At 52.5% G+C, this 57,671-nt stretch carries 46 protein-coding genes and 1 riboswitch; of the genes, 39 read left to right on the top strand and 7 right to left on the bottom strand.

Going from position 1 to position 57,671, the window contains the following annotated elements:
* Positions 1 to 337 precede the first annotated feature (337 nt).
* Positions 338 to 470: riboswitch (cobalamin riboswitch) on the top strand.
* A 107-nt stretch (positions 471 to 577) separates the two neighbouring features.
* Genes OEL90_RS06225 through OEL90_RS06215 form a run of 3 tightly spaced genes read left to right on the top strand, consistent with a single transcriptional unit; the run spans position 578 to position 3,417 of the window.
* The gene (locus OEL90_RS06225; RefSeq protein ID WP_300687567.1) at positions 578 to 1,537 is read left to right on the top strand and encodes an ABC transporter substrate-binding protein; all 960 of its coding nucleotides are present in this window, start codon (positions 578 to 580) and stop codon (positions 1,535 to 1,537) included.
* 45 nt (positions 1,538 to 1,582) lie between these two features.
* Positions 1,583 to 2,635: a FecCD family ABC transporter permease gene (locus OEL90_RS06220; RefSeq protein WP_300687566.1), complete on the top strand. Its 1,053-nt coding sequence runs from the start codon at positions 1,583 to 1,585 to the stop codon at positions 2,633 to 2,635.
* Between the two features lie 5 nt (positions 2,636 to 2,640).
* Positions 2,641 to 3,417: an ABC transporter ATP-binding protein gene (locus OEL90_RS06215; RefSeq protein WP_300687565.1), complete on the top strand. Its 777-nt coding sequence runs from the start codon at positions 2,641 to 2,643 to the stop codon at positions 3,415 to 3,417.
* Between the two features lie 112 nt (positions 3,418 to 3,529).
* Here OEL90_RS06215 and OEL90_RS06210 read toward each other — a convergent pair whose 3' ends face one another.
* The 4 genes from OEL90_RS06210 to OEL90_RS06195 form a co-directional block, all read right to left on the bottom strand.
* Positions 3,530 to 4,861 carry a YjiH family protein gene (locus OEL90_RS06210; RefSeq protein ID WP_300687564.1) on the bottom strand — a complete coding sequence of 444 codons (1,332 nt, stop codon included), beginning with the start codon at positions 4,859 to 4,861 and terminating at the stop codon, positions 3,530 to 3,532.
* Between the two features lie 384 nt (positions 4,862 to 5,245).
* Positions 5,246 to 7,030, bottom strand: coding sequence for a M3 family oligoendopeptidase (locus OEL90_RS06205; protein ID WP_300687562.1), 1,785 nt, complete (start codon positions 7,028 to 7,030; stop codon positions 5,246 to 5,248).
* Positions 7,031 to 7,272: 242 nt separating this feature from the next.
* Positions 7,273 to 8,910: an extracellular solute-binding protein gene (locus OEL90_RS06200; RefSeq protein ID WP_300687561.1), complete on the bottom strand. Its 1,638-nt coding sequence runs from the start codon at positions 8,908 to 8,910 to the stop codon at positions 7,273 to 7,275.
* Positions 8,897 to 11,269, bottom strand: a complete 2,373-nt coding sequence (locus tag OEL90_RS06195) for a helix-turn-helix domain-containing protein (protein ID WP_291400810.1) — start codon at positions 11,267 to 11,269, stop codon at positions 8,897 to 8,899. Before OEL90_RS06195 ends, OEL90_RS06200 begins: the two co-directional genes overlap by 14 nt.
* A 322-nt stretch (positions 11,270 to 11,591) precedes the next feature.
* Between OEL90_RS06195 and OEL90_RS06190 the strand changes: the two genes are divergently transcribed.
* The 16 genes from OEL90_RS06190 (at position 11,592) to OEL90_RS06115 (ending at position 27,758) form a co-directional block, all read left to right on the top strand.
* Positions 11,592 to 11,795 carry a Sec-independent protein translocase subunit TatA/TatB gene (locus tag OEL90_RS06190; protein ID WP_291400809.1) on the top strand — a complete coding sequence of 68 codons (204 nt, stop codon included), beginning with the start codon at positions 11,592 to 11,594 and terminating at the stop codon, positions 11,793 to 11,795.
* Positions 11,796 to 11,861: 66 nt separating this feature from the next.
* Positions 11,862 to 12,035, top strand: coding sequence for a Sec-independent protein translocase subunit TatA/TatB (locus OEL90_RS06185; RefSeq protein WP_291400807.1), 174 nt, complete (start codon positions 11,862 to 11,864; stop codon positions 12,033 to 12,035).
* Positions 12,036 to 12,043: 8 nt separating this feature from the next.
* Positions 12,044 to 12,790 (top strand): twin-arginine translocase subunit TatC, encoded by a 747-nt coding sequence (gene tatC, locus OEL90_RS06180; RefSeq protein WP_300687559.1) that lies wholly within the window; start codon positions 12,044 to 12,046, stop codon positions 12,788 to 12,790.
* 158 nt (positions 12,791 to 12,948) lie between these two features.
* Positions 12,949 to 15,198, top strand: coding sequence for a chitobiase/beta-hexosaminidase C-terminal domain-containing protein (locus OEL90_RS06175; RefSeq protein ID WP_300687557.1), 2,250 nt, complete (start codon positions 12,949 to 12,951; stop codon positions 15,196 to 15,198).
* Between the two features lie 302 nt (positions 15,199 to 15,500).
* Entirely contained in the window at positions 15,501 to 15,944 is a 444-nt protein-coding gene (locus OEL90_RS06170) for an NfeD family protein (RefSeq protein WP_300687555.1), read from the top strand.
* 65 nt (positions 15,945 to 16,009) lie between these two features.
* Positions 16,010 to 16,939 carry an SPFH domain-containing protein gene (locus tag OEL90_RS06165; protein WP_291400800.1) on the top strand — a complete coding sequence of 310 codons (930 nt, stop codon included), beginning with the start codon at positions 16,010 to 16,012 and terminating at the stop codon, positions 16,937 to 16,939.
* 567 nt (positions 16,940 to 17,506) lie between these two features.
* Positions 17,507 to 17,827 (top strand): PadR family transcriptional regulator, encoded by a 321-nt coding sequence (locus tag OEL90_RS06160; protein WP_291400798.1) that lies wholly within the window; start codon positions 17,507 to 17,509, stop codon positions 17,825 to 17,827.
* Complete coding sequence (locus OEL90_RS06155) at positions 17,824 to 18,426, top strand: HAAS signaling domain-containing protein (RefSeq protein WP_300687552.1); 603 nt, start codon at positions 17,824 to 17,826, stop codon at positions 18,424 to 18,426. The genes OEL90_RS06160 and OEL90_RS06155 overlap by 4 nt, the downstream gene beginning before the upstream one ends.
* 72 nt (positions 18,427 to 18,498) lie before the next feature.
* Positions 18,499 to 19,395 (top strand): DUF4097 family beta strand repeat-containing protein, encoded by an 897-nt coding sequence (locus tag OEL90_RS06150; RefSeq protein ID WP_291400793.1) that lies wholly within the window; start codon positions 18,499 to 18,501, stop codon positions 19,393 to 19,395.
* A gap of 312 nt (positions 19,396 to 19,707) precedes the next feature.
* The gene (locus OEL90_RS06145; RefSeq protein ID WP_300687550.1) at positions 19,708 to 21,522 is read left to right on the top strand and encodes a DegV family protein; all 1,815 of its coding nucleotides are present in this window, start codon (positions 19,708 to 19,710) and stop codon (positions 21,520 to 21,522) included.
* 1 nt (position 21,523) lies between these two features.
* Positions 21,524 to 22,297 carry a DUF1295 domain-containing protein gene (locus OEL90_RS06140; RefSeq protein ID WP_291400789.1) on the top strand — a complete coding sequence of 258 codons (774 nt, stop codon included), beginning with the start codon at positions 21,524 to 21,526 and terminating at the stop codon, positions 22,295 to 22,297.
* A gap of 297 nt (positions 22,298 to 22,594) precedes the next feature.
* Positions 22,595 to 23,557, top strand: a complete 963-nt coding sequence (locus OEL90_RS06135) for a TIM barrel protein (RefSeq protein ID WP_300687547.1) — start codon at positions 22,595 to 22,597, stop codon at positions 23,555 to 23,557.
* Complete coding sequence (locus tag OEL90_RS06130) at positions 23,554 to 24,324, top strand: YkgJ family cysteine cluster protein (RefSeq protein WP_300687546.1); 771 nt, start codon at positions 23,554 to 23,556, stop codon at positions 24,322 to 24,324. The genes OEL90_RS06135 and OEL90_RS06130 overlap by 4 nt, the downstream gene beginning before the upstream one ends.
* 357 nt (positions 24,325 to 24,681) lie before the next feature.
* Positions 24,682 to 24,939: a Veg family protein gene (locus tag OEL90_RS06125; RefSeq protein ID WP_291400783.1), complete on the top strand. Its 258-nt coding sequence runs from the start codon at positions 24,682 to 24,684 to the stop codon at positions 24,937 to 24,939.
* Positions 24,940 to 25,444: 505 nt separating this feature from the next.
* The gene (locus tag OEL90_RS06120) at positions 25,445 to 26,134 is read left to right on the top strand and encodes a response regulator transcription factor (RefSeq protein ID WP_300687545.1); all 690 of its coding nucleotides are present in this window, start codon (positions 25,445 to 25,447) and stop codon (positions 26,132 to 26,134) included.
* Positions 26,106 to 27,758, top strand: a complete 1,653-nt coding sequence (locus tag OEL90_RS06115; RefSeq protein WP_300687543.1) for a sensor histidine kinase — start codon at positions 26,106 to 26,108, stop codon at positions 27,756 to 27,758. The genes OEL90_RS06120 and OEL90_RS06115 overlap by 29 nt, the downstream gene beginning before the upstream one ends.
* 301 nt (positions 27,759 to 28,059) lie before the next feature.
* On the opposite strand, the gene rocF is transcribed toward OEL90_RS06115, so the two are convergent.
* Positions 28,060 to 28,971, bottom strand: a complete 912-nt coding sequence (gene rocF / locus OEL90_RS06110; RefSeq protein ID WP_291400778.1) for an arginase — start codon at positions 28,969 to 28,971, stop codon at positions 28,060 to 28,062.
* 689 nt (positions 28,972 to 29,660) lie between these two features.
* On the opposite strand from rocF, the gene arcA reads away from it, so the two are divergent.
* The 7 genes from arcA (at position 29,661) to OEL90_RS06075 (ending at position 37,428) form a co-directional block, all read left to right on the top strand.
* Complete coding sequence (arcA, locus tag OEL90_RS06105; protein WP_291400776.1) at positions 29,661 to 30,899, top strand: arginine deiminase; 1,239 nt, start codon at positions 29,661 to 29,663, stop codon at positions 30,897 to 30,899.
* 295 nt (positions 30,900 to 31,194) lie between these two features.
* A complete protein-coding gene (gene argF, locus OEL90_RS06100) occupies positions 31,195 to 32,187 on the top strand; it encodes an ornithine carbamoyltransferase (protein WP_291400774.1) in 993 nt (330 codons plus the stop codon).
* A 336-nt stretch (positions 32,188 to 32,523) separates the two neighbouring features.
* Positions 32,524 to 33,879, top strand: a complete 1,356-nt coding sequence (locus OEL90_RS06095) for an FAD-dependent oxidoreductase (protein WP_300687539.1) — start codon at positions 32,524 to 32,526, stop codon at positions 33,877 to 33,879.
* A complete protein-coding gene (locus OEL90_RS06090; RefSeq protein ID WP_291400770.1) occupies positions 33,879 to 35,000 on the top strand; it encodes an acyltransferase in 1,122 nt (373 codons plus the stop codon). Before OEL90_RS06095 ends, OEL90_RS06090 begins: the two co-directional genes overlap by 1 nt.
* A 342-nt stretch (positions 35,001 to 35,342) precedes the next feature.
* Positions 35,343 to 36,212, top strand: coding sequence for a 4-(cytidine 5'-diphospho)-2-C-methyl-D-erythritol kinase (gene ispE / locus OEL90_RS06085; RefSeq protein ID WP_300687537.1), 870 nt, complete (start codon positions 35,343 to 35,345; stop codon positions 36,210 to 36,212).
* Positions 36,213 to 36,277: 65 nt separating this feature from the next.
* On the top strand, positions 36,278 to 36,961 hold the full coding sequence (locus OEL90_RS06080; RefSeq protein WP_300687535.1) for a GntR family transcriptional regulator: 684 nt from the start codon (positions 36,278 to 36,280) through the stop codon (positions 36,959 to 36,961).
* A gap of 32 nt (positions 36,962 to 36,993) precedes the next feature.
* On the top strand, positions 36,994 to 37,428 hold the full coding sequence (locus tag OEL90_RS06075; RefSeq protein ID WP_291400764.1) for a DUF1934 domain-containing protein: 435 nt from the start codon (positions 36,994 to 36,996) through the stop codon (positions 37,426 to 37,428).
* Positions 37,429 to 37,712: 284 nt separating this feature from the next.
* Here the strand turns inward: OEL90_RS06075 and OEL90_RS06070 are convergent, their stop codons facing one another.
* Both OEL90_RS06070 and OEL90_RS06065 read right to left on the bottom strand, forming a co-directional pair.
* Positions 37,713 to 38,864 (bottom strand): alpha/beta fold hydrolase, encoded by a 1,152-nt coding sequence (locus OEL90_RS06070; RefSeq protein ID WP_291400762.1) that lies wholly within the window; start codon positions 38,862 to 38,864, stop codon positions 37,713 to 37,715.
* Positions 38,865 to 39,017: 153 nt separating this feature from the next.
* Positions 39,018 to 39,395 carry a DUF7670 domain-containing protein gene (locus OEL90_RS06065; protein WP_300687532.1) on the bottom strand — a complete coding sequence of 126 codons (378 nt, stop codon included), beginning with the start codon at positions 39,393 to 39,395 and terminating at the stop codon, positions 39,018 to 39,020.
* Positions 39,396 to 39,892: 497 nt separating this feature from the next.
* Between OEL90_RS06065 and OEL90_RS06060 the strand changes: the two genes are divergently transcribed.
* From OEL90_RS06060 to OEL90_RS06000, 13 genes are all read left to right on the top strand, one after another.
* Complete coding sequence (locus OEL90_RS06060) at positions 39,893 to 41,326, top strand: sigma-54 interaction domain-containing protein (RefSeq protein WP_300687530.1); 1,434 nt, start codon at positions 39,893 to 39,895, stop codon at positions 41,324 to 41,326.
* Between the two features lie 227 nt (positions 41,327 to 41,553).
* Complete coding sequence (locus OEL90_RS06055; RefSeq protein WP_300687528.1) at positions 41,554 to 42,591, top strand: L-erythro-3,5-diaminohexanoate dehydrogenase; 1,038 nt, start codon at positions 41,554 to 41,556, stop codon at positions 42,589 to 42,591.
* Positions 42,592 to 43,800: 1,209 nt separating this feature from the next.
* A complete protein-coding gene (gene ablA, locus OEL90_RS06050; protein ID WP_291400756.1) occupies positions 43,801 to 45,054 on the top strand; it encodes a lysine 2,3-aminomutase in 1,254 nt (417 codons plus the stop codon).
* Positions 45,055 to 45,213: 159 nt separating this feature from the next.
* A complete protein-coding gene (locus tag OEL90_RS06045) occupies positions 45,214 to 46,254 on the top strand; it encodes a hypothetical protein (protein WP_291400754.1) in 1,041 nt (346 codons plus the stop codon).
* Positions 46,251 to 47,939: a MutS-related protein gene (locus OEL90_RS06040; RefSeq protein ID WP_300687527.1), complete on the top strand. Its 1,689-nt coding sequence runs from the start codon at positions 46,251 to 46,253 to the stop codon at positions 47,937 to 47,939. The genes OEL90_RS06045 and OEL90_RS06040 overlap by 4 nt, the downstream gene beginning before the upstream one ends.
* A gap of 391 nt (positions 47,940 to 48,330) precedes the next feature.
* Positions 48,331 to 49,893, top strand: coding sequence for a lysine 5,6-aminomutase subunit alpha (locus tag OEL90_RS06035; protein ID WP_300687525.1), 1,563 nt, complete (start codon positions 48,331 to 48,333; stop codon positions 49,891 to 49,893).
* 2 nt (positions 49,894 to 49,895) lie between these two features.
* Entirely contained in the window at positions 49,896 to 50,684 is a 789-nt protein-coding gene (locus tag OEL90_RS06030; RefSeq protein WP_291400749.1) for an OAM dimerization domain-containing protein, read from the top strand.
* A gap of 430 nt (positions 50,685 to 51,114) precedes the next feature.
* A complete protein-coding gene (locus OEL90_RS06025) occupies positions 51,115 to 51,561 on the top strand; it encodes a hypothetical protein (RefSeq protein WP_291400747.1) in 447 nt (148 codons plus the stop codon).
* A 191-nt stretch (positions 51,562 to 51,752) separates the two neighbouring features.
* Entirely contained in the window at positions 51,753 to 54,392 is a 2,640-nt protein-coding gene (locus OEL90_RS06020) for an ABC transporter substrate-binding protein (RefSeq protein WP_300687523.1), read from the top strand.
* Complete coding sequence (locus OEL90_RS06015) at positions 54,389 to 55,162, top strand: Na-translocating system protein MpsC family protein (RefSeq protein WP_300687521.1); 774 nt, start codon at positions 54,389 to 54,391, stop codon at positions 55,160 to 55,162. The genes OEL90_RS06020 and OEL90_RS06015 overlap by 4 nt, the downstream gene beginning before the upstream one ends.
* A 113-nt stretch (positions 55,163 to 55,275) precedes the next feature.
* A complete protein-coding gene (locus OEL90_RS06010) occupies positions 55,276 to 55,692 on the top strand; it encodes a nucleotidyltransferase substrate binding protein (protein ID WP_291400741.1) in 417 nt (138 codons plus the stop codon).
* Positions 55,679 to 56,053, top strand: a complete 375-nt coding sequence (locus OEL90_RS06005; protein ID WP_291400739.1) for a nucleotidyltransferase domain-containing protein — start codon at positions 55,679 to 55,681, stop codon at positions 56,051 to 56,053. The genes OEL90_RS06010 and OEL90_RS06005 overlap by 14 nt, the downstream gene beginning before the upstream one ends.
* Positions 56,054 to 56,711: 658 nt before the next feature.
* Positions 56,712 to 57,509: an FAD binding domain-containing protein gene (locus tag OEL90_RS06000; RefSeq protein ID WP_291400737.1), complete on the top strand. Its 798-nt coding sequence runs from the start codon at positions 56,712 to 56,714 to the stop codon at positions 57,507 to 57,509.
* The last annotated feature ends 162 nt before the right edge of the window (positions 57,510 to 57,671 follow it).

Genomic DNA, 57,671 nt, shown 5'->3' with positions numbered 1-57,671 from the left:
TGTGAATCCCTTGTGTAAAATCTGTGTAAAACGGTGGATAACCTGTGGACTATGTGTATAACCGAATCTGTGTTCGCATCGAAATTTGTCGAATAAATACCCTCAACACGACTTATCCACAGAAACTGTGGATGAACTGTGTAAAAGTTCGTTTTTCTTGGGGATGGGGTGTGTAAAAGCCTGCTGAAGGTGGGGAAAACAAAAACCACTCATCCAGAGGGTAAACTGTGGATTTGTTGGTCATTTTTAAAGTGATTCATTTAAGCCGATAGTCATTAAAACGGAACTTATGCAAGCAGGGTTGCATTTTTTCCTGTGATCGGGTATGATAGGTCTGAAATTAACATAAATCCTTGGTGTCTACGGACTTAATTGGGAAGCCGGTTTGAAGCCGGCACAGTCCCGCTACTGTGAGCGCGAGCTATTGAAAACGCGCGAGTCAGGAACCAGCCGAAGGATTTCTGGTACATCAACTCACGAGGATGAGGTTGACCGGCTACATAGGCGAACTCTATATATTAGAGAGTTTCCAGCTTATCCGTAACGGTCCTCACCTAAAAAAGGGAGGATTTTTTTAATGTTCAAAAAGAAGTTTTGGTCACTGCTCTTAATGCTCACGTTGGTTTTAACACTGGCGGCATGCCAGTCCCCTGCCCCGGAGGCGCCTGCAGAAATCCCTGCTGGAACGCCTGCAGAGGCACCTGCAGAAGCAGCTGCAACCGCGTATCCGCTCACGGTGACAGATGCCTCAGGCAAAACTGTTGTCATTGAACAGGAACCTATGAAGGTCGTTTCATTGTCGCCGGCTGCAACCGAAATTGTCTATGCCGTTGGTGCGGGTGAAAAATTGGCCGGCCGTACCGATTACTGCAAATTTCCTGCTGAGGCAGCGGATGTCCTCTCAGTAGGGACGATCACTGAACCCAACATTGAAACCATAGCCTCTGTCGAGCCGGACTTGATTCTCGTTTCCAACATGTTTAACGATGATGTCCGCACCAAGCTTGAATCGCTGGGCTATAAGGTTCTTGACCTGTCTTCCCATGATACTTTTGAAGGCGTTTACAACGCCATTTCACAGACCGGCAGTGTCCTCAACAAACAGGACCAGGCCAATATCATTGTCGAAGACATGAAGGCAACCATTGCTCAGGTCGAAGAAAAAGTAGCCGGTGTCGAACCGAAGACCGTTTACTATGTTGTAGGCTATGGCGAGAGCGGCGATTACACTGCCGGCGCAGGCACGTTTATTGACCAGATGCTGACCATGGCAGGTGGCGCTAATGTCGCCAATGACACGGAAGGCTGGAAATACAGTATTGAGAAGCTCGTAGAGAAAGATCCGGAGTTTGTGATCTGCTCGCTGTACAACGGCGACAAAGCAGGGATTGAAGCTACAAATGGCTACAAAGAGCTGACGGCGGTCAAAGAAGGCCGTCTTGTAGAAGTTGACAATAATCTCATCGATCTTCAAGGGCCAAGACTCGCCCAGGGACTGCTTGAACTCGCGAAAATAATGCATCCGGAGTTGTTCTGATTCTAAACGGATGTTTCCCGTTACAGAAAAGGATGTGTGGCACGCATGAAAAAGCGAAATAAAAAGCTGATTCAAGGCCTTGTGGCGCTTGCTGCAGGACTCGTGCTCGCCGTTGTCGCCGCAAGCGCAATTGGCTCTGCAGACATTTCATTCGTGGACAGCGCCAGGATTCTGTTATCCAGAATTCCGCTGCTGGACACTATGATTCAAATGGATGAAATAAAACCCACACACGAGGCGATTCTATTGAAGATCCGCCTGCCACGCATCTTTCTTGCCGCTTTGGTTGGCAGCGCCTTATCTGTATCCGGGGTAGCCTATCAGGGCATTTTCAAAAATCCAATGGCAGATCCCTTCGTCCTTGGGATTTCCTCCGGCGCGGCTTTAGGCGCCACCTTAGTCATTGTGACAGGCTTCAATGCAGGCGTCGCAGGACTCAGCTCCGTTTCGGTGGGTGCATTCACCGGCGCAATTCTGGCAGCTTACATAGTCTACAATGTCGGCAGAGTTGGAAACAGGACGCCGGTGGTGACGCTGCTCCTTGCGGGGATCGCGGTCAACTATCTGCTTTCCTCAATGATTTCCTTGATTATGTCGCTCAATCGCGACGAAATGGAGCACATTATTTTCTGGACTATGGGAAGCTTCGCGACGGCAAACTGGATGCAGATCCTAGTGGCTGCGGTGCCAATCACCATCGGCACAGGGTACTTGCTGATGTATTCCAGGGATCTCAATGCCCTTGCTATTGGTGAGGAGAGCGCAAAGGGTGTCGGTGTGGACACTGAAAAGGTGAAGAAGAGTATTTTGGTGGTGGCCTCCATCGTCACAGCGGCGGCGGTTTCGGTCAGCGGGATCATAGGTTTTGTGGGGCTCGTCATACCCCATGTGGTTAGGATTATTTCGGGTCCGGATCACAGGACCCTTCTGCCGTTTTCGATCCTCGGGGGAGCAATGTTTCTGGTAATCTCGGACACGCTGGCCAGAACCCTGATCATGCCCGGAGAGCTGCCTATTGGCATCATAACGTCGGTCTTTGGCGCGCCGTATTTCCTGTATCTGTTGTACCGCAATAAAACGCGGTCGAGTGTGAGGTGAGTGTAATGGAATTTCCAATTCTAGTAGAAGGTCTTCACTTCGCGTATTCCAAAACGCCGGTGCTGAATGGCGTGGATATGCGCATCCGTAAAGGCTCGTTTACGACCATAGTCGGACCAAACGGTTCCGGGAAGTCCACGTTCGTCAAGAACCTGACCAGAATGGTGCATTCGGGCAAAGGGGTCGTAACGGTGAACGGCCGGGACTTGGCCTCTTACTCCCACAAGGAGCTCAGCAAGGTCATAGCTTCGGTGCCCCAGGTTACCGCAACTGAGTTTGACTTTTCCTCTCACGAGATGGTCATGATGGGACGTTATCCGCATCTGAGACGCTTTCAGCCGGAGTCGGACCTGGACCACAAAATTGTCGAGGACGCCATGAGGGCAACAGGTGTCTGGGAAATGCGGGATTTTCCCATCAACAGCCTCAGCGGCGGCGAACAGCAGCGTGTGATCATTGCCCGGGCCATTGCTCAGGAGCCGGAGATTCTGGTGCTGGACGAGCCTATTGCCCATCTTGATCTGCATCATCAGATCGAGCTGATGCGGCTTACACGCAAGTTGACGAAGGAGCGCGGCATCACGGTGGTGGCCATTCTCCACGACCTCAACTTTGCCATTGAGTTCAGCGACTACGTCTTCATGATGAAGGATGGCCGCGTTTACAAAGAGGGACCGCCCTCCAATGTCATCAAAGAGGAATACATCAAGGATGTGTACGCTGTAGATGTGACGCTGATTGTCAATCCGGTGACGGGAAATCCTCATGTGATTCCGAGATGAAGAGAAAAAAATAGTAACGCCTGCCGATGGTTTTTGATCCAAAACCATCGGCAGGCGTTCTTTTTTTGGGTGTCTGCGATGGAAGGGTCAGACACCTTCCTCCGCCAGTCGATCAGAACAACAGATACGCCACTGGCGTTATCAGAATCAACCCAATGATGGTTCTTTCGAGCGCAATGATCATAATCTCTTTGAAGGAAAGCGGGATGTCCGTGGAAAGCACGCATGGAATTGAAGCGGACAGGAAGAGTACGGTCGAGATGCTGATATTGGCAATGATAAACTTCGGTATCAGCGCCGATTCCTGCATGATGAGAAGCGGTAGTGACATGTCAGCAATATTGAGCACTAGTGATTTTGCAATCAAGGATGCATCCGGAAGGCCGAGAAGGCGGATCAGAGGGATAAAGGGCATGCCGAGCCAGTCGAAGATCGCGGTGTATTTGGCTAAATATGAGCCCAGTATGCCAATAGCCAGAACCGTTGGCAGAACGCCCATAGCCATGACAAATCCATTTTTAAGGTTTTCCTTGACACTGCTCAGAAGACCGGGTGCCACAGCGGCCGCGTCCATGCCTTCATAGAGGGCGCGGCGTATGAGATTGCCCTTTTCGGCGGACTCCGGAGAACCCTCCATGCCATTGTGATAAGTTAAAGGCTTTTTGCTCAGCGGCCAGATGCGGGCAGTGACAGCAGTTACTGCGAAAGTCAGGATCAGTGAAACCCAAAAGAACGTCAGCCAGTGTTCCATGAGGTCTAAGGTTTTGGCGACAATGACCATGAACGTCGCGGAGACGGTCGAAAAGCCTGTGGCGATGATGGCGGCTTCCCTGGTGTTGTATTTCCCTTCCCTGTATACACCGTTAGTGATCAGCAGTGCTATGGAATAGCTGCCCACGAAGGATCCAACCGCGTCAATGGCTGAGCGGCCCGGCGTCCTGAAAATGGGTTTCATGACTGGCCGCATGATGACGCCGACGAGCTCCAGCAAGCCATAGTTGATCAGAAAAGCCAAGAACACTGAGCCAATAGGGATAATCAACCCAATTGGCATCACGATGCGGTTGAAGAAAAATGGCAGCATATCCGGTTCGAAGAGCCAGCTTGGGCCGGCCTTGAAAAAAGCCATCAAACCCAGCACCATACCGACAAGCTTCAGGACTGTAAAAGCAAGATCCGTAAGTGAACTTCGCCATTTGCCGGACTTAAGACCATAAGCCCCGCCCGGCAGGATGACCAGCAGCGTATAAATGGCGCTGGCTCCTGGGAAAGACTCTCTGAGCCCTGTGACAATGTGATCAATTGGAATTGTTGTTTTCACACCAATGGTCACTGGCAGAAAAAACATGACAATGCCAATAGCGCTGTAACCCACAAGCTTTGTCACCAGCTTCGGTATAGTTGAAGGATCGCGGGTTTGGATAACTTGTTCTTGGACGGACATAAGATCACCTCTTTTAGAATTTGCTTATTGTTATCGCAAAAGCTGTGCCAGATGTGAGGTGAGATAGAAATGGAGGGATGGAATTTTGGAAGCCTTGCAATAGCTGTGTTCTGTGGTTGTCAATGAGGGAGGTGCAACCAAAGGGTGTAATAGTTGATACTTAGTGGCTGCTTAGACTGACTAAAATTTATACAAAAAATAGAGTTTGGTGGCATTTATTTGACAAAAATACTTACAGAGGTGTAGAAAATTATACATTGGAAAAGACAGGGTGGAAGAGGGATTCAGACACCTTCTTCCACATAAAAAAAAAGAACGTTTGCCGATGGTTTCGAAACTTCGACCATCGGCAGACGTCCTTTTTGCTTGTTAATCTTATTATTTTTATTTTTGCTTCGCCAAAGTCTTGAATCTCTGGATGTCGCCCAAAATAACCTCCAGGGACTTCAGCCAGAATTCTTTTGTGGTGACGTCAATGCCCACAGAGGCACAGACCGACTCCACAGAAGCCTTGCCGGATTCGGACAGGAGCTGGTCGTACCGAGGCAGGAAGGACGTCCCTTCTTCTCTGTAGAGTTGATACAGGCCCTTGGCGAACAACAGCCCAAAGGCATAAGGGAAGTTGTAGAAATTGACCGAAGCGCTGTAGTAGTGGCCTTTCACCAGCCACATGTAAGGGTGACGGACTTCCGGATCCAGAGCATCCCCATAGGCAGCTTCCTGGGCCCTCAGCATTTCTTCCTTCAGCTCATTCACCGACAGGGCGTGGTCCGTTCTGAGCTCGAAGAGGCGGGATTCAAAGAGATAACGGGAATAGATGTCGACAATGGCCTGCCCTGCATCCTGAAGGCTGCTTTCCAGAACCGTCATGGCCTCGGCGTCGGACAGCGTCGCCAGCGCCGCGTCGGCTATGACTGTCTCACAGAAGGTCGACGCGGTTTCAGCGAGGGTCATAGGCACTTCAATATTGAAGAGCTTTTGGGATTCAAGCCTGTAATCGTGGTAACCGTGACCGAGCTCGTGGGCGAGGGTCAGGACATCGCCCAGACTGCCCTGGAAATTTGTCAGGATGCGGCACTGGCGCACCGGATAAAGGCTTGAACAAAACGCGCCGCCGACTTTGCCTGCTCTCGGCTCAACGTCGATCCACTGTTCGTCTCTGGCATGGGCTGCAAAGGCCCCCAGCTCCGGATTATACGTGCTGAAATGACGGATGACAAAGTCCATTGCGGTCTCATAGGTATAAGCCTCAGACAGAGTCCCGACAGGCGCGAAGAGGTTGTGGAATTTAAGGCCGTTTTGATCCCCTAGCAGGACTGCTTTTGCCTTATAGTAGTCTCTGAGCTCCGGCAGTTTTTCTTCAATGGCACTGATCAGCGCATCCAGTGTTTTTCTGGACATTCTGGCTTCTTTAAGTGTCGCTTCAAGTGGAGAGCCGTACCGGCGCTGCTCTGTCAGTGTCAGCACCTCACCTTTGATTGCGTTCAGCGAGGCTGCAATGCTGTCATCAATTTTGGGCAGCGCTGCGAGCTCTGCCAGATAGGCCTGGCGCCGGACCTCGGGATCCGGGTCGTAGGCCAGGGCCCTGACCGCAGACAGCGGCATCTCGGTCATTTGGCCTTGAGCGTCAGAAACTGTGGCCATCAGCGTTGAAGTCAGTTTTGCATGCAGGGTCTCCCAGGCATCCGATCCTGTTATGCGGAGCTTGGCGATCAGGATTTCTTCCTCGTCGCCAAGAAGGTGGTGGGCCGCTTCAGCCCGCTCCTCCAGGGCGAATTCAAGATCTTTGAGATAGTCGGAACCAGAGTCCTGCAGCCATTGATCCAGGTCCTCTATGCGGCCTGCGGCACGCTTGAGTCTGACATCGAACACGGTAAGCTCTGCCTGCAGCTTGCGGAGCTTTTCCTCCAGCGCCAGCGCAGGTTCGCAGGACGTATCCGCGGACAGAGTGAGTGAGGCAAAGGCGGAAAGCTTCCAGAGCTTTAAATAGAGCGCTTCTGAAGCCCTCAGCAGTGTTTCGAGGTTCTTAGGCTCGAGTAGGCCGTCTATGAGGGTCTGGCTTTCCTGGATGAGCGTTTGGGCCTCTGTCAGGCATGCCTGATAGTCCGTTTGTAGATTTGGGTCGTCAAAGCTGAGATAAAGCGCGTCGAGACTCCAGTTATGGGACATTTTAATAACCTCCGTTCGGCTGTTTTAAGCGGTGTTATAAATCATACGAAAAAATTTATATGGTCTTTTTTACAGCGTACCACAACCGGAGGAAAAATTAAATGGGGAAGATGGCGGGTTTGGGGGAGAGAGGGAAGGCGGGGTCGATAGGCTTAAGGCGCCAGGGCCCTTTAGCCTATCGATCCCGCCTTTCTCACCTGAAAAAAGGGGATGTCGCGCTGACATCCCCTTTCCTTACGCCTTCATCTTTCTTGATTCAAAATTGCCTCAAGTTCCCCGGCTCCAGCCTCCTGAAGCTGACGCATCAAATTCGATTCGAATTGATCCGTGGAGATTTCACCAATGATATAGGCGTCTATGGTTTCAAACAAAATTGCATCTAAACGCTTAATGAGTTCGCTGACCCGGATCGTTTCTTTCATGGTCAGAGGCGGCGGTAAGGGCGATGGCTGCCCCATGCCGCTCTGAACGATTTGATCCATGACGTCCTCCAGCTGAGGCTGAATCTGGAACTGGAAGGTTTGATCCAAATAGGGCGTGAAAAAGCCTTGACCGGTGCCGCGTTCATACTGCATCAGCCTGAAGCTGAAGGGCTCCTCTTTATAGCGCATGAAATGCTCCGGCTGAATAATCGCGCGGCCATCCTTCAAGGTGTAGTCCGTTCCAAGGGTTCCATAATTGGCGACAGAGGCGCCCTCCTCGGAATACAGCCAGTCGAGGAGCCGTATGGCAGCTTCAATGTTTTTGGATTTGGAGGAGATCGCGTAATAGGTGTGCAGCCAGTGAGTGTCGTATTGCAGACTGATTCGGGCTTCTCCCGCGGTATTTTTGATGTTTAGAAGCGGTGCGAAGGCATAGGCGGCGTTCAGCTTTCTCAAAGGCACATTGAAGTTTTCGAGATTAATGGGCAGGTCAAAGAAGAACAACGCTTGGCCTGTACTGAGCTTTTGCTGCCATTCATCCACGGTGGTCAGGGCGTAGTAGGGATCTAAAACCCCGCTTTCATAAGCCTTGTTTAAGAAGACCAGCACCTCTTTGAAGCTGCTGTGGGCAGGGCCGTACAAGAATTCGCCATTCCCGGAGCGCGGCTCAAAGTAAAAGGAGGTGGACTGACTGAACCCTGAGCCCAGCGGATAGGAAATGTTAGATATTAAATTTCGCGTCCCGCTGCGATTGATCCACAGATCTTGGTTTGGATGCGCCGCTTTAATCTGAATAAGAAGCTCAAGGAGCTCGTCGTAGGTCTTTGGTCTTGATAAGTCCTGACGATCCCCAAGATCCAAGGCGGCAAGTATATCTGCACGAAGAATAGGCACAGCGGCGGTCGGGAGAGACTTCCAAACGATCATTGGAAAAGCATAGTAGTCGTCCTGAACCATTAAAGACTTAAGTTCAGGGCGATCCTCCAAAAGCTGACTAAAGTGGGGCGCATGTTCAGCGATCAAGTCGTTCAGGGGCGCGAGTCGGCCTGTGGAAACGGACTGAAGCATTTCAGGGTATGACATCTCAATTATATCCGGCAAATTTTCCGAGGCCAGTGACAGTTTGAGCTTACTTGGATAATTGCTGCTCGGTACAGCTTCAATTTGAAGATCTATGCCCGTGGCTGCCTGAACGCGGGTGCGGGTTTCCGGATTAATATTGATAGGCTGGAAGACAGACTCGCGGCGCATGATCCTCACTTTGAGAGGCGCTTCATCAGACGCCTGGGTTGTGGGCTCAAGCTTCTCTGTCTGTTGGCAAGCCGTCAGAGATAACACGGCAACCAATATTAGGCTCAGCATGATCAACAACAGGCCATGATGCCTTCTGTCCGCCGGGAAGAACAGCGCTGCCTGGACTTCGCTGCCTGGACGCTTAGCTGCTTTATTCATTTTCATCTGCATCCGCCTCCTGTCCCTGATCCAAGTCCTGGTCGGTACCTTTTCTATAGCTCCCCGGATTGGTGCCGACGTGTTTCTTAAAAAGTCGGTAAAACGTCACCCGGCTTTGCAGCCCCACCATGGGATAGATATCATCTATGGAGAGCGTGGTGGTGTTTAGCAGCGCCTTTGCCTTGAATATGCGCTTTTGACTGATGTAATCCGTCAGATTCTGGTTCGTTTGGGACTTGAAAAGCTTGGAGAGGTATTTGACAGAGATGCCTGCCTGACTGGCGATCAGCTCGGGGTGGATATCTTCGTGGAAGTGATCGTCAATGAAGGTGACGACGTTTTGAATCATTTGTGCCGATCGGTCTGAAGGCGGCTCAGCCAGAGCCATGAGAGATTTAAACATCTGAAGCAGCACAGCCTTATCCGGGTTAATCCCTGGCTCGACTTCCGCTCCGTGGGTCTGCGTGGTCCAGGACCAGACCTGCTGATCCAGGGCAGTGTAAAAATCCAGTCCGTGGGCGGCGGCGTAGCGTGCAGCGGTTCGGTGCAGATCGTGGAACAGCGCCTGCCGGCTAAAGCCTGTGCTGCCGATGGTCTCAGTCTGTCTCACCAGCCCATCGAGAATACTTTCTAGTCCGGCTTCATCCCGGGCTTGGAGGCAATTCATGATCTTTTCCTCATCTTTGAAGGTGTAGATATGATGGGGCTTGATTTCAAGGGTTGAGGCGTCCGCCACCTGATTCTGCGCTGACCCGGTTGCGGCTTCCAGGGCGTACTGGGCTTCGGAATAGGAGAGCCACAGCTTGTTCAGACCACCGTGGATTCTGCCAACACCGATGTAAATTCTGTAATGCTTCAATTCATAAGAAAAAGATAAGAGCAGTTGTTCGAGGGATTTCATCAGCGTCACCTGATCCTGATGGGTGTCCAGATTGGCTATACCCACAAAATGTCCCGGTTCGAGCTCAAGCAGATAAACTCTGTTTTGGGCTGCCAAGGCATCCAGAATAATGATTTTTATGCTTTCCAGGACATGGTGCCGCTCCTGGCTCTCAATCTTTGTAAAGAAGCGCTCGTTAAAGTCAAAGACTACGGAGAAACAGAGAAACGTCTCAGTTGTGAACCGGAGGTCGTCCCGAATCAATGTCCTGAATTTTTTGATGGGATCCAGGGAATGGCCGCGAAGCAGCTGGATAAACGCGTTGTCCAAATACTCGGAGGACAGCTCGTGGACTTTGTCAGAGTAGGCGGTTTTTTCGCTGAGCAGCTCATGGAGGGCTGACTGTATGAGTTCAAACTCATTCTGATGCTTTGGTGCAGGCCCGCCGGTGCCTTCACTGCCGCCGTTTTGCATAAGGATTTCCCGTATATTGTTGATGGGGCTGTAGAGTCTGACGCTGAATATCAAAGCTAGGCCTATGCCGAGCAAAATGATGGCAATGCTCGTCCAAAAGGTGACGGAAAGGACATTGTTGGCTTCTGCCCTGAAATAGTAGCTTGGCGTGATGGTGTAGTAGGTCCATTCAAGGCGCTCGGAAGACAGAGCTGAAACCAGGTAATTTTCACCTTGCCACTCCAGAGGAATGAGTTCGGAGGGACCGGCGGCACTGAGCGACTTGAGCCTTTCGACAGCGTCGCTGTTCCATAGGTCATCCCGGCTGCTGGTTATGATATTGTCCGCCGTGTCCAGTAAGATAAATTCCGTTTCGGGATAGATCATGTTGGATCGGATGGTCTCATGAATCGCGCTGGTGGAAAGGCACGCGACTACCGCTATATTGCCCTTGGGACTATGCTCTACGGCAACGGTGGGAATCACGGTTTTTGTGCTGCCGCTCGAGGTTTTGATCAAGGTTGGGGACAGATACTGAACCGCTGATGGCCTGGTCAGATAAGTTTTCCAAAAAGGCACCGGATACTTTTCGAACCAGTATAGCTCCCTGAAGAAGCGGTCAAAGGTTTCCGGACCGGCGCTCCGAAACACCCACTCACTGTCTCTGAAGACGAAAAGGTTGTCAATAAAATAGTTGGAGATGTTCTGACTTTTGACGATAGCTTGAATCATGCTCTCAAAGTGGCGTTTTTGCTCCGTGCTCATCTCAGGTGAGCTCATGACGGGCTCGAAGAAAGCGTCTTCCATCATCAGATTGAGGCTCGCGTCCACCGCCATTTGAACAGAATGGTCAATGAGTTCCATAGAAAACTCAAGATTCTTTGTAATGTTTTGGCTAAAGTCCTTCTTTGCTTCAGAAACCGAATAGTTATAGAAGAGGATGCCGATGAGGAGGACGGGAATCAACAGCGTGCTGAAGTACATCAGCATCTTAATAAACAGACGATTTGAAAAAAACGATCTCAGATGCATTATTTCGGTCCTCCTTTCCACTCCGTAGAAGGTAGTGTTGCTGGATATGATTATAACATGGATTGTACAGAATGCGAGGGTCTGATACAGCGTAGAAGACCAATAAGCAGAATATTGAAACAAAATGCTCTGAATTGAAACAGGTGAAAGGTCCATTTGATACATCTTTCGCTATCCTGGTGCTTATGCTGCAGCCGGGAATTCGCTAAGGTGTTGGTATCAGCAAGATCATTTCATACCTGGTTGAGCTGAGGCGTCAAGGTGAAACTCGGTGTCAGACACCGAGTTTTCAAAACATAACCATCGGCGGAGGTGATCTTCATTGTCAGGAATAGGGACTACAGAGCTCATACTGATCTTTGCTGTGGCTTTGGTCATCTTTGGACCTTCAAAGCTGCCGGAGCTTGGTAAAATAGCCGGACGTTCCATTGGCTCTCTCAAGCGATATGCGACTACTATTGAGAAGGACTTGGAAAGCGGAGATTTATTCGGCGCGGAAGAGGCGGTTGAGCGGGAATCAACGTAATGAGATCAGAGAAGTGAGCGCTTGTTATAGGTGAAAAATCTTAGTGAGTCAGGAAGGGGTAAAGTCATGGGAAGATTTGGAACAACTGAATTAATGGTCATCTTTGGTATTGCGGTGTTGATCTTTGGGCCCACCAAGCTGCCGCAGCTGGGGAAGGCGGTTGGACAGACTATAGGCAACTTCAAGAGGAGTATCTCCAAGGCGGAAGCTGAGCCTCTGACCGAGCGGGAAGAGGGCTGAAGAAGGCCATGCCAGCCAATAAAACAACGACGCTGATTTCTCATCTGAACGAGTTGAGAAAGCGGCTGGTGGTCAGCGCGATCTGCTTTGTCGCCGCCATGAGCGTGTGCCTGGCAAGATCGGAGTTCGTCATTAAGCATCTGGTGGGCAAAGCCAAGGATTTCGAGTTCATTTACGTCGCGCCGGCGGAGCTGCTGATCGCCTACATAAGAATCGCGATTATTTGCGGCGTTGTCGTGGCATTTCCAGTTATTGGCTTCCAGACCTGGCAGTTCATTCGACCGGGCTTGACGCGCCGGGAACGCACCGCGGCAGCTTTTGTGATGACCTTTGGCATGGCGCTCTTCCTGTTGGGCAGCGTCTTTGCCTATGAAGTCGTCCTGCCTTTCACGCTGAAATACTTCGCCGGGCTCAACGGGGGAAATTTTGGGGATGGCCAGACAATTCAAGCCATGGTTTCCATTCAGAACTACCTGAATTTTGTCGTGAATACAATTCTGACCTTTGGGCTTGTCTTTGAAATGCCTATAGTCATTATCCTGCTGACACAGCTGGGCATTCTCAATCCGAGGCTCCTGAGGAAAAATCGTAAATATGTGATTCTGGCGGTCTTTATTATAGCAGCCGTCATTACGCCGCCAGATGTAACCTCGCAAATCCTGATTGCTGTGCCGATGCTGGTGCTCTTCGAAATCAGCACCTGGATCAGCAGTGTGATGTTTAGACGCAAGTTGGCACTGAGAGAAGCAAGTTGACAAGGGCGCCCCACGCCGGACACTTGAAGGGTTGGGGAACGAAAGTACGAAAATTAAAGTTCTGTGTGGGGCGCTGAAGCGGCAACAGAGCGGCTTTGCAGCCGTTTTTATTTTAGGTCTGTGGTTAAGGACCATCAAGTACTGAGGAGGTAGGATTTGTGACTAAAGACAAGACAACCGATCAAAAAGAGAACAGAATGGAAACCCTCGGGCTTTCGGAAGAGGGACTCTCCAGAAGAAACTTCCTGAAGGGCATGGCTGTTGGTGCCGCAGGGATTGCCGTAACGAGCGCTATTCCGGGCTATACGGTGTTTGCGGACGTCGAGGCGCCCCTGGTGAATGGGGTGTCGCGTGCGGAATTCATCGGCAAAGTCTCTAATTATTTTGCATGGCCGCATCCGACGCAGTACAACGATATTTGGAAGGCGCCGCTGAAGCAATTCAAGGATGTCAAGACGGCAGACCGCTATGGCAAGCAAATCGAGACAGCTTATGAGGAAAGTGTGACCAGCGGTATTGGCAATGGCTATTTTGACCCGAACGCCCAGCTGGCCCGTCAGGATGCAGCCGTCATGATGGTGAAGGCATTCCATCTGCCGCTGACCACGAAAACGGGTTTCTTTAAGGATGAGGCCTCGATTTCTTCTTACGCCAGAGCCAGTGTCAACACGTTGGCGGCGCTTGGTTATTTGACTATTAATTCAGATCAGCTGTTCCAGCCAAAGAGAGCGCTGACCGTGGACGAAATGGAAGTTCTGTTCAGCAAAATCACAGGAACCATGGTCGCGCCGGTTCAAGCGCTGCCTAAAGCGAATTCTGTCGCGCCCAGACGTTATGTCAAGCTCTACTGTCCAACGCCTGGAGCGGCCATTCACTACACCACGGACGGCTCAGAGCCAACTGCGGACAGTGAAGTTTACACGGTCGAAACCAAAGGGCATATCATGGAAATGATTGGCACTCGCGGCGGCGGCCCGGATGAGCCGGTGCCAACGGACCGCGTCGTGACCTATAAAGCCGTTGCGTTCAAAGACGGCATGGCTGCCAGCCCGGTCCAGACCTTTGTCTGGAACCTCCACCGCCCGCTCATGGATGATTTCCAGGTGCTCCAGATGGAGAAGAAGACTTCTGTCAGCCCGGCGATTTTCAGGATTTGCAACGATTCTGAGTCTGTCCGGCCTCTGGCGTGGTACATAGAAGGGCCGACAAGCGGCATTGTTTTCGACGCCCTGCAGACCCCTGCGGATAAAAAGAACCTGAAGACCTTTGTCGATGGTTTCGCCACAAAACCGTACATCCTGATCATAGGCCATGAGCACGGTGACCACGATGCCCAGGCCATGAACTTCATGAACGCGGGCGTCGACGTTTACCTGAGTGAGCGGGGCTGGGCGTCTACGTCTTCCACTTCAGGCCCATTCAAGCCAATCTTCTCTACGCCGGAATCGCAGGCAAAAGTTAAGAACATTGATGAGGGCATGAAGTTCGACCTTGGCGGCGGTATTGTCTTTGAGGTTGTTGCGCTGCCGGGTCATGCCAATGGCAATGTGGCAATCCACGACAAGAAAAACGGTCTTCTGTTTGCTTCAGACTTCTATGGCTGTACCCGTGCAGGCTCAGCGGACAACGTGGGTGTGGCGGGTATGCCGCCGGACCTTCTCCTTTCCTTTGTCCAGCAGTCTTATTCGAAGTACACCAAAGAGGGAGGCAAGTCAGACAAGCTCTTCACGGGTCATGACGAGTCGCCCCTCAGCGACAACAACCTGAAGCTCTATGAGGCAGCCTTACAACAGGTCGTCGACAAGGGTGAGGGCGGCTGCCGTCCATCCCTGCGCGGCGGTACAGACGCGCCGGGAGCGAGAACGACCATGATTGGCGACATGTGGAAAGACGGCACCAACTGGTGCGCCATCAAGCTGACAGGAGTTATGGGCGACAACGCGGAATTCTTGTCTTCAACCACGGACCTCAAGGTGCGCCCTTACATGGCAGACGCGGCTAATGTGGGGTTAAACTACAATTTTGGCGGTCACGTCAAATACTCTGTCCTGTCCAACATTGAATTTGCAGGCGGAGAATTGGTCGGAAAGACCGTGGAATACGCGGCGCCGGGTGCGCCATTCACTTGGGCGGGCAAGGAGATCGCGGTGAAGAACGCGCTTCAAAACCGCTTCAATCCTTGGGCTTACGACTATACGGTCAAAGTGCCTAAGGCAAACACAAGCATCACTGTAATCCCGACCTCCATGTCCACGAAGGCAGCGTCGATTATGGTGGATGGCAAGGCCGTTGCCTACCGCTCCAGCAACAAAATTGCTGTCAAGGATGGCCAAGTTATCACTGTGAAGGTCGTCGCGCCGGACAAGGTCACCACTTCTGCTTATACGTTTAAAGTGATGATGGTTTAGAGTTTCAAAGGTAAAAGATTTTAAAAGAAAGACCAGGAGGAAGCGGCCGTCCAAAGTGCGACGGCCGCTTCTTCTATTGTTAGCAGCGGAAAGGGTGAAGAAGGCGCGCCGGCCTTCTTCACCCTTTTTAAGTTTCACCCGCCCGACACCCCACGAAAAGGTTCAAAATGGCATCAATATTTGAAAGAATGCGCCAACATCAATGCTTTTTTAATGGTAATTTAAGAATTGTTGGGTAATATAGAGAGGTAGTGCATAAACCACCAGGCACAAAAGTTTCAACCAAGAGGAGCTGACCCGCTATGAGTTTCTTAACCAGCCTGAGCCCATCTGTCATCTGGATCGCGCTCATCATCATTTTTGCAGTTCTAGAGGCACTGACCATGGGTCTTACCACCATCTGGTTTGCTGGCGCCGCGCTTATAGCACTTCTGGCGGCCATGATCGGATTGTCTGTGCCGGTTCAGATTGGCGTCTTTTTAGTATCGGCAGCAGTACTGATCTACTTCACCAAACCTCTGGCCAAGAATTTTCTTCATATCGGGAGCGAAAAAACCAATGTGGAGGCTGTGATTGGACAGAGCGGACCTGTTTTAAAAGCCATTGAGCGCTATGCGACTGGCCAGGTTAAAATCAACGGCCAGATTTGGAGTGCTTTGTCTGAAGACGGAGAGCCCATTGAAGTCGGGGCGAAGGTTCAGGTCATAGCGGTGGAGGGTGTCAAGCTCATCGTCAAGAAAGCATGACCTGATGACCATTCAGGCATGTCGAAATCAGCATTTGCAGCACACTAAAAGGGAGGCTAACATTAATGAACATTTTAAGGCTCATCATTCCAGCACTGCTCTTTCTCTTTGCGATTTTGTTGATCATCACCAACATCAGGGTTGTACCGCAGGCTCAGGCTTATGTCATTGAGCGCCTTGGCGCCTTTCTGACAACCTGGAGCGTGGGTCTCCATTTTAAGATTCCATTTATTGACCGCGTGGCAAACCGCGTTTCATTGAAAGAAAATGTAGTCGACTTTCCTCCGCAGCCGGTCATCACCAAGGACAACGTCACCATGAAAATTGACACGGTCATTTATTATGCCGTTACAGATCCAAAGCTATACTCTTATGGTGTTGCACGTCCTATTGTCGCCCTTGAGAATCTTGCAGCGACGACGCTGAGAAACATTATTGGCCAACTGGAGCTGGACGAGACGCTGACTTCCAGAGACCTGATCAACACCCAGATGCGCGCGATCCTGGATGAAGCGACAGATCCGTGGGGCATCAAGGTCAACCGCGTTGAAGTCAAGAACATCATTCCGCCTGAAGACATTCAGAATGCCATGGAAAAACAGATGCGCGCTGAGCGTGAGAGACGTGAATCCATTATTCGTGCGGAAGGTGAAAAGAATTCCAAGATTCTCGTGGCACAAGGTACTAAGGAGTCTATGATTCTTGAGGCGGAAGGCGAAAAGCAATCCTCAATTCTTCGTGCTGAAGCTAAGAAGGAAGTTCAGATTCGCGAAGCAGAAGGTGAAGCGGAAGCGATTATCAAAGTCCAAGGCGCTAAGGCCAAAGGCATTGAAATGATTCGTGAAGCTGGCGCGGACCCTGCGGTTATTGCCATCAAGAGCTTTGAGGCCCTTGAAAAAATGGCGAACGGCCAGGCGACGAAAATTATTGTGCCTTCAGACCTTCAGGGTTTTGCCGGCACAGTTGCTGCTTTGAACGAGATTATAAAGAAATAGGTTGGTCGAGTAAACAGTTTAAGGGCTGAGAGAGTGTTCTTTCAAAAAGCGCTCGCTGAAAACATCAATAGCAATAAAGAGTTAAACGCCGCTTGATTCGGGATTCCGGGTTCAGCGGCGTTTTTGCTTTGTATTTGGTTTTTGATTGGTGTGGTTTAGTTTTAGATTTCGTTTCGAATTAGTCTGCAACAGGTTCAATTTCGCTGTGCGCCCACGGGCGCACACTTCCAAGAGAATGGGGACGCGGTGCTGGGGCAGGCTTGTTGGTGACGCGGGCGGGGGTGGTTGGGCTTGGGTGACTGGTGCGGGGGTGTAGTTGGGGCTTGGGACCGTGCAGAGGTATCAATTTGAGAAAGTGTGTTTTTCCAATGGTTTCGAGGTTCAGCTCTGGTACAAAAATTGAGTTGGTGACAGTCACCAACTCAAAAGCTGTCCGCGTCACCAACTCAAAACTTGTCCGCGTCCCCAACCTGGTATTTAAGATTCTTTTAATACTTGCTACCTTGCATAAAAAGGTACCCTGTGATATGCTGTAACCATGAAAAAGCAGAAAAGAGGCGATCCTCTGTGAACATACAATTCAAGAAGGGTGTTCTGGAGCTGTGCGTACTATCTATACTGAGCCACAGGGACTGCTACGGCTATGAACTGGTTCAGGAAATTTCAAAAAATATCACTATTTCTGAAGGTACTATCTATCCTTTGCTGAGAAGGCTGATGGATGACGGCATGTTTACGACTTATCTGAAGGAGTCTTCAGAGGGGCCGCCGCGTAAGTACTACACGCTGACGGCGCGGGGGCGACAGGAGCAGGCCGCGCTGGCAGCGGAATGGCGGCGGTTCGTGACGGGTGTCAACTTAATTGTGGAAGGAGAGCACGGGGAATGAACAAGCAGACTTATTTGACTCAGCTTAAAAGCGCGCTTTCCGGCATGCCGGAGGCGGAGCGGAATGATATATTGTACGATTATGAGGAGCACTTTGATGCAGCCCTCGAAAGTGGTGAGACAGAAGAAGCCATCCTTGAGCAGCTGGGCAGGCCGGAGGTGGTCGCGAAACAGTTCCGACTGAGTAAAGTGATTCAGCGGGCAGAGGAAAAGCCAAGCTCTGTGAATCTGTTTAGGGCGGTACTGGCGTCCATAGGCCTCGGACTTTTTAATATCATCTTTATTCTTGGACCTTACCTGGCGCTGGTGGGCATTCTGGTCGCGGTCTACGCGGTGGCTGTGTCGCTGATAGTAGCGGGCATTGGTCTGGTGTTCGGCGGGGTTGTCGCGGCGGTGACGGGTTCGGTGGCGTTCGCGCCTGCGTTGATCCCAGCCGGGATTGTTGGGGGCACTTTAATTGTGGCTATTCTCGGAGCGGGGGTTGCCCTCGCAGCCCTTGGCGGACTGATCTTCCTCGCGGCCATCAAACTGACTCAGCTGTTTTATCAAGTGACACTGAAATATCTGAAGCTTAACGTCAAGATCATCAAGCAAAACTGATTGGGTAGGATGACTTGGCGAAGAACGCCCTGTTTCTCCCTGTAAAATTAAAAAAGGAAGAAGGTAATCCAAGTGAGAAAAATTGCGCTTTGGTTGATTGCAGCGCTTCTGATTGGCGGCGGCATTGCTATGCTCGCACTGCGTGAAGCCGGACCGGATCTGATCGACAGACTGCAGGGCGAGGAATTAGCGCCCCTTGCCGGGAGCCAGCGTTTTGAGCTGGACGAGACCAGGACAGTGGAAGTCAGCAGCGAGAACGCGACTGAAGGACTGGCTGTTGAAACAGTGTTTGAGTCGGTTGAAGTGACCCGTGAAGCCAGAGAGGATATTGAAATTAAGCTGACGGGGACTTACATTGCGCCGCTGGATACGGATATGCCAAAAATACGAATTCATAAGTCGGAGGGTGGCCGGCTGGAGATCGACATCGATCGTGGGCTGACGCTCCCGCATTCCTTTACATCCACGAACCTGAGATTAATGGTGAAAATACCGGAGTCGTTGTCCGGCGATCTTGAGCTTCAAAGCGTCTCCGGAGCGGTCAAGCTGCGTTCGCCAGGGACAGCGCCTTTTGAGGGCAATGTCTCCGCCGGGTCGGTTTCTGGCAGAGTCTATGTGGAAGGGCTTGAGGCACGAAACCTTGAGCTTGGTTCCGTCAGCGGTGACGTGGAATTCCTGGGCAGCGCAGACCAGCTGGACGTGAAGACGGTGTCCGGCGCAGTGATGCTGAAGCTAACTGCACTTAGGGGGGACGGACGCATGGAGACGACTTCGGGGACGGTTGAACTGACCTGCGAGGCGCCCCTCAACCATGAGATTAAACTCACGTCCACCTCGGGGACCCTTGCGCTCGAACGCCCTGAGGCAAACGTAAAAGTCCTAGAGGACCGCCTCATTGAAGCGACGGCCGGCAGTGGTAAGTTTACGCTGGAGCTGTCCACAGTCAGCGGCAATGTGAGCGTTAAGTGACGGGGCAGAGATAGTGTCCTAGCTGGAGTAGCGACAATCGGCAAAAGAAACATCCCTTTGGGGCATAGACGAAACGGTCTGGGCTTCAAGGGGATTTTTTGGTATTGAGTATAAGGGGGGATCAGCGGATGTGTAAAAGACCTATTGCCGGCTTTTCTCCTCCGCGCTGGCGACACGGTAACGGGGGGTTATGCAGCTTCCGCTGCCCCCCCTCTTCGTCATGCAATCACTCCAAAAATAGAATAAAAATTCTCAAAAAGTGTCGAAGACGAGATTAAACTGGGTAATAATACCCGCGAGGAGGGATCGCAAATGACCGCCAATTCAATCAATGGAAGACATGTGTATTATGCCATATTGGCAGGAGCCAATGAGGTGATTCAAAATAAGAGCGAGCTGGACCGCATCAATGTATTCCCCGTCCCGGACGGGGACACGGGGGCCAATCTGACCTCGACCATGAAGGCCGTGATGGAGAATCTACGCCTTGAGAACGAGGTGGATCTGGTGCTTTCCAGTGCTGCGGATGGCGCGCTGATGGGCGCCCGGGGCAATTCCGGGCTGATTTTCGCCCAGCTGATCTACGGCTGGTACATGGAGGTCAAGAGCAAGGAGACGCTGACCCAGGATGAGCTGATTCACAGCCTTCAAGGGGCGCTGAAGCGGCTTTACGGCGTCATGCTCAATCCTGTGGAGGGCACCATTTTGACAGTAGTCCGGGAGTGGATCCATTCTTTGGAGAAGCACAAGGATAAGGCTGCCACAATACTGGAGTACGCCGAGCGTACGCTGTCAGACAGCGGTGTCGCGCTGAAGAAGACGACTGAAATGCTGGAGCAGTTAAGAAAAAGCAACGTGGTGGACGCCGGCGCCAAGGGCTTTTACCATTTCCTCGAAGGTATCAAGCGCTATATTGAGCATGGGGAGGCGGGGATTGAGAGGATTTCTGTGATTCCAACCGAGGCCCACCCAAGGAGCGCTGAAGCCCATGAGACTCTGGGCGAGTTCCGCTACTGCTGCGAGACCTTGCTGACGCGCCGGGAAAAGGGAAAAGACAAAGGCATGAATGTGGAAGAGATCCGGGAGATCGCGGCGCGTTATGGGGATTCCCTGGTCATTGCCGGGGGGGAGGACAAGCTCAGGGTGCATCTTCACACCAACAGCCCGGAGCCAATGTTTGACGCGCTGAGCCGCGTGGGCCAGCTGGATGCCATCAAAGTCGACGATATGAAGATTCAGGTGGATATCCGCAACCACAGGAAATACCCGTTTGCCATTGTGACGGATACCATTGCGGACCTGCCGCAGTCCTTCATTGATGAGCACCAGATCTCGGTGATCCCGCTGCAGCTGGAAATTGGGGGCGTGGTGCACCTGGACCGTGTGACGGTGTCCGTGGGCCACTTCTACGAATTGAACAAGACTCTCAAGGATCAGCCTCAGAGCTCGCTGCCGGCCATTAAAAATGTCGAGAATCTATTGATGTTCCTCAGCGATTATTACGAAGCCATTCTGGTCCTCTCGGTGTCAGACAAGCTCAGCGGCACCTATGGCATGATCAAGGGCCTCGAACCCGTGGTCGAAAAGCGCGGCCGTAAGATCGAAGTCCTGAACACGCTGAAAAACTCAGGAGCTCAGGGTCTAATGGTCAAGAAGGCTGTGGACATGGCCAAAGAAGGGCGCAGCTTCGAAGAGGTCGTCGAGATCATGCGGGCAATGCGGGACCGGGTTAAGATCCTGGTTTCCGTAGATACGGTCAAATATCTGGAGCGCAGCGGCCGGGTGAGCCGAAGTGTCGGAAAAGTCGCCAAAGTCATAGGCCTTAAGCCGCTGATGACTTTGGACAGGGAAGGCCATGGCAAAGCTTATGGCGGCAAGCTGACCTTCAACGCGGTCATGAAAAAACTGGTGAAGTCCGTCAGCGCGGACATTGAGAAATATGGCCTGGAGGAATACGTCATTGTCCATGCCGCGTGCCTGGACCGGGCGATGGAACTGGCCAGAATCTTTGAGGAACTCACCGGCAAGCCGCCGGAATTTATCGCGGAAATCTCACCGGTAGTCGGCGCGACAGCAGGCGAGGGCGCGACGGCGATTGCCTACCTACAAGAGAAAGCAGGCTGGTAATATGTCAGGGTTGTTATGGTTTTCTTGGCTCGTGATTTTTCTCTATTTCATGGGATTCTTTATTCTGGGGACTGCAGTAAAGAATAATGCCGTGGTGGACTTTGGCTGGGGCTTGGGTTTTGTGGTCGTGGGCTGGGCGTCGCTGTTTTATTACGGCAACCTGGACGCGGTGTCCTTGCTGCTTGTGGCATTGGTCACTGTCTGGGGCGTCAGGCTGTTTTACCATCTGTACCGGCGAAACTGGGGCAAGCCCGAGGACTTCAGGTACGCCAACTGGCGCCGGGAGTGGGGCAAGTGGGTCATTCCAAGGGCGTTTCTGCAGGTTTACGTTCTTCAGGCGGTCTTTATGGCGGTGGTGTCCTATGCGTACCTCTACGCTATAACGGTGGCGGACAAGTCCGTCAACCTTTGGGTGGTCCTGGGCACGGCAGTCTGGCTCATAGGCTTTTATTTCGAGTCTGTGGGGGACAAGCAGCTGGAGGTCTTCAAGAAAGATCCCGCCAACAAGGGACACGTCATCAAGACGGGGCTGTGGCAGTATACCCGTCACCCGAACTACTTCGGCGAAGCCACCATGTGGTGGGGGATCTTCCTCATTGTTATTGGAACGACCGGCTTTTGGCCGACCATCATCAGCTCCGCGGTGATCACGTATCTGTTGATGTTCGTCTCCGGGGTGCCTATGCTTGAGAAAAAATATGAGAATAATCCCGAATTTCAGGCTTATGCGGCGGTCACGAGCAAGTTCTTTCCGTGGTTCCCTAAGAAGTCTTAGATGGAAAGGTTTGCTGAGGGTGACCATCGGCAGGGTCTTCAGCTTTTAAAGGCTTAAAGACCAAAGCTCTGCCGATGGTCCCGTTATTTTCCCCTCAACATCCGTGGGTGAAGTGGGCAGAAACACCGAAATATGTTATAATAATAACAACAGGAGACAGCATAGTTGTTTTGAGCATTATCAATAATCAGTCCTGCATCCTGCGGGACTTTTTTCTTTGACAAAAGCGTGTTATTTTATCAATCAAACGACAACGCTGGTCCGTTTTTTGGAACACCGTGCCGGAGGGAAAGTCGAATGGACAGGGTCATTCAATCAGAATTCCAAAATTTAAGTGCGGAAGAGACGGGGATGAGTTCGGTGCCCCAGAGTCCGGCCAAACTGGGACGAAGCCTCGGATCAAACACCAACAACGCTGACGTGGAGACCCTTGCGGCGCTTGGTTTTACGCGGATAGAAGTATGTCTTGGGCGCCACAGACCTTATAAGGACATGCTGGAGCGGATTTTTTTAGATCTGGACACGGCCAAAGCGCTGGGTCTGGATTATACAATCCATCTCCCGCTTTGTCTCTATGACTGGTTTCCCTTCGATTATCTGGACGGCTATTACCTGGATCCGGATCCGGAGAAACGGGACCTGGCTTTCAGATTTCTGGAAGAGAACCTGCGCCAGCTGACCAGCCGCTATCAGCCGGATTATTACGTGATCCATTTTCCCGGGATCTATAGGAATGCCTATCACGACCTGGATTTCCATGCTATCCTCCATGAAGCCCTCGGAAAACTTCAGTCTATAGCGGAGAACTTTGGCACTGTCCTGGCTCTGGAATATTTTGGGTCAAACAAGGATTTCAATCGACCCGAGCAATGGATTGAAGCTTTGAATGGTTATTCGAGACTGGCGCCGCTGCTGGATACGGGTCATCTCTATTTTTCGTGTCTGATGAACGGTTTTGATTTTAACCAGGTTGTCGAGACCTTTGGCCCTTATTGCCTGGGCTTTCACGTCTGGACAGTCCGGGGGAATGATTATTATGGAAACTCGCCATTTTATAAGGAATTTCACCACGTGATCCCTCATCCCGGGCAACAAAGGTCGGAGGGATGGGCCTTCGACCCTGCTTCTGTCTACCGTCAACTGAAGGCCTTTGAGTCTCCGGTTGTGCTTGAGGCGTCCAGTTTCTATGGCGGGCGTGATTATTATTTGGAGGGCCTCAAATATGCGGCGGACTGCTATTTGGGAGGGGCCTGCGAATGAGGGAGAGAAGTGAGACCGTGACTGGTACTGTGACTGCAACTGGAGCTGGGTCTGCGACATTCAGGGATCCGGACCTCGACGCCCGGTGGAGAGCGGCGTTTGATCAAGCCCGGGAAAACGGCTTGTTTGAGCGCCTTTCAGAGGTCTATGCCAGGGTGCCTGGAGGGCGCTGCAGCGGCTGTACCGCGTGCTGCGCCGAATCCGTCAGCACTTTTTTTGTGGAGTGGCTTCGAATCCGGGACTTTTTAGAGGCGTCTGGCCGATGGTCGGAGGCCCTCAATCGGGCGGAAGACTATGCCCGCTTTGAACTCGCCCGTCCTATGAAATGCCCCATGCTGGAGGCGGATGGACGCTGCATGATCTATGAGGTCCGCCCTTTGACCTGCCGGATATTCGGACATCTCAAAGCCGCGGATTACGGACGGAATCTCAAGGCGGTGCTGAAGGCCAACCAAAGGGCGGCGGAGGAGATTTTCAAGCACTATGGGGTGAGACTTCCTGCTGCTGTCGTGGAGCGGTCTATACCTTTTTGTGAGTCCTTCGTGTCTGAGGCGCCCATGACGTCAGGGGATCGGGATGAGTTGTTTGATGACTTGTTTTCGATTGATTCTCGTTTTTTGATGACGGGGCTTTTGGAGCCGGATCAGATTCAGCTGGGCTTGGTAGATTGGTTCGCCATGGTCAGGCTGGAGGGTGATGCGTTGGCTGAGGAGCGGGTGAAGCATGCGGCTGAGATGGCTGAGGCGGGGGAAAAAGCTGATAAATAGAGTAATTTGAGCTTGACGAGGAAAATGTAAGATAAAAATAAGTATGAAAAAGAGAAGACAAAGCCAAAAGGTTAAAATTTGGTTAATTTATATTAATATCGAGCGATCAAAGGTTAGAACAGAGGTAAAATATGCGGATCAGTTGGCAAAAGATGCATTCGAATCGTCTGTAAAAAGTTGCTTAAATGCAGCAATTTGAGGCTTTTGAGAACATTTTGTACTTGATATAAAACTAACAGACATTTTTCGACAAAACCTAGTTGACAGATTAAATACTACTATTGTATAATATTTGACTTTTCTCTGACTGTATGGTAATATTTATACAGTGTGATAGAGAATGGGATGGTGGTCAACTTGGCGACAAAAGCGACACTTGCAGAGATTCGAAAGTCGGTCGAAGGTCTGATTGGGGAACGCGTAATTCTCAAGACGAATAAGGGCAAGCGCAAGGCGAATGTCCGTGAGGGCATTCTCGAAGTAGCTTATCCAAGTGTTTTCACTGTACGTATCAACGCCGGCCTCGATACAGAGCGCCGTGTATCGTTCAGTTATTCAGACATTTTGACGGACACAGTAGAAGTGACGCTGTGCCAAAGGGTTAATGTTTCATAGAGACTGATTTATTCTGTATTTATTTATGCCAGTGACTAGCCGTGAATGCGGCGGGGTCGCTGGCTTTGTTCTTTTTTGGGGGTTGATGTTTAACTTGATGTCAGGTTCACGTTCGCTATGAGACGTGCACCTCGCTCCGCCTTGTTGCGAAATGAACACTTTACGCTACAGACGTGCACCTCGCTCCGCCTATCGCCTCGCTGTGCTCGGTGACAGGCTGCGCAGCGGTATCGGGCTGCGCCCAATATAAAGTGAAGAAGCACTGCCCCTCCGTGAGCAAGCTCCCGGCGAGACAGCGCTTCTTCACTTTATGCATGTCTCTAGCTATCGTAAGAATATCTTAAGAATTATCAGAGGTTTTTCGACGTTTTTTTCTGTTAAGATGAAATTATTCGAGCTTGAATACAGATTTCCAAAAACCAAGGCCAACGCCCGCAGTGCACGGAAGGCAGATTTTATCAGCGACAACCGCACAGGGCCATCATATTAACTTAGGAGCTAGCTTATGAAAATCTTAGTCTGCGATGACGATCGCGCCATAACTGATGCCATTGAAATCTATCTGAATCACGAAGGCTACCAGGTCGTCAAGGCCTACAATGGCCTCGAAGCCCTGGAAGCCCTCAAAAAACACGATATCCAGCTCATCCTCCTCGATATTATGATGCCTGAGCTGGACGGCCTGCGGGCGACTCTCCAGATCCGCGAACACTCCAACCTGCCTATCATCCTGCTGTCCGCCAAAACCGAGGACACCGACAAAATCCTAGGCCTCAACCTGGGCGCGGACGACTACATAGCTAAACCCTTCAATCCCCTTGAGCTCCTGGCACGGGTTAAATCCCAGCTTCGCCGCTTTACAAGCCTGGGTGCGTACACTGAGAAGCCGTCCACCTTCCGCAGCGGACGTCTGGTTCTCGACGACGAAACCAAAGAGGTATTTGCCGATGGTGACCCTATCAAACTCACCCGCTACGAATATCACATCGTACGCCTCCTGCTTTCAAATGCCGGCAAAGTCTTTTCCTCCGATCAAATCTACGAGCAGGTCTGGTCCGAAACGCCCATCAACTCGGAAAATACAGTCTCGGTCCACATCCGGCGGATCCGTGAAAAAATCGAAATCAACCCGAAAGACCCAAAATACTTAAAGGTGGTGTGGGGCATTGGATACAAAATCGAAAAACTGGACTAATCTCTTCAGACACTGGCTGACGAAAACCGCAGTCATTCTATTGATCCTGGCGGCAGGCCTGGTCTTCTCAAATACCCTTTACGACGAGGCAGAAGGCACCCTGTTCGACTTTGACTACCGCAGCAGCCAGGCTTATGAGGAGCTTCAGGACCCTAACGACTGGCACGAAGCCTGGCTCGCGGACAATACCCAGACCCTGATCCTTCTCGCCGTCTGCGTCATGATTATGCTTACCGGTCTCATTTTCCTGGCCGCGGTGTCCGGCCGCCGTCCTGACTCAGACGACGTCCACTTCCTTAAAACCGACCGAATCTTCGTAGACTTTGGCCTCGCTCTATGGATTGGGATCCAGGTCGCGCTGGTTGGCCTCGCCGGTGAACTCCTGGGCTTCGCAAACAGCGAGTGGGAGCTGCTGATGAAACCCGTCGCTGCACTCTTTCTCGTCCTAAGCGGTGCCTTAGCCCTCTACGCCTGGACTTTGACCTGGAAGCGACTTAAAACCGGCACGCTGCTCAGCCACACTTTTGTGGTCTGGTGCGCTTCAAAGTGCTTTGGCGCCGTTTCAAGGCCTATTCGCAAGGCGCTGCGCAGACTAAGGAGCGGCCCGGTGGACCGCATGCCTCTCCTCATTGCGACTGGCTTCCTCGCCCTCAACGCCTTCACCATAATCTTCGGCGGCCTTCTGACTGCGACCCTGGGTGTCTTAGGCTTTCTGGTCGGCGGCGTGGTGTACCTCTCCGGTATTGCGCTCCTGGCCCTCTATCTGATCCGTCAGGATCAGGTCCTGGCCCGGATTGAGACCAGCCTGGCCGCCATTGAAGCCGGTGACTTAGGCTTGCCGATGGTCCCGGAAGGCCCCGCCCGACTCAAAAGCATCTCCACCAAAGTCAACGGGATCGCCGTGGGCTACCAAACCGCCCTGGAAACTGCCCTCAAATCCGAGCGCATGAAAACCGAGCTCATTACCAACGTCTCCCACGACCTGAAGACCCCGCTGACCTCCATCCTCAACTACATTGATCTCCTCAAACGCTCCGGCCTAAGCGCCCCCGAGGCAGCCGACTATCTGGCCGTTTTGGACCAGAAGTCCCAGCGCCTGAAGACCCTGACTGAGGATCTCTTCGAGGCCGCCAAAGCCTCCTCCGGCAATCTCAACGTCCAGGCCGAGCCTCTCAGCCTCCAGGAATTCCTCCATCAGTCCGCCGGTGAAGTCCGCGACCGCATGGAGCAAGCCAGCCTGGAGCTCAAATTGACGACGCCCCCTCAGGACCAGCCCCTCACCATCCATGCGGATGGCCGCCACCTCTGGCGCATCATGGAGAACCTGTTCCTCAACGTCCTGAAGTACGCCATGCCCGGCTCCAGAGTCTACCTCGATCTCCAGCGCAGCGAGCAAAACGCCGTCATTACCCTGAAAAATATTTCCGCTCTGCCGCTGGATGACGTGGATGACACCCTGACAGAACGCTTTGTACGAGGCGATGCTGCCCGCACCACCGACGGTTCCGGCCTGGGCCTTGCCATTGCCAAAAGCCTCGCCGAACTCCAAAAAGGCTGCTTCAAAATCGAAACCGACGGCGACCTGTTTAAAGCCATCCTGACCTTGCCGCTCATAGACGCTTGAACGACACTTCCAAAAGAAAGGTGACGCGGACAACTTTGGATTTGGTGACGCGGACGGAAATAGTATAGAAATAGAACTGTTCACTTTTGAGCGAGATGAGAATCATTCTCTCAAGCTCTGGTACAAAAAATATTTCCGTCCGCGCGGCTTGTGGCCTATTGTCCCCAACTTCGTTTTTGTCCGCGTCACTAAAGTAAAAGCTGTCCGCGTCACCCTCCTTCAAACTACAACAAAAAAAACCGCCAAGCGTCAGCCGTGGCGGTTTTCTCCTTTTTATTCACTAAATCTTTAAATCATTTTCTTACAGCAGCCATCCTCCAAGAAGGGAATCCATCAAGGCGACAGCGGTTTCTGCGGTTTCATTCTTGTTGTCGATCAGCGGGTTGACCTCGACGAACTCAGCGCTGGTCATGATGCCTGCCTGGGCGATCAGCTCGAGGGCGAGGTGTGACTCGCGGTAAGAGAGGCCGCCGGCGACGCGGGTACCGGTGCCTGTGGCGTAGAACGGATCCATAGCGTCCATATCGAAGCTGACGTGAACGCCGTCAGTGCCGTCTGATGCGACGCGGATCGCTTCTTCCATGACCTTTGGCATACCAATGAGGTCAACCTCGTGCATGGTGAAGACCGTGACGCCCAGCTCCTTGAGCAGCTTGCGTTCGCCAGAGTCGAGGTCGCGGGAGCCAATCAGGACGATATTCTTTGGATTCAGCTTGTTCTCAGCGCCGCCTATCCCTATGAGGCGCTCGTGGCCAAGGCCCAGCGCCACCGCCACCGGCATCCCGTGAATGTTGCCGGAAGGCGAAGTCTCCGCCGTATTGATGTCGCCATGGGCGTCGAACCAGATCACGCCGAGGTTCTTCTTGTGCTGCAGGACACCTGCAATGGTGCCGATGGCGATGCTATGGTCACCGCCCAGAACCAGCGGAAATCTCCCTTCAGACATAATGTCCGCAACCGAGTTGCAAAGCTCTGTATTGACGCGGACGACTTCGTCCAGGTATTTCAGATTGCTCTTAGCATCTCTCGCGTTTTCAGGACGGACCACCTGGATGTCGCCGCGGTCCTCGAAATCGTAGCCAAGTCGCTCAAGTCGGCCTTTGACGCCCGCATAACGGATCGCGACAGGGCCGAGGTCGACGCCTAAGCGGTCCGCGCCCAGGTTCATAGGGACACCAACTATGGAAATGCGTTTTTCTTTGAGTGCTGTCATAAAAAATCTCCTTTCAAGCATGTAGGATCCGGGCTGTGACCCACTAATAGGACCGTACGGAATCCAAATCGTTGCCGGTTGACTTTGTGCTACCATCATACTCGATCCAAGCTGAACCTGTCAATCTGTAGTCAAATCGCCTTAAAGTACCCCAAAATGGGGTAAATATCGCTTAAAAATTACTTGTGATTAATCAATATGCATAACGCCCGGAAGCGGAGGAAATTCGGCGTTATGTTAACTGAAAGAAATGTGACCATCGGCAGAGAATTATAGGTCTTGAGGGAAACCTAAAAAAGACGCGCCCGCCACAGCACAAAACACCTTCTGGCTGAGCCTCCGGGCCAACTATAAAAATATGCAAAAATTCAGAAAAATCTTTATGATCTTTTTTTAATGATTATACAGATTTTCACTGCCTGCAATTTGTTCATAAAGTTCAGAGACAAGTCATAGCAAACGGTGACGCCAACGAATACCATAAAATAACAATTTATACACTCGATGAATATCCACAGTCAGTTAAATTATTCAAAAAAATTTTTATTATCTCGTAAACCTTAAAATTACTAAACTTGAATAAAATATTTCTGGAGTGGTATACTAAAATCAAAGGAGAAACGGATGAATAAATTGCCAATTAAAGCCAATTACCACAACTATAGATGTGTATTGGAGAGGTGGAGCCCATGTTGATCACACCGGCAATCAACGTTTACTCGGAAATCGGAAAACTTAAGCGGGTGCTGCTGCACAGACCCGGCAGCGAAATTGAGAACATTACGCCTGAGCTCATGGACAGGCTGCTCTTTGACGACATCCCCTATCTGGATGTGGCAAGGCAGGAACATGACGCTTTCGCTGAAATCTTCAGGGGCAATGACATAGAGGTGGTCTACCTTGAGGATTTGGCGGCCCAGAGCATTCAAACGGAGGAAATACGGGAGCTCTTTATGGAGGAGTTCATCGAGGAAGCGGGACTTCAGGGGGATATGAAGCAAGAGGCCGTTCGGGAGTACTTCCGGTCCTTCAAAGATACCCGGGCCCTCATCGACAAAATGATGGCGGGGATTCGCAAGGAAGAGGTCTATATTGCGAACCCTAAAACGCTGACCGACTTTCTGGACAGCGACTATCCCTTCCTGATCGATCCCATGCCGAACCTCTACTTTACGCGGGATCCCTTCGCGGCGGTGGGCACGGGCATTTCCCTCCATCACATGCGGACGGTCACCCGTCAGAGGGAAACCCTCTTCAGCAAATACATCTTCCGGCATCATCCCGACTTTAAAGACGCCGGAATCAAGCTGTGGTACGACCGCCGGGAGCCTTACTGCATCGAGGGCGGGGACATTCTGGTGCTGACGGACAAGGTCATAGCCATTGGAATTTCACAGAGGACGGACGCTTCCGCCATTGACCTCTTTGCCCGGCGGCTGTTTGACGACGGCCAGAGCTTCGAGGTCATCCTGGCCTTCGACATTCCAAAATCAAGGGCTTACATGCACCTGGACACGGTGTTCACCATGGTGGATCACGCGACCTTTACCATTCACCCGGAAATCGAGGGCCCGCTGACGGTCTATTCCATCCAGCGGCCCGCAGGGAAGAGCCGCGACCTCCGGATTGAAAAGGAGACCATGGATCTGAAGCGCATCCTGGAAAAGTATCTGGATCTCGAACACGTCTCCCTGATCCGCTGCGGCGGCAAGCGCGGCATTGACGCGGGCAGGGAGCAGTGGAATGACGGGTCCAACACGTTGGCTATAGCGCCGGGCGAGGTGATCGTGTACGCCAGGAACCACATCACCAACCATCTCCTTGAGGAGCAAGGCATCCGGCTTCACGTCATGCCGTCCAGCGAGCTGTCCCGGGGACGGGGCGGACCGCGGTGCATGTCCATGCCGCTGATCCGGGACCCGCTGTAAGTCACGCCGTTCAAAAGATAAGTGCTTTTTGCCGATGGTGACTTCAAAGGGCGACATCCCTTCCCAAGTCGCTTCTGAGGCCACTGGACTGAATAAATTCAAAAAAATAAGCATAAATAATCAAAAAAGTATTGATTTCTGGCGCAAATGTGAGAAAATGAAATTCAGAATTGTGAAAATCAAGGTTTGGCGCAGGAGCGGCGAAGTGGGACTGGAGGCGACCATCGGCAGGATGGAGACTGTAGGACTTTAGACTTGTCCCCCGGGCCAGCAGAATGTATAAGGGGGTTTATCCATGCCAGTCAGTCTCAAAGGTAGGCACTTTCTCACACTGAAACACTTCACTCCGCAGGAAATCCGTTATTTGCTCGATTTATCCAGAGATCTCAAATGCAAAAAGAGGGCTGGCGTCCGGTCGAATCTTCTGGTCGGCAAAAACATTGTCCTGCTTTTCGAAAAGACCTCCACGCGCACGCGCTGCGCTTTTGAAGTCGCTGCTTATGACGAGGGCGCTCACGTGACCTTCCTCACCAACAGCCAGATGGGCAAAAAAGAATCCATTGAAGACACCGCCAAGGTCCTGGGCCGTTTCTATGACGGCATTGAGTTCAGGGGCTATGAGCAGTCCACTGTGGAAGCCCTTGCCCAGCACGCCGGCGTTCCTGTTTGGAACGGCCTCACGGACATGTACCACCCAACGCAGATTTTGGCGGATTTCCTGACCATTATGGAGCACGTGGACAAGCCGCTGAACAAAGTGAAATTTGTCTATGCCGGCGATGCCCGCAACAACATGTGCAACTCGTTGATGATTGGCGCGGCCAAGATGGGGATGCATTTTGTCGCCTTCGCACCTAAGGAGCTTTGGCCGGCGGAGGACCTCGTGGCAGAGATGCAGGAGGTCGCGAAGGAGACGCGCGCGGTCCTCGAGTTCTCCGAGGATCCGGACTGCGTCAAGGGCGCGGACGTCATCTACACGGACGTCTGGGTATCCATGGGCGAGGAGCATCTCTTCGAGGAGCGCATTGCGCAGCTGTCGAAATATCAGGTCAATATGGATCTCATTAATCGCACGGAGAATCCGGATATGATCTTTATGCACTGTCTGCCGGCGTACCACGACCTGGAAACGCAGGTTGGTAAAGAAGTTTTTGAGAAATTTGGCATCACCGCCATGGAAGTCACGGATGAGGTCTTCAGAAGCCGTCATTCCGTGGTTTTCGACGAGGCAGAGAACCGCATGCACACCATCAAGGCGATCATGGTCGCGACGATTGGGAACGTGTAGACGGATTCAAGGGCTACATTTTAGAGAAAGAAAAGCTGAAGAGCTGGGCGGTGGGGCGTGGGTTGGATGACCATCGGCAGAAGTCTTAGGGTTTTAGCTGTATAATGACAGGTGAAATGTACTTAATAGTGGGCCGGGGATCAGGTTGAGATCTCCGGCCCGCTTTTTTGTCCCCGGAAGGCAGCGACGGCGCCAGATGAACAAATCGCGTGCTTTTCCCGGCTTTTACCGCCAATTCGAAGCCGCGGCGAACTTCCCCTTTTAAGCGCGTCTTTTTTGGATATAATAGAGAAATGACGTTTGTGATGAAACGGACAGAAGCAGGAGGAATTGCCCATGACTATAAATAAGACGGACGATCTTGAAAATAGAATTAATGATTATGACGTGCTGGTGATCGGCGGCGGGCCAAGCGGCCTCAGCGCGGCCTATTACCTGGATCAGATGGGAATGGACTACTGCGTCATTGAACGCGGTACTCTCCTGAGGACCTGGCGCCACGAGCGCTGGGACTCCTTTACGCTGGTCACGCCGAACTGGATGACCCGCCTTCCGGGCATGGAAGACATGGCGCCCAGCGACAACCGGTTCATGACCCTGGAGGAGATCAACCAGCACCTCACGGACTGGGTCGAACATTTCAAGCCAAAGGTCATGGAGGGCGTGGAGGCGACGCGCCTCAGGCAGCTCACCCAGGAGGAGATCGATGCCATCCCGGTGGCGCCTTACGACCGTCCGCTGAGATATCTCATCGAAACCTCGGCAGGTATTTTCAGAGCCCATGATGTCGTGGCAGCGACCGGCCAGTATAATCAGCCGTTCATTCCGGCGGCCTCGCAGGCAATCCCGAAAGAAGTACAGCAGCTGCACTCGGTGACCTATAAGAACCCCGGCCAACTGGCGCCAGGCAGCGTCCTCGTGGTGGGCGGCGGCCGCTCGGGCATTCAGATTGCCCTGGAGCTGCGCCGGGAAGGCCGGGACGTGTGGCTGTCCCTTGGTACTCAGCGGCCCATCCCGGATGCCTATGACAACATCAACGGCGTATACTGGCTCAACCGCCTCTCCGGCTTCGCGAAGCTGGACCGGGGTGTGGAATATGCACCGGATGACCTGGAGCGCCTCGAAATTGTGGAGAAGCTCCGCCAAAACCTCGCTACCTGTCAGCAGGAGGGCGTGACGCTGGTCGGCCGTCTCAGCGGCTTTGAGGGCGGCGCCCTGATCGTCCGACCAAACCTGATCGAAACCCTGAAGGACGCCGAGACGTACCTTCAGCGCTTTATGGATGAGATTGAGTCCCACATTGGAAAAGCGGGGCTTGGAAAGCCTAAGTCCAATCTTGACCTGAAGCTGCCGCGGCTGATCTGGGGCACTCTTCAGGAGACTGAGCGCCTTGAGCTGACGCAGACCGGGATCACCAGCGTCATCTGGGCTACTGGCTTTCGCCCGAACTACCGCTGGATTGACGTCCCGGTTTTCGCCCAGGACGGACAGCTGATCCACGAGGCAGGAAAAACTTCTGCCGATGGTCTTTATTTCACCGGAGTCGAGCTGAACCCGGGCTTCGGCGGGCCATCACCCTATGGCATTGGTTTCTACAGCTTCGGAGAGGACGCCCGCAGGGTCGTCGACCAAATCTGTGAGGATTCTGGCTCAATGTTCTGGGCAGATTCCATAATTGAGGAGCTGGATTAATGAGCGTGCTGCATGTGGTGAAAAAGACGGCCCCCGGAGAACGGGATCGCTCTCTCGCCCTTGATCTGCTGAAAATAGTGGCCTGCGTACTCGTGGTGGTCATACATGTCACGGCTTCCGGGGTCACGGGTTACCTGCCGGGCTCGCTGCTGCAGCGGCTGACGGTGGGCGTCAACAGCTTCAGCCAGTTTGCGGTGCCTGCCTTCATCTTCGCCAGCGGCTTTGGTCTGGCGGCACGATTTCGCAGTGATGACCGCGTGGCAGGCCTCCTCCGCTTTTGGGGCCGCCGCCTTGAAACGGTGGTCCTTCCCTACCTGATCTGGTCCCTGATTTATCTGATTCTGCAGCAGCGCTTCATGGGCATTTGCTATGGCGCCTCGGGTATGCTGAAGCTGGTGCTGACCGGCGGGGCCTTCTACCATCTCTATTTCATGGTCATCCTGATCCAGCTCTACCTGGTGTTTCCGCTGCTGCTGGTTTTCAGGAGACGCTTTTCCAAACTTGGCGTGGATCTTGTGGTTGTGACCATTCTCTACCTGGTTTACGCCCTGTGGCTGAAGCAATATGTGCCGCTGAGCGACCGCTTTTTTATGAGTTATCTCCCGTTTTTCTACGCGGGCATAGTGGTTTATGAGCGGCCGCCCAAAGCGACGCTGCTGACGGCGTTTGGCATTGTGGGCGCGGTTGCCTTCGCAGATTATCTGGTTTCCCGCCTGGCCGGCTTTGGAGCGATCACCCCAATCAGCATGCTTTCCCTGCCGTTCGCCTGGGAGCTGTACGCGCTCTCCATAGTCATCCTGCTCCTTTCCTGGTTCAAGCTGGTCAACATTGACGAGAAGCAGAGCGACTGGGTGAGGCGTCTGTCTGGCGTCACCTTTGATGTTTATCTGGCTCACCCGCTGGTGCTCGTTATTGTCGACTGGTGGCTGCGGACTGTCGGTGTGCAGTCGCTGAGCCTCAAGATTTTGCTGGGATTCCTACTGGGCGTGTCACTGCCGGCGTTGGTGCGGCTGGGGTACAATAAGGCAGAGTCTGGGTTTAAGGAGAGGCAGAGGGAGAGGCAGAGGGAGAAGGAAAAGAGGGACGAAGTGAAGGATAATGATAAGGATAAGGAAGAATAGGATAGGAGATTGGAAGAAGCATTAGAGGGACAAGGAAATAATGAGATCAGGCAATAATGAGATAAAAATAAAAAGCTAAAGAGATCAGGACAAACACAAGGACAACGCCTCTCCGGCCGCCAACGATGCGGCTGAGGGGGCGTTTTTACGTATAATCGCAGCTTTCCCTGTTTCACTGAGTAGGTCTTTACAAAAGAATCTGCTTAAAAAAGAATAAATTGTTCTGATTCTTGTGCAAGATGACACTAGTATCTTGCATGATTTTTATGTATAATACTTTTAATGTATTTTGTATAATGTATAAATTTTGCACAATCTGGATTTTCAGTTTGGGGTGACGCCATGGAGCACAATAGAATCATAGAATTTGCTAACGCTAAGGTCAATTTGTCCTTAGACGTTCTGGGTGTACTCGAAAATGGCTACCACGAAGTTGAAATGATTCTGCAGGAAATTGATCTTGCAGATGATATCATCCTCGAGCCCCTCGAGTCAGGCATTGAATTGCATTGTGATGTGGACTATCTGCCGCTGGACGCCTCCAACCTGGCTTGGCGTGCAGCAGACCTGGTGTTGAAGGAAACTGGACTCGATAAGGGCGTCAGGATCACAATAGTCAAGCGAATCCCCGTGGCAGCCGGCCTGGCCGGTGGCAGCGCAGATGCCGCGGCTGTGATCCGGGGATTGAACCGCCTCTATGATCTCAATCTGGATCTGGAGACCCAGCAGCGCATTGGGCTGTCTCTTGGCGCGGACGTTCCGTTCTGCATTACAGGCGGCTGCGCAGTAGCGAGGGGCATTGGCGAGAAGCTTGAGCCCCTTGCAGGCTTTGGCTCCCACTGGGTGGTGCTGGCTAAACCCAATATAGGCGTTTCCACCCCTGCGGTGTACCAGCGCTATGATCAGACTGTAATTGAGGAGAGGCCGGATACGCCGGCGCTGATTCAGGCTATTCGAACGGATCAGATGCGCTATGTCGCAGAGCATATGGTCAACGTCCTAGAGCCCGTCACGACGCAGATGCATCCCATTGTGGGAAAAATCCGCAATCAGCTGATTCAATACGGTTCAGACGGCGCAATGATGAGCGGCAGCGGCCCGACTGTCTTTGGCTTTTTCAGACAGTATGATCGCGCCATGAAGGCCTGCAAAAATCTTAAGAAGACCTATGCGCAGGTCTACCTTGCACGAACGACAAATAGGGCACTATAGGCATAAACCGTACATATTTAGAAAATAAGCTGGAAAGATATTTCATATTTTAGGAGGTTGGAGCGTTGAACAATTCGAAATTAGGGACGTTGGAAATAAGAAACTATAAACCTCTAGGGGAAGTTGTCTTCGAATATCTCAGGGAGTCAATATTGAACGGAACCCTCAAGCCGGGCGAGCGCCTCATGGAAATTGCGCTTGCTGAGCAGCTTGGCGTCAGCCGCACCCCTGTGCGTGAGGCGATCAGAAAGCTCGAAAAAGAGAGCTTTGTCGAAATGATCCCCCGAAAAGGCGCTTATGTAGCAGATTTGACCGCTAAAGACATCATTGATGTTCTCGAAATCAGAATTTTGCTGGAAGGCTTCGCGTCCTCCCTGGCGGCACAGCGCATGTCAGAAGAAGAGCTGATGAGCTTGCGCGAAACGCTGGAAGCGTTCAATGATGCCGTCAGCCGTCATGACCGCCAAGCCATGATTGACCTGGACAACATGTTCCATGACAAGATTTTTGATGCCACAAAGAACAATAAACTGATCGAGATTGTCAAGGACCTCCACGATCAGTTCCAGCGTTTCCGTTTGACTTATTTTACTGAGTTTGACAATTATCCGGAGATTCAGAAATGGCACCAGAAAATTTATGATGCTATTCGCTCAAGTGATGTGAACGCTGCAAAGGAAGCCGCAGAGCAACACGTGCAGCTGATTATGGATCTGGTCATGAACTGGAAGGAAAAACGCAACGAGTAGGCAGTGTTGAAGAAAGGTGCACAGGTGGTCTGATGACGACAAAAGGGACTGAAGTGTTTCTTCAGCTGACAACAGAAATTGAGTCCGATGGTGATGACACCCAGCGCATTGAATTCGCTACATCGGGGAAGTACTATCTCAAAGATGAGACCCACTACTATATATACACTGAATCAGAATTGTCCGGCATGGAAGGCGGCAAGACGACCCTGAAAATCAAAGATGACACGGTCACCATGCACCGCTTCGGCGTCAATGTTGTCGAGCTTGTCTTCATTGCCGGTGAAATCAGGGAGTCCATCTACGAAACACCCTATGGCGTCTTTGATGTGGAAATGAAGACCATCACTCTGGCTTCAGCAATAGACGAACGTGGCGCAGGACACATTGAGATCAGCTATGATATTGAGGTTAAGGGCTTGTCGAAGACGCGGAATCATTTGAGGATTAAGGTGTGTGAAGGCTAACAGAAGTGCATAAATCGAAGAAGAACTGCCTCGACGGGAGCTTGCTCACGTAGTGGCAGTTCTTCTTCGATTTATATAGGGCGCAGCCCGCGACCTCGCGCAGCCTTTAACCACGCGCAGCGTGGTTTGAGGCGGAGCGAGGTGCACGTTTGTTAGCGTGAGGTGTGACTTGCGCTGAAAGGCGAAGCGAGGTGCACGTTCGGGGGGCTCCAAGCAAAGTGGAGTTGCCATCTCATTTTGTATGTGACTGAGAATAGAAGACAATGAGGATGGCACAATTGTAATTACTGACTTGACTCTAATGTCTTGAGCCAAGCAACAATATCATCCAGCATCAGCTTGATGTTTCCAATTTGACAGTGGTGATTGGCAAAGTCTTCTTGTTCATAAACACGGTCCTTCAATGATTTGACATTTGTGAACAGCCTGAGCTGGATCTTGTGCATTTTGAAAGGAATAAAATGATCATTTCGCCCTGTGAGATAAAGGACGTTTTGCTTAATGTTCTCACAACTTAAATTCTCTTCATTCAAATTCAGGGAATACTCAAACGCCTCCAATGGCTCCATTTTTGTTATGTGGGCGAGATTGTTGACTTGCCAGCCTTTAATGCCGCCTCGCGCGCCCATTTTTTCAAATGATCTGCCTGTATAGGCGCGGAAATACTTGATAAAAAACATCATAAGCCATCTGGCGAAAGCTGGAGGGATTCTAGAATAATCTACAGCATGACCAGTTGCGATCACATTTTTGATTCTTGGCTCATAGGCTGCAGCTCTTAAACAAAACCATCCACCCATGGAGAGTCCAAATAAAGTTGCTTCCTTTAGGTCGTAGTAATCCAAAACCGCTTTTACAGGCTTCTCCCATTCATAATCAAGAGGCACCCCCTGCTTTAATAGCATATGTCCCTGACCGGGGCCCTCAAATCCAATAACATCAAAACCATTCGAGCTTAGATATTCCATGATCAAATACCATTCTTCGATAAACGAGTCAAATCCTCCATGAAGGAGGATCGTGCCTTTGTAATCAGATTTTGCCCTGATTCTCAGTGAGGGAAGGTCTGCATAGCTTAAATATGGAATAAACGTACGCTCAACCAGATCCAAATCTATTGTTTGATAGAATAATTCGGAAAATTTATCATAATAAAATTCCTTTTCGGGATGATCTCCTTTCATTGTGTAAAATTCAGCGGCACGATAATAAAAAGCTGCATTTAGCAGACGATTTTCACTGATGGCCTTTTCAGCCAGCTTCACCATTTCTTTTTTCCAATCCTCAAAAGTTATGATACCAGTACCAATGCTTTTAAGATCTTCATATCGCATCAAACCTAATGAATGCCATCGGTTAAGTTGAAAGTTATAGGTTGGATCTTTATGAAACTCGTGATACCCAATTGGAAAGGCGTTATCAAAGTCTATGTTCAAAGTGGAACCCTCCTTGCTGCAAGGATTGAAATGGCAGGTGTAAAATTTCGAATGGGTGATAAGTCCAGGTGATGAACACAGGCAAGCACAATGAGGTTATAACTAGGTCAACCTTATATTTTGCGCAACAGTATTCGTATTTAGTCAATGCGATTACCTGCTGACCGGATGGTGCTTCTCCCTCCAGTTCCTGTAATAGAGGAACCCAATCAGAAAGGCAGGACCCGCCAGCGTCAGACTCCAAGTCAAATTCATTGGAAATGGAACGCCGTTATAGATGGTAAAGCCAATGTAAACCAAACCTGCCAGGACAAAGACGACCGCCCCGACCAGCTCGTGTCTCCAGGCGACGATGGTAAGCCCAAGCAGGATCAATGCAGGTATGTTGTGCATAAATAGCCCAATAAGAATCTCTTTAAGCGTCGCTTCCGGAGTGATGACGTCCAGTGAGAACAGCATAAGAAATGCGACAAAAGCGAGGGAGAGCAGTCGTGGTGTCCAGTATTCAAATTTACTTATAGGTTGTGACATTTGAATGACCTCCTTGGGTCTTTAAATGACGATATAGCTTGTGACAAGGACTAAAATTGGGAATCAAGACGGGTGCGGCCGGAGTTACTCGCAATTTACACATTAAGTACACTTTATATATACCCACAATCCGGTGGGTTTTGCATGAATTCAGCGTTGGGGGCAGGCTGGAGCCATTGAATGATGGGTTCTCAGCCGCTGATTATTACAAGTATATTACAAAGCTCTGGCCCCGTTTCAAGTTTGGTGACAGTCACTCAGTTGAAAGTTGTCCGCGTCACCAATAAAAATTCAGAAACAATTTCACTAGGCGAAATCCTTTAAGTTGTGCTACACTACAAAGAGAGGGCTGCCGAAATTCCGGCGGCTCTGCGCCGGAATTTCGGCAGCCTTCCATCCGCGAAGCGGCCATCTCCCCCAAACCGCCAAAAAGACTTTCCGGTGACCATCGGCAGGGTCTTTGCAGTTACGATCCCCACCACCGAAAGGAGCGCGTCATGTTCAGCCTGATCGACGAAAAAAACCTCAGCATCATCCTGGATCATGTGTCGGACGGTATTCAGATCATTGACATTGAGGGGCGCCTAGTCTTCTGCAACAGGCTGGCGGCCATGCTTGACGATATTAACATTGAAAATTCCCTGGGCAAGCATCTCTTCGAAATCTATCCCTCGCTGGACGAGGAGAACAGCACCCTTTACAAAGTCCTGAGGACCGGCATCCCCATCTACAACCACGAGCAGACCTTCACCACCTACAAGGGTAAGAAGGTCGCCACCGTCAACACCACCCTGCCCGTCCGCAAGAACGGCCACCTGGTGGGCGCCATGGAGATCTCCCACGACGTGTCCGCCGTCATGGCCCTCAGCGAAAAGGTCGTCACCCTCCAGAACAAAATGTACGGGTCTAAAGACACCACCGCCTCGGACGACGCCCACTTCACCTTTGACGACATCATCACCCGCAACGCCCGCATGCTCACCGCCAAGTCCATGGCCATGAGGGCCGCCCGCATCGATTCTCCCGTCATGATCTGGGGCGACACCGGCACCGGCAAGGAGCTCTTTGTCCAGGCCATTCACAACGCCGGCGGCAGGAAGAAACGGCCGTTCATTGCCCAAAACTGCGCTGCGCTGCCGGCCTCCCTCCTGGAAGGCATCCTCTTTGGAACCACCAAGGGCGGCTTCACCGGCTCCACCGACCGCCCCGGCCTGTTCGAGACTGCGGATGGCGGCACGCTCTTCCTGGACGAAATCAACTCCATGCCTCTGGAGCTCCAGGGTAAGCTCCTGCGGGTCCTCCAGGACGGCACCTTCCGCCGCGTGGGCGATACCCGCACCCGCCACGTGGACGTCAAGCTCCTGACCGCCACCAACATTGAGCCACTGGAAGCTGTCCAGCTCGGCATGCTCCGCAGCGACCTCTATTACCGCCTCAACACCATCACCCTGCACCTTCCGAAGCTCGTCGACCGCCGGGATGACATCCCCCTTCTCGTCGAGCACTTCATCAGAAAATTCAACGACCGGCTCTACCTCAACGTCATGGGCCTCGACGAAGCCGCCTTTTCCGCCCTCATGCGCTACGACTGGCCCGGCAACGTCCGGGAGCTCGAGCACGTCATCGAGGGGGCCATGGGCATGATGGAAGGCCGCGAAATCACCCTGGACGACCTGCCCCAGTCCCTTCAGCGCGCTGCCCGGGAGCGCCACAGAAGCACAACCTCAGAGACCAATACCAGATTGCCGATGGTCACAGCCCTCGCCAACCTCGAAGCGGAGTACATCGAGGAGGCTATGACAGTGACGGGGGGCAACATCACCCGTGCCGCGGAGCTGCTGGAAATGCCCCGTCAGACCCTGCAGTCAAAGCTGAAAAAGATGAGGGAAAGCGAAAGTGCCGAAAATTCGGCGGCTGGAAGCGTGAAATAGGTAAAATGTGGTGGTTTGCTGGGTGGGGTGACCATCGGCAGAAGAGTTTTTCAAAAGTGGAAAAGAAATTTTGAGTGGTAGAAACGTTGAAAATTAGAGCTTTGAAGGGAATCCCGAGTCCTAGATCCGGGATTTCGTTATTTTTTTGGCATACCAATTGCAATATAGAACCCCGACATACACAAACCAGGTGTTCGCACCTAATTCCATTAGCGGGGGTACATAAAATGAAAACAGGTTGCAAATTTGGTACACACAGAGTCCTCGAACCGGTCGGCACACTGCCGCAGCCGGCACTCAAAATCGATAACACCATGGAGATCTACGACAATGAGATTTTGATCGACGTTCAGACCCTCAACATTGACTCTGCCAGCTTTACGCAGATCAAGGAGCAGGCGGGCGGCGACCTTGCGAAAATTGAAGAAATCATGACGGGCATTGTCGCGGCGCGCGGCAAGCACCACAACCCGGTCACCGGCAGCGGCGGCATGCTGATTGGCACGGTCAAGGAAATTGGCCCTGCCCTTGCGGGCAAGATCGACCTGAAGGTCGGCGACAAGCTGGCGACGCTGGTATCCCTTTCCCTTACTCCGCTGAAGATCAACAAGATCAAGGAAATCCGCAAGGACATTGACCAGGTGGACATCGATGGTCAGGCGATCCTCTTCGAGAGCGGCATCTACGCGAAGCTTCCGGAAGATATGCCGCAAAACCTTGCCCTTTCTGTCCTCGACGTCGCTGGCGCGCCTGCGCAAACTGCGAAGCTCGTCAAAGAAGGCGACACGGTCCTCGTTCTGGGCGGCGCTGGCAAGTCCGGCATGCTGTGCCTCTACGAAGCGAAGAAAAAAGCGGGCCCAACCGGCAAAGTCATTTGCTACGGCCGCAGCGAGAAGTCCATGGAGCGCGTGAAGCGCGCAGGCCTTGCCGATGTTCTCATCACCGGCGACGCAACCAAACCAGTTGAGATCCTCGAAAAAGTCCGCGAAGCCACTAACGGCGAAATGTGCGACGTTACCATCAACTGCGTCAACATTACTGGCACAGAGATGTCCAGCATCCTGGCGACAAAAGACACTGGCGTGATCTACTTCTTCTCCATGGCGACCAGCTTCACGGCAGCCGCACTTGGCGCTGAGGGTGTGGGCATGGATACGACGATGATCATCGGCAACGGCTACACCAAGGGCCATGCGGAGTGCGCGCTCAACTGCATGAGGGAGAGCGAAGTGCTACGTGAAATTTACACAGAGCTGTATGCTTAATATTTTCTGCGGAGGCAGAAAATATTAAGCATACTGGTAATAGATTTGCGGAGCAGACAGCGCAGCGAATCTATTACAGTGGTGTGTGTCTCGTGAGGTGAAGGAAGGACAAGGAAGGAAAATGGTGCTTTTTCGTACCTTAAGCGTAACTTACACCTTCTTCTTTCCCGTACCTGTCACCGTTTTTGAAGTTAATGAAGTTATTTTTGCTGAAAGCTAGTAATTTCAATCTTATCAAGTTTGTTTAACGTCGCTGTTCCGAAAAATGTACCAGGTACGGTTCGGAAGTTGTCGGCGGCCGACGCAATTATTTCAAATGTAATTTTGTCAAATCAGAGACTTGGGAATGCGGATGTGGGATGCAAGGAAGGAAAATGGCGCTGCGCGCCGTTTTCCTTCAACTGAATCAAGCGGAAGGCAATCAGCGCGGAGCGCCGATTGCCCTCCATGGTTGTTTAGGACGGAGGTCGCCTGCTGGATGGCGAGATTAAGCAAATCGCTTACATGTTGCAACTGCTTCAAATTGTAATCTAGGCAAAATGTGTAACTATTATGCAGCAGCAGGGAATGTACGTGTAGGCGAAAAACCCAACCCGACCGTGAGCCAACGCTTTCAGCAAAGCTGAAAGCATTGGCGATGGTAAGCGATTTGCCAGCAAATCGCTTACATGTTGCAACTGCTTCAAATTGTAATCTAGGCAAAATGTGTAACTATTATGCAGCAGCAGGGAATGTACGTGTAGGCGAAAAACCCAACCCGACCCTGCCGTGCTTTACCCGAAGCAGCACGTCTTAATCTGCTGCAGCATAATAGTGACAACCGAGAACACCGAAGCAAGCAGCACCCGTCAGGCTGTAACCGCGTTTGGCATAAATGTACCACCTGCCACCCTGCCAGGCCACCTCCGAAGCATACATAAGCGGAATCCGCGAAGTCGCAGCTCGAAGCGCTCCACCCAAGCGCCGCGAGCGATCTTACAGAAGCTTTCCCGAGCTCATTTGAACCATAACTATGTTCATACAACAGCATTTACCTTTGGGGTCTAAGTGGGCTTGAGTGACCATCGGCGACCCCTATAGTCATTTGGAGCTGTCTGTGGTGAAACCGCCAAAGGCGGGCTCTATCACAATGAAAACACACCTAATCAAAATCATTAAGCATTACCAACACTTACACGATCCCCACCCATCAGAAGGAGGCCATTCCAAGTGAAGTATTACAACGAGATCGAGCTCTGGAAAGACGTCACCGAGGCGCAATGGAACGACTGGCATTGGCAGGTCCGCAACCGGATCACGACGCTGGAGGACCTGAAGAAGGTCATCAACCTGACGCAGGAAGAGGAAGAGGGGATCACGAAGTCCCTGGAGATCCTGCGAATGGGGATCACGCCTTACTACGCGTCGCTCATGGACAAGAACGATCCTGGCTGTCCGGTGCGCATGCAGGCGGTACCGACCATTCACGAGACCCACAAAAGCGCCGCGGACATGGACGACCCGCTTCACGAGGACGCGGACTCTCCAGCGCCGGGGCTGACGCACCGTTACCCGGATCGCGTGCTGTTCCTGATCACGGATATGTGCTCCATGTACTGCCGTCACTGTACGCGCCGCCGTTTCGCGGGGTCCCAGGACCAGCAGTCGCCTATGGACAATATCAATAAAGCCATTGAATACATCAGAAACACGCCGGTGATCCGCGACGTGCTCCTTTCCGGGGGCGACGCGCTGCTCGTGTCGGACGAGACGCTGGAATACATCATCAAGAAGCTCAGAGAGATCCCTCACGTTGAAATTATCCGGATCGGTTCCCGCGTACCTGTGGTTATGCCGCAGCGGATCACGGACGATCTGGTCAATATGCTGAAGAAGTATCACCCAATCTGGCTGAACACGCACTTCAACCACTCCAAAGAGGTGACACCGGAGTCGAAGGAAGCCTGCCGCAAGCTGGCGGACGCCGGCGTGCCGCTGGGCAACCAGTCCGTGCTCCTTCGCGGGGTCAACGACTGCGTTCACGTCATGAGAGACCTGGTCCACAACATGGTCAAGATGCGCGTGAGACCTTATTACATTTATCAGTGCGACCTTTCTGTGGGCATCGAGCATTTCCGTACGCCGGTGTCGAAGGGGATTGAGATTATTGAAGGCCTTCGCGGCCATACGTCCGGGTATGCGGTGCCGACTTTTGTCGTGGACGCGCCGGGTGGCGGCGGCAAGATTCCGGTCATGCCGCAGTATCTGATCTCCATGTCGCCTGAGCGCGTGGTCCTCAGAAACTACGAGGGCGTTGTGACGACTTATACCGAGCCGTCGCCTTATCAGGAAGTCTGCCACTGCGACGTGTGCCAGGGCAAGCGCGCCCATAAGGTCACGGGCGTGGGCGGCCTCCTTCAGGGCAACCAGGTCAGTCTGGAGCTCAAGGAGCTGGACCGTTACAAGCGTACCCATCACGAGTAATCCGTTAAAAAGCGCTGGGGGGCCGATGACAGCGGAAATACCCCCATTCGCGGCATAGCAGCTTCGATTGCCGCGGGGGCCATTGCCACTGTGGTCGGCTTCCCAGCGTTTCAATTATTGAGTATGAACCTACACTTTTGTGCACAGGAGGTGACACACATGTCCATTCTGGATCTGATCCGAGGCAACTATCGCGTTGTGTCGGTGGTTGGCATGGCCAAGAATGCCGGGAAGACGTCTGCTCTGAATGATATTTTGTACAGCGCGTTTGACGCGGGGATTAGGCTGGGGCTAACGTCCATCGGCAGAGACGGGGAACGGGTGGATGTGGTCACGTGCACGGAAAAACCCATGATTTACATAGAGCGGGGCACGCTGATCGCCACTGCGGAGAGTCTGTTTCACTGTTCGGAGGCGAAGCTGGAGGTCCTGGAGATGACGGATTACCAGTCGTCCCTGGGGCGGATTGTCATTGCCCGGGCGGTGAGCAGCGGCAACGTGGAGATTGGCGGGCCGGTGACGAACCAGGAGATCCGGGCGGTGTCGGAGCGGATGCTGGCGTTTGGCGCGGAGCTGGTGCTGGTGGACGGGGCTCTGGACCGGGTGTCCAGCGCGTCGCCGGCCATCACGGACGCGACGATTCTGTCGACTGGGGCGGTGCTGAGCCGGGACATGAACAAGGTGATCGAGCAGTCGATTCACCGGGTGCACCTGCTGCAGCTGGAAACGCTTCAGGATCCGGTGGTGCGGCTGCTGGCGGAGGAGTGTCTTGCGGAGCGGCAGATCGCGGTGATTGACGATGCGTTCGAGGTCAGGCCTGTGGAAGCCAAGACGGCCCTGGGGGCGGGCATCAAGATTGCCGAGGTGCTGGATGAGCACGCGCGGTATATTGTGCTGCCGGGGTCCCTGGTGACGAAGACTATGCGGGACCTGCTGGCGGCCAGCAGTCATTTCAAGGCGGTGACGCTTATTGTCCGGGATGCCACGAAGATATTTGTGGACGCCCGGGACTGGCAGCTGTTTAAGCGGGCCGGGCTCAGCGTCAAGGTCCTGGATCCCATCCGGGTGCTGGCTGTGACCATCAATCCCTACGCGCCACAGGGCTACTACTTTGATCCCAAGACCTTCAGGCGGCGCATGTCAGAGGACTTGCGGCCTATTCCGGTCTTCGATGTCATGGAAGGGGAGTCTGATCTATGAAGCCCTTCAGTCCTGAAGTGATTAAAAATTTGGATCTGGATGACATTTTCAGCCGCATAGTGGTGCATACGCCTTATGGGGAGTCGGAAAAGAAGGCTATGACGCCTTATGGACCGGAGGAAGCCACGGCGCTGATCGCAGAGCTTGATAATGTCGAACGGATCACGGAACTTATTCGTGCCAACCGCTATGCTTTTGTGGACATGCGGGGCACGTTTTCGCGCGTCAAGGATCTGCGGGGGACGTTTCTGCGGCTGAAGGCGGGGGAAGTCCTGGTGGTGACGGAGCTCTTCGAAGTGAAGATGCTGTCGCTGGCTATGAAGAAGCTGTCGGAAACGGCGGTGCTTCTTAAGGGACGTCTGCCTCTTGACGCCACGGTGCACGCGCTGCCGGAAGTGGACCAGCTGCTGGATCCTGCGGGCGTTGGCACGCCGACTTTTTATATTTATGATGATTACGCTGAGGAACTGAGGGGCGTTCGGGCGCGCTTAAGAGAACTCGAGGATCAGATTATGCTGGAGCGTAAGCGCATCCGGGCTGGGCTGGAAGAGCGGCTGGGGGTCAAAGTCCGGCCGAGCGGCGAACTGGCCGTGGGCAAGGATGACCGGGCGCTGATTGAACGGCTGAACGCTGAGCCCGACCTGGTTTACAGCGCTGAGACTTATGTGAATATTACTTACAGATTAAGAGGCAATGATGCCATTGACCACATGTGCTCCCTGGTGGAGGATCTGCGGGCGGAGGAGGAGTCTGAGGAGTTTGAGGTTCGAAAGACCCTGTCTCAGGCGCTCCGGGAGCTGCTGCCTTATCTGGAGGAGAACGTTAAGGCGATTGGGCGGCTGGATCTGCTGGCGGCCAAAGGCTACTTCGCCATAGGCTTCGACTGCGTCCGGCCGGACATTATCCCGCCGAAGACAGGGGCGGCTGAGGGACTGGCTTCCGGGGTTCTGGAAATCTTTGAAGGCCGTCACCTCAAGGTCGAGCAGCAGATTAAGAAGGCCAAGGACAGCGGTTCTGAAGGCGGAAGATATACGGCGGTCAGCCTGGGTCTGACCCCGGGTGTCACCTGTATTACCGGCGCCAACATGGGCGGCAAGACGGTGACCCTGAAGATGGTGGGCATGCTGACAGCTGTAGCCCAGTATGGATTGTTTGTACCGGCCAAGGCCATGCGGCTGACGCCGCGGGCGTTTATTTACACCTCCATAGGGGATCTGCAGGACGTGGATCAGGGGCTCAGCACCTTTGGCGCGGAAATCCTGAAAGTGTCCGAGGCGGTGAAGCTGTCATGCGGGCCTGGTTTGATTCTGATTGATGAGCTGGCCCGGGGGACGAACCCCAAAGAGGGCTTTGCCATTTCCATGGCCATTGTAAACCATTTAAAGCGGGCGTCTGCCATGACGCTGATTACGACCCACTTTGACGGCCTGGCGGATGCCAGGGACGTCAGGCACCTTCAGGTGCTGGGACTGAGCTTTGTTGATTTTAAGTCCGTGATGCTGGAGATGGAAAACGATCCCGGGAAGGGGATCGAGCTTCTCAAGCGCTCCATGGACTACCGGCTGAAGGAAATCCATTCGCCGGAAGAGGTGCCAAAGGACGCGATTCAGATCGCCGCCCTGATGGGCCTGGATGAAAAGATATTGGAAGAGGCGCGAAAGGTTCTTGTCACGCCGAGAGGTTGAGCAGTGGAGTTGGTGTAAATTTACACTAAGCTCTGGCACCGAAATGAACTTGGTGACAGGTACCGAAACAGAGTTGGTGTCAGACACCAAAACAAACTTGGTGTCAGACACCAAAACAAACTTGGTGACAGACACCGAAACAAACTCAGTGTCAGACACCGAAACAAACTCAGTGTCAGACCCCAACTCAGACTCAGTGCCTGCGGCTTGCGCCTTTTGCCCCCCCCCAACCCCAAAACCGTTCCAATCACCCAAAACACCCCGCACCACCCCACCAACCCACGGAACCAACAAAAGAACCAACAAAAGACCCAACAAAAGACCCAACAAAAGACCCAACAAAAGACCCAACAATAGACCCAACTAACGAACCAAAGAGGAGTGAACATCCATGCAGAAAAACAAGCTGAACCTGGACTTTGGCCTGGTGGCAGAAGCCCGGCAGTCCGCAGCCCGAATTGCGGCGGACATCCAGCCGTTTATAGATCAGCATTCCAGCGTCACCGTCGAGCGCACCGTCGCGAGACTTCTCGGCATCGATGGCATCGATGAGCTGGAGCGCCCGCTGCCGAACATCATGATCGAAGCCATCAAGAAGGAAGGCGGCCTCCCGCTGGGCGCAGCCTACTGGATTGGCCGCGCCATGCTGGCCACCGGCAAGACCCCTCAGGAAATCGCAGAAGGCGTCGCGGCAGGTGAAATCGAGCTCGCCAAGCTCCCTGAGAAATCCGTCGAGGACATCCAGGCGGCAGTGAACAAAGTCGCGGTCAAAACCGTGGAGCGCATCCGCGCGAACCGGGCGCACCGCGAAGACTTCATCAAAAATGTAGGCGAAGGCCCGAAACCATACCTTTACGTCATCGTCGCCACAGGCAACATTTACGAGGATGTCCTCCAAGCCCAGGCAGCAGCCAGACAAGGTGCGGACGTCATCGCCGTCATCCGCACCACCGCCCAGTCCCTCCTGGACTACGTGCCGTACGGTCCAACCACCGAAGGCTTCGGCGGCACCTACGCCACCCAGGAAAACTTCCGCATCATGCGCCGCGCCCTGGACGAAGTGGGCAACGAAGTCGGCCGCTACATCCGCCTCTGCAACTACTGCTCAGGCCTCTGCATGCCGGAAATCGCCGCCATGGGCGCCCTCGAGCGCCTGGACGTCATGCTCAACGACGCCCTTTACGGCATCCTGTTCCGCGACATCAACATGCAGCGCACCCTGGTCGACCAATATTTCTCCAGGATCATCAACGGCTTTGCCGGCATCATCATCAACACCGGTGAGGACAACTACCTGACCACAGCCGATGCTGTCGAAGAGGCACACACCGTCCTGGCCAGCCAGTTCATCAACGAGCAGTTTGCCCTCCGCGCAGGGCTCCCAGAAGAGCAAATGGGACTCGGCCACGCCTTCGAGATGAATCCAAACCTCAAGGACGGCTTCCTCCTCGAATTGTCCCAGGCCCAGATGGCACGGGATATCTTCCCTAAAGCACCTCTGAAGTACATGCCGCCGACCAAATTCATGAACGGCAACATCTTCAAAGGCCACGTCCAGGACGCGCTCTTCAACATGGTCTCCATCATGACCAACCAGGGCATCCAGCTTCCGGGCATGCTGACAGAAGCCATCCACACGCCGCTGCTCCAGGACCGCGCCCTCTCCATTGAAAACGCCCGCTACATCTTCAACAATATGCGCAGCATCAGCGACGAAATCGAGTTCAAAGAAGGCGGCATGATCCAGAGCCGCGCTCAGGCGGTGCTCGCGGACGCGGCGGCAATGCTCAAGGACATCGAGCAGGAAGGCATCATGTCCACCATTGAAAAAGGCAAGTTCGCCGGCGTCAAGCGCCCTATGAACGGCGGCAAAGGCCTGGACGGCGTCGTCGTCAAAGACGCCCTGTACTTCAATCCGTTTATTGAACTCATGCTTGGAAAGGAGGGTGAATAATAATGTCTGCCGATGGTCGTTCAACCACATCCACCACAGCACATTCCACCATTGACCTCACCAAAATCAAGCCTTATGGCGATACCCTCAACGATGGCATGATGCAGTTCAGCTTCACACTCCCGGTGCCTTACTCCGACGAAGCCCGCGAAGCCGCCCGCCTCTATCTCCTCAAGATGGGCGTCGATGAGCCTCAGATCAGCCACTACGAAGACCTGGGCGTAGGCTACACCTTCTTCGTGTGCTACGGCAAAGGCACCCACACCGTAGACTTCACCAAGATCGAAGTGCCAAAAGTCGACGTCGAGGTCATGGACAAGTATGGCGTTGAGGATTACATCAAGGAAAACATCAAGCGCCCGGTCGTCATTGTAGGCGCCTGCACCGGCACGGATGCCCACACTGTCGGCATCGACGCCATTATGAACATGAAAGGCTACGATGGCCACTACGGCCTCGAGCGCTACGAAGGCATTGAAGCCTACAACCTGGGCTCTCAGATGCCTAACGAGGAATTCCTGGCGAAGGCGATCGAACTGAACGCTGACGCCGTGATTGTCTCCCAGGTCGTCACCCAGAAGGACGTTCACATCCCGAACCTGACCAACCTGATTGAGCTCATTGAGGCAGAAGGCCTCCGAGACAAGCTGGTGGTCGTCGCCGGCGGTCCGAGGATCAGCCATGAGCTGGCAAAGGAAATTGGCTACGATGCAGGCTTCTCCACCGGCACTTACGCGGAGCACGTGGCAACCTTTGTCGTGACGCAGATGGTGCAGCGGGGTTTGGTATAATTCAAATACATGGAAGGGAAACCGGTAAGAGCGCCGGTTTCCCTTTTTTTATTTATGACAGAAACTGGGTGTCAGACACCCGGTTTGCCTCAACTGAAACTGGGTGTCAGACACCCGGTTTACCTCAACAGAAACTCGGGGTCGATAGGCGCTAGCCGAAGACACCCAGTTTTCCCTGCTCATCCCCCCACCATCCGCATTCCTCAATTTTCTAAAATTCCGTGAACAAAATTGAAATTTCACTTTCCGATTAATGGTAAATAAGGTATCATTAAAAGCAAATGAGAGTGGATTAACATAACTCGTAGCGTGGAATACGTTACATGGAATGCATCCGACCATTGACAATAGGCACATAATACCCTCAACCACACTACTTCATCCCAACAGAACGTCGCCCAATCCATCAACCAGACGAGGTGATCCACCCATGCAGCAGGAAACTACGCGACCAAGACGAGGTCTGGCACTGTACATGTCCATCCTCTCCGCGTTCGCCATCGAATTATTGACGTTTTTGGAATTTAGACACACGGCACTGTTTTTTGCGGTCTGGACAGTGATTTTTGCACTGCTCACGATTTGGGAGATCATCCATGAGACCAAGCGCTCGAAAAAGCCCGAGGAAGGCCGGGGCGAAAGCCTGCTGCCGAGCGGTCAAAAGCCCATTTCCATCATTGACCTCGATCAGGTGAAAGAGGAAGAGACAAAACCTGAGCGCCCTGCAGAAGCTTCCGTAAAAGGCTTCCGTCTCAGAAACCGGATCTCGCACCTGGTTGATCTGGAGGAATATCTCCTGGTAGTGTCCTTTGCGATCATTTCCGTTCTCAATCTGGTGCTCATGATTGGCGTTGGGGCCTTTGGACTTTCACTGTAGGAACTTATATCCATGAACCCTGAAACAGACAATATCGAGCCATATCAAAATAAAAGCCTGAAGGGGCTTTTTCTTTTTTTGAGCATTCCCCCAATTTCAGATATAATAAATGCGATAACATAAATGCGACAACATAAATCCTTACAATTCACCTCAATTGTAATAAACTCTGTGAAAGGCGGCGGGGATCCATGTTCAGACCAATCAAATGCCTCATCTTGCTTCTGATCCTTAACGCCCTCCTGATCCCGGCAGCCACGCCTGCATTCGCAGGGAGCGAAGACAAACTGGACAAAGTCGTCCTCCAGCTCAGATGGGACCCTCAGTTCCAGTTTTCGGGCTATTATCAGGCCCTCTGGCAGGGCTATTACGAAGAGGAGGGCCTTGAGGTCGAGATCCGCCATGGCTTCGATGAGCGAAGACAGGTGCTGCGCCCCACCGATGAGGTCATCAGCAGCCGCGCCGACTTTGGCGTAGGCACCTCGGATATCCTGCTTGACATGGGCAATAATCAGCTTAAGATAGTCGCTTCCTTCTTCCAGAAGAGCCCAACGGAGTTTTACATGCTGGCCGACACCCCCTTCGAAGGGATCGAGGACTTCAACACCCTGAATGTCGCCCGCAGACTCGACGACACCCTGGACCTGGAGCTCCAGGCCATGATGATCTCCCGTGGTATTGTGCCGGATGACGCCAAGCTGCGAAGCGCTTCCATGAGCATAGCCTTTGAAGACCTCCTGACCGGCCGGTTTGACGTGATTCCCAGCTACCTGGGCACCATGGGCTACTACGCCGCCAGGGAAGGGATCGACGTCCGCGTGATTCGTCCCATCGACTACGGCATAGACTTTTACGGGGACTCCCTGTTTACATCGACCCGGCTTGTGGTCTCAAATCCTGATCTGGTGGAGCGCTTTCGAAGAGCCACTATCAAGGGTTGGGAATACGCGCTGAAAAATCCGGATGTAACTTCAATAACCATAAGCCGGGAGCACCCCCGACAGGACATGGATCAAACGGAGCACACCCAGTACAACCGTTTTCAAGCCGAGGTCGTTCAGGACCTGATGCTGTATCCGGTCGTGGCCATAGGCAACCTGAACCCCCTGCGCTGGGATCATATGCAGCAGTCCCTCAAAGAACTGGGGTTCATGGCGGAGACGTATCCCATTGATTCCATTCTGTTTGATTATAAGGCCATTCTTGAAGCCAACCGGATTGAGGACACGGAAAAGCGTCAGGGGCAAATCATAGCTTTTGTCATTCTTCTGGTGGTGCTCATGGTGCTTTTTCTCTTCGTGCGCAACCGGGAGCTGAACGACGAGATCGCCGAGCGCCTCAAGGCGGAAGCGACGCTGTCCCGTTCCTACGCCCGCCACCAGTCCATCTTTGACAACGCCGTCCTGGCCATCACCATGGCAGACATGAATGGCACAATCCTTCAGGCCAACGGAACCTGGGCCAGACAGATTGGCTATCCGCTCGAAGAGCTGATTGGAATGAACATACTGGACCTGGTGGATCCAAACTCCAGAGACCAGGGCTCAGAAGAGCTTTCAGCCCTTGCCGATGGTCATCTGAACGAAATCGAGATCGAACGCACTTACGTCCGCAAAGACGGCACCCTGCTCCACGCCCGGGTCTTCATGACGCGGATCAAGGACCCTGAAACGGACGAAATGGTCAACCTGGCCATGATCGAGGACATCACCTGGGACCTCTTTGAGGAAGAGGCCGTCCGACGGAGCGAAGCCCGCTTCCGAGCCATAGTCGACGACATTGCCGCGGAAATTGGACCGGAGGCTATCAAACCTCTGGATTCCCTGGAAGTCCTGGACGTCCCGGGCAGAGAGCGCCTCAGCCTCAAGCTGGAGCAGATCAACCTGGAGCTCGAGCGGCTCTTTAAAAAGGAACTGGACGAGAACCGCCAGAAAGAGGCTCTGATCGCCCATCAAGGCAGACTTGCAGCAACCGGCGAAATGGTCGCCAACATTGCCCACCAGTGGCGCCAGCCTCTCAACAACCTGTCCCTGATCCTCAGCAATCTGGAGGACGGCTTCCATTACGGCGATCTCCATCCGGACGAGCTCACCAAGGCCATTGAAAAATCCAAGCGTCTCATCAAGAAAATGTCGGAAACCATAGATGACTTCAGAGACTTTTTAAAGCCGGACAGCACTCCGGTAGTCTTCTCGCCTCAGGAAGAAATCGAAACCGTTCTGGATCTGCTGGAGGAGAACCTCCGTTTCAACAAAGTGAAGGCCAGCATCCATGCCCGAGCCGCCTTCGAACTGGCGGGCTCCAGACAGGGCTTCTCCCAGGTGCTCTTCAACCTGGTCACCAATGCCATTGATGCCATGGCTATGGCGGGCACGTCTGTGGATCAAAGGTTTATAGACATCGAGCTCACTGCCCCCGATGATTGCGGCTGTCTCAGTGATCAGGGCAGCCCGGTCACGGCACTGGAACTCACTGCACCCAATCTGCCAAAACCGGATGCCTGCTGCGGGATCATTGTCCGAGACTCCGGCCCCGGCGTGCCTGAAGCGCTAAAGGACGACATTTTCAACGTCTACTTCACGACCAAGACCGGCGGCAAAGGCACCGGCCTGGGTCTGTATATCGCGAAATCCATTATTGAGAATCAGTTTGGCGGCCAGCTGATTCTGCAGGAGAGTAATGCGGCCGGCGCCAGCTTTGCCATCCGGATCCCGGCGAAGGCTGTGGTCCTGGCAAACGCGGGACAAGCAGACAACGCCGCCGCTGGGGAGACTGCCGCGCGACCATCGGCAAAGCCCAATCTTGAGCCCTTAAGGAGTGAGACCCCATGACCCAAGGCACCCCATCCCTGCTTTCCCACATCCGGCTTCTTTACGTGGAGGACGAAGCGGATACCCGGGAGGAGTTTTCGAAATTTCTGAAGCGCCGGGTCGGCAAGCTGATTACCGGCGAGAATGGCCAGGATGGCCTGAAGCGCTTTGAGGAGCAGCTGCCGGACATCATCCTGACAGACCTGCGCATGCCGGGCATGACGGGTCTTGAGATGGTGCGGGCGCTGCGGGAGAAGGGATACAGGACGCCGGTCATCATCCTGAGCGCCCTGTCGGACAGCGACACAATTCTGGAAGCGGTGGACCTGGGTATTGTTAAATATCACGTAAAGCCGGTGGACACCACAGTCCTTGTGACGCAGCTCGAAGCATTGGCGGAACAGGTGCTGAAGGCCTCGGTGCGCACGACGCTGATTGCCAATCAGCTGGTGGATCTGGAGCAAAAGCAGGCTCTGGAAAAATCCCTGAGGGGGGAGATCTCCGCGCTGATCAAGGAGCGCAGCGGCAAAGGCCCGCGGGACCTCCAGGCTTTTATTCACGGCAGCACCGTTGAAATCACCGCCCGCGGCACTCTCACCGCCCTCGAAAAAACCATTCTGAACAACCGCCAGAATACCAAGCTCGTCGAGTACAGCCGCCGGGTCTTCTACCTGGAGTCCTGCCACGAGCTCGAAGCTGCCGTCACCGGCCTGCTGGGCGTCCCCTGCGTGCTGGAGGACATCGTCATTGACAGTGTCCACGAGGTGGATCAGCTGACGTTTAAATTTTAGGGCGTTTGGGCCGATGGTTGGTTATCATAAATCACCATAGAAGGATGATAAGAAGAGGTCACTGCTGAGTTTGAAAGGGATGGATCTACGGTTCATTGGAGGGAGAAAATCAAATGACAGATTTAAAAGTCGTCAGATGGAAGCAGAGATTTGCAAATTTTGAGCTATCCTACAAACTTCTAGAAAAATATATTGGAGCCCCAATTGATAACGAGCTGGAACGCGCCGGGGTCATTCAATTTTTTGAAGTCTCCTTTGAACTCGCCTGGAAAGTGCTAAAAGATTATCTTGAGGCTCAGGTATTTCAGGTTAATAGTCCGAGAGAAGTAATTAAAACAGCGTTTCAGGCAGGAATTATTGAAAATGGACATGTCTGGATCGACGCCCTCACAGATCGAAATTTGACAGTTCATACTTATGACCCTAAGCTTGCAGAAAAAATGATCACAGACATTGCCGAAATATACTTCCCAGAACTGAAAAAGCTGTATGAGAAGCTGAGCGGAGAGGTTGAAAATGTGGAAGAATGAAAAGAGTGGACTCTTAGACAGAGATTTTACTTATATTCTAGAGGCTGCTAAGAAGGATCCGAATATTGAGGAACTCGTTCTCTTTGGAAGCAGGGCAATGGGGAATTACAAACCGGGATCTGATGTGGATCTGGCAGTGAAGGGTGAAATTATTGACCGTTCCACCATTCGCAGATTGAGTGAATGTCTTAATGAAGAACTGCCGCTTCCATATTTTTTTGATGTCCTGGATTATAACACCATTGAAAATGAAATGCTAAAAACACACATTGACAGATTTGGCGTGGTCATCTATCAAAAAAACAAAGATTATCAAGCTGAGTTTTTTAAGGCCGGTCTGGTCAGAGAGAAAAATCTTTGAATTCACACAGACAATCAAAGAGGTGAAGTTAACGAGAGCTAGCCGATGGTTCTTCAAACTCCGACTTTTCAGTCAATTCCTGCAATAGTCGTCGACGCCTTTGTGTCTTTTTAACAACGAAAAATGATGAACCGTCCTATTTAGGCCTTCAATTGTATTGACAATTTGTAGTCACGGACGTATAATAATCCCGTGGTTCGGGGAAACGCCATGTTCACCGAAAAACATCCAACTTCAATAGCATTGCTGGATCGTGCTTGAGAATCTTTAAGTCTTAAACAAGTCAGCTCAGGGTATATATACCTTGCGCTGACTTTTATTTTTGAGTCTTTCGCCGGCCGGACAGGCTGCGGGCGCTAAGCCGAGCGCTGCTAACTGAAAAGCCGCTTAAAAGAATGATGTCATGCCCCCCATGACGCACTCGCGGACGGATCTGGTATTTCAAACCGGTCCATCCGGCGAAGGATTCAAAGAAACGACTTATAAGCGACACGCTGCGGCGTTGCTGCGTAAATTGTGCTCACTCACATACCTCAATGTATGCTCGAATCGCCCAATTTACGCGCGCCTTGCATCGCGTGCTTCTAAGCCGTTTCACTTACATCATTGCAGTTGGTAAAGTAATCCCACGCAACTTCATTTAGAGGAGGATTTGTTCATGCTCACGATTCGCGAATACGCCCGTCCCCAAACCATGGACGAGGCCATGACACTTCTGAAATCCAACAAGAAGTCTCAGGTCCTCGGCGGTGGCATGCTAATGCTGAAGCTTGGCGACAAAACGATTGACCTCGCAGTGGACCTTGTTGACCTCGGCCTCGACTACATAAAACCCATCGAAAACGCCGTGGAAATTGGCGCTATGGCGACCTTCCGCAGCATCGAAACGGATCCTTACCTAAAGAACTGCTTCTCCGGCATGTGGTCTGACGCCATGAAGTATATCGTCGGCGTCCAGTTCCGAAATCTTGCTACTCTGGGCGCGACCGCCTACAGCAAGTACGCTTTCTCTGACCCTAATACGGCTCTTCTAGCCCTCGACGCCGAGCTCGTCATGTACGGCGACCGCCGCATGGCCTTCAATGAATTCCTGGCAAAGCGCAAGCGCCGCTTTGACATCCTTGAAAAAATTGTCATCAAGAATCCTGAAACCACGAAGGCCGCTTTCGACTCCATCCGCCGTTCCAAGGGCGACTTTGCTGTTATAAACGCCGCCGCCTCAGTCTGCGACGGCCAGTACCGTATCTCCGTTGGGATCCGCCCGCGCGTGGCTAAGCTCGCGACTGGCGCCATGGCTTACCTGAACGAAAATGGCCTTACCCCAGAGACCGCTAAAACCGCCGCCAAAATGGCTGCCGATGAGCTCGATTTCGCCACCAACCTCCGAGCATCCGGAGAATACCGCAAAGCCGTCGCCCCAGCGCTGATCGAGCGCGTTCTGCTCAAACTGCTTTAGGCCTAAGGAGGATCAGTTCTTATGAATATAACTTTGACCTAGATTCTACGTGCAATCTACTCATATAACCCTTTAAGCAAGTATTTATAATCGTTAAGCCAAAACCATTCTTTCACCCAATGGGTGAAAGAAAATTGCAGCAAATTAACATCTATTTGTATG

Source organism: Acidaminobacter sp. (assembly GCF_030247605.1).
GTDB lineage: Bacteria > Bacillota > Clostridia > Peptostreptococcales > Acidaminobacteraceae > Acidaminobacter.
Note: the sequence above shows the minus strand (reverse complement) of the source record. Positions and strands in the feature narration are given on the sequence as shown.

What these genes read in the sequence shown, in the direction of transcription:
- OEL90_RS06225 (WP_300687567.1), top strand. Translation starts at nt 578, where the DNA reads ATGTTCAAAAAGAAGTTTTGGTCACTGCTCTTAATGCTCACGTTGGTT.
- OEL90_RS06220 (WP_300687566.1), top strand. Translation starts at nt 1,583, where the DNA reads ATGAAAAAGCGAAATAAAAAGCTGATTCAAGGCCTTGTGGCGCTTGCT.
- OEL90_RS06215 (WP_300687565.1), top strand. Translation starts at nt 2,641, where the DNA reads ATGGAATTTCCAATTCTAGTAGAAGGTCTTCACTTCGCGTATTCCAAA.
- OEL90_RS06210 (WP_300687564.1), bottom strand. Translation starts at nt 4,861, where the DNA reads ATGTCCGTCCAAGAACAAGTTATCCAAACCCGCGATCCTTCAACTATA.
- OEL90_RS06205 (WP_300687562.1), bottom strand. Translation starts at nt 7,030, where the DNA reads ATGTCCCATAACTGGAGTCTCGACGCGCTTTATCTCAGCTTTGACGAC.
- OEL90_RS06200 (WP_300687561.1), bottom strand. Translation starts at nt 8,910, where the DNA reads ATGAAAATGAATAAAGCAGCTAAGCGTCCAGGCAGCGAAGTCCAGGCA.
- OEL90_RS06195 (WP_291400810.1), bottom strand. Translation starts at nt 11,269, where the DNA reads ATGCATCTGAGATCGTTTTTTTCAAATCGTCTGTTTATTAAGATGCTG.
- OEL90_RS06185 (WP_291400807.1), top strand. Translation starts at nt 11,862, where the DNA reads ATGGGAAGATTTGGAACAACTGAATTAATGGTCATCTTTGGTATTGCG.
- tatC (WP_300687559.1), top strand. Translation starts at nt 12,044, where the DNA reads ATGCCAGCCAATAAAACAACGACGCTGATTTCTCATCTGAACGAGTTG.
- OEL90_RS06170 (WP_300687555.1), top strand. Translation starts at nt 15,501, where the DNA reads ATGAGTTTCTTAACCAGCCTGAGCCCATCTGTCATCTGGATCGCGCTC.
- OEL90_RS06165 (WP_291400800.1), top strand. Translation starts at nt 16,010, where the DNA reads ATGAACATTTTAAGGCTCATCATTCCAGCACTGCTCTTTCTCTTTGCG.
- OEL90_RS06155 (WP_300687552.1), top strand. Translation starts at nt 17,824, where the DNA reads ATGAACAAGCAGACTTATTTGACTCAGCTTAAAAGCGCGCTTTCCGGC.
- OEL90_RS06145 (WP_300687550.1), top strand. Translation starts at nt 19,708, where the DNA reads ATGACCGCCAATTCAATCAATGGAAGACATGTGTATTATGCCATATTG.
- OEL90_RS06140 (WP_291400789.1), top strand. Translation starts at nt 21,524, where the DNA reads ATGTCAGGGTTGTTATGGTTTTCTTGGCTCGTGATTTTTCTCTATTTC.
- OEL90_RS06135 (WP_300687547.1), top strand. Translation starts at nt 22,595, where the DNA reads ATGGACAGGGTCATTCAATCAGAATTCCAAAATTTAAGTGCGGAAGAG.
- OEL90_RS06130 (WP_300687546.1), top strand. Translation starts at nt 23,554, where the DNA reads ATGAGGGAGAGAAGTGAGACCGTGACTGGTACTGTGACTGCAACTGGA.
- OEL90_RS06120 (WP_300687545.1), top strand. Translation starts at nt 25,445, where the DNA reads ATGAAAATCTTAGTCTGCGATGACGATCGCGCCATAACTGATGCCATT.
- rocF (WP_291400778.1), bottom strand. Translation starts at nt 28,971, where the DNA reads ATGACAGCACTCAAAGAAAAACGCATTTCCATAGTTGGTGTCCCTATG.
- arcA (WP_291400776.1), top strand. Translation starts at nt 29,661, where the DNA reads ATGTTGATCACACCGGCAATCAACGTTTACTCGGAAATCGGAAAACTT.
- argF (WP_291400774.1), top strand. Translation starts at nt 31,195, where the DNA reads ATGCCAGTCAGTCTCAAAGGTAGGCACTTTCTCACACTGAAACACTTC.
- OEL90_RS06095 (WP_300687539.1), top strand. Translation starts at nt 32,524, where the DNA reads ATGACTATAAATAAGACGGACGATCTTGAAAATAGAATTAATGATTAT.
- OEL90_RS06090 (WP_291400770.1), top strand. Translation starts at nt 33,879, where the DNA reads ATGAGCGTGCTGCATGTGGTGAAAAAGACGGCCCCCGGAGAACGGGAT.
- ispE (WP_300687537.1), top strand. Translation starts at nt 35,343, where the DNA reads ATGGAGCACAATAGAATCATAGAATTTGCTAACGCTAAGGTCAATTTG.
- OEL90_RS06075 (WP_291400764.1), top strand. Translation starts at nt 36,994, where the DNA reads ATGACGACAAAAGGGACTGAAGTGTTTCTTCAGCTGACAACAGAAATT.
- OEL90_RS06065 (WP_300687532.1), bottom strand. Translation starts at nt 39,395, where the DNA reads ATGTCACAACCTATAAGTAAATTTGAATACTGGACACCACGACTGCTC.
- OEL90_RS06060 (WP_300687530.1), top strand. Translation starts at nt 39,893, where the DNA reads ATGTTCAGCCTGATCGACGAAAAAAACCTCAGCATCATCCTGGATCAT.
- OEL90_RS06055 (WP_300687528.1), top strand. Translation starts at nt 41,554, where the DNA reads ATGAAAACAGGTTGCAAATTTGGTACACACAGAGTCCTCGAACCGGTC.
- OEL90_RS06045 (WP_291400754.1), top strand. Translation starts at nt 45,214, where the DNA reads ATGTCCATTCTGGATCTGATCCGAGGCAACTATCGCGTTGTGTCGGTG.
- OEL90_RS06040 (WP_300687527.1), top strand. Translation starts at nt 46,251, where the DNA reads ATGAAGCCCTTCAGTCCTGAAGTGATTAAAAATTTGGATCTGGATGAC.
- OEL90_RS06035 (WP_300687525.1), top strand. Translation starts at nt 48,331, where the DNA reads ATGCAGAAAAACAAGCTGAACCTGGACTTTGGCCTGGTGGCAGAAGCC.
- OEL90_RS06030 (WP_291400749.1), top strand. Translation starts at nt 49,896, where the DNA reads ATGTCTGCCGATGGTCGTTCAACCACATCCACCACAGCACATTCCACC.
- OEL90_RS06025 (WP_291400747.1), top strand. Translation starts at nt 51,115, where the DNA reads ATGCAGCAGGAAACTACGCGACCAAGACGAGGTCTGGCACTGTACATG.
- OEL90_RS06020 (WP_300687523.1), top strand. Translation starts at nt 51,753, where the DNA reads ATGTTCAGACCAATCAAATGCCTCATCTTGCTTCTGATCCTTAACGCC.
- OEL90_RS06015 (WP_300687521.1), top strand. Translation starts at nt 54,389, where the DNA reads ATGACCCAAGGCACCCCATCCCTGCTTTCCCACATCCGGCTTCTTTAC.
- OEL90_RS06010 (WP_291400741.1), top strand. Translation starts at nt 55,276, where the DNA reads ATGACAGATTTAAAAGTCGTCAGATGGAAGCAGAGATTTGCAAATTTT.
- OEL90_RS06005 (WP_291400739.1), top strand. Translation starts at nt 55,679, where the DNA reads ATGTGGAAGAATGAAAAGAGTGGACTCTTAGACAGAGATTTTACTTAT.
- OEL90_RS06000 (WP_291400737.1), top strand. Translation starts at nt 56,712, where the DNA reads ATGCTCACGATTCGCGAATACGCCCGTCCCCAAACCATGGACGAGGCC.